42 protein-coding genes and 2 pseudogenes are annotated in these 50,588 nt (G+C 40.8%); 22 read left to right on the top strand and 22 right to left on the bottom strand.

The features are described 5' to 3' along the window. The 6 genes from G4P69_RS23585 to nuoB form a co-directional block, all read left to right on the top strand. Positions 1-215 (top strand): hypothetical protein (locus tag G4P69_RS23585; RefSeq protein ID WP_208351552.1); only part of this gene is annotated, 215 nt, incomplete at its 5' end. Further along, positions 205-747 carry an RDD family protein gene (locus tag G4P69_RS23580; protein ID WP_208342859.1) on the top strand — a complete coding sequence of 181 codons (543 nt, stop codon included), beginning with the start codon at positions 205-207 and terminating at the stop codon, positions 745-747. The genes G4P69_RS23585 and G4P69_RS23580, both read left to right, overlap by 11 nt. A gap of 46 nt (positions 748-793) precedes the next feature. After that, entirely contained in the window at positions 794-988 is a 195-nt protein-coding gene (rpmG, locus tag G4P69_RS23575) for a 50S ribosomal protein L33 (RefSeq protein WP_208342860.1), read from the top strand. A gap of 2 nt (positions 989-990) precedes the next feature. Further along, on the top strand, positions 991-1,206 hold the full coding sequence (rpsR, locus tag G4P69_RS23570; RefSeq protein WP_038088818.1) for a 30S ribosomal protein S18: 216 nt from the start codon (positions 991-993) through the stop codon (positions 1,204-1,206). Between the two features lie 318 nt (positions 1,207-1,524). After that, positions 1,525-3,588, top strand: coding sequence for a ribonuclease catalytic domain-containing protein (locus G4P69_RS23565; protein WP_208342861.1), 2,064 nt, complete (start codon positions 1,525-1,527; stop codon positions 3,586-3,588). Positions 3,589-3,915: 327 nt separating this feature from the next. Continuing rightward, on the top strand, positions 3,916-4,608 hold the full coding sequence (nuoB, locus tag G4P69_RS23560; protein WP_208342862.1) for an NADH-quinone oxidoreductase subunit NuoB: 693 nt from the start codon (positions 3,916-3,918) through the stop codon (positions 4,606-4,608). 124 nt (positions 4,609-4,732) lie between these two features. Here nuoB and G4P69_RS23555 read toward each other — a convergent pair whose 3' ends face one another. Then, positions 4,733-5,614, bottom strand: a complete 882-nt coding sequence (locus G4P69_RS23555) for a 4-hydroxybenzoate octaprenyltransferase (RefSeq protein WP_208342865.1) — start codon at positions 5,612-5,614, stop codon at positions 4,733-4,735. Between the two features lie 127 nt (positions 5,615-5,741). Between G4P69_RS23555 and G4P69_RS23550 the strand changes: the two genes are divergently transcribed. Next, positions 5,742-7,397 carry a Ppx/GppA phosphatase family protein gene (locus G4P69_RS23550; RefSeq protein ID WP_208342867.1) on the top strand — a complete coding sequence of 552 codons (1,656 nt, stop codon included), beginning with the start codon at positions 5,742-5,744 and terminating at the stop codon, positions 7,395-7,397. A gap of 44 nt (positions 7,398-7,441) precedes the next feature. Here the strand turns inward: G4P69_RS23550 and G4P69_RS23545 are convergent, their stop codons facing one another. Continuing rightward, on the bottom strand, positions 7,442-7,948 hold the full coding sequence (locus G4P69_RS23545) for a pentapeptide repeat-containing protein (RefSeq protein ID WP_208342869.1): 507 nt from the start codon (positions 7,946-7,948) through the stop codon (positions 7,442-7,444). A gap of 216 nt (positions 7,949-8,164) precedes the next feature. Beyond that, on the bottom strand, positions 8,165-9,631 hold the full coding sequence (locus G4P69_RS23540; RefSeq protein ID WP_208342871.1) for an LCP family protein: 1,467 nt from the start codon (positions 9,629-9,631) through the stop codon (positions 8,165-8,167). A 394-nt stretch (positions 9,632-10,025) separates the two neighbouring features. Here G4P69_RS23540 and G4P69_RS23535 point away from each other — a divergent pair, with 394 nt between their 5' ends. Further along, positions 10,026-11,090, top strand: a complete 1,065-nt coding sequence (locus G4P69_RS23535; protein ID WP_208342873.1) for a mannose-1-phosphate guanylyltransferase — start codon at positions 10,026-10,028, stop codon at positions 11,088-11,090. 149 nt (positions 11,091-11,239) lie between these two features. Then, entirely contained in the window at positions 11,240-12,883 is a 1,644-nt protein-coding gene (locus G4P69_RS23530; protein ID WP_208342875.1) for an ABC1 kinase family protein, read from the top strand. A gap of 143 nt (positions 12,884-13,026) precedes the next feature. Here the strand turns inward: G4P69_RS23530 and G4P69_RS23525 are convergent, their stop codons facing one another. Together G4P69_RS23525 and G4P69_RS23520 are read right to left on the bottom strand one after the other, a co-directional pair. Beyond that, on the bottom strand, positions 13,027-13,458 hold the full coding sequence (locus G4P69_RS23525) for a hypothetical protein (RefSeq protein WP_208342877.1): 432 nt from the start codon (positions 13,456-13,458) through the stop codon (positions 13,027-13,029). Between the two features lie 453 nt (positions 13,459-13,911). Beyond that, a complete protein-coding gene (locus G4P69_RS23520) occupies positions 13,912-14,223 on the bottom strand; it encodes a hypothetical protein (protein ID WP_208342878.1) in 312 nt (103 codons plus the stop codon). A 111-nt stretch (positions 14,224-14,334) separates the two neighbouring features. Here G4P69_RS23520 and G4P69_RS23515 point away from each other — a divergent pair, with 111 nt between their 5' ends. Then, a complete protein-coding gene (locus G4P69_RS23515; protein WP_208342890.1) occupies positions 14,335-14,481 on the top strand; it encodes a hypothetical protein in 147 nt (48 codons plus the stop codon). Positions 14,482-14,556: 75 nt separating this feature from the next. Here G4P69_RS23515 and tnpA read toward each other — a convergent pair whose 3' ends face one another. Next, positions 14,557-15,000: an IS200/IS605 family transposase gene (gene tnpA / locus G4P69_RS23510; RefSeq protein WP_208342882.1), complete on the bottom strand. Its 444-nt coding sequence runs from the start codon at positions 14,998-15,000 to the stop codon at positions 14,557-14,559. A 64-nt stretch (positions 15,001-15,064) separates the two neighbouring features. Between tnpA and G4P69_RS23505 the strand changes: the two genes are divergently transcribed. Both G4P69_RS23505 and G4P69_RS40895 read left to right on the top strand, forming a co-directional pair. Beyond that, the gene (locus tag G4P69_RS23505; RefSeq protein WP_310834157.1) at positions 15,065-16,249 is read left to right on the top strand and encodes an RNA-guided endonuclease InsQ/TnpB family protein; all 1,185 of its coding nucleotides are present in this window, start codon (positions 15,065-15,067) and stop codon (positions 16,247-16,249) included. After that, positions 16,233-16,496 carry a hypothetical protein gene (locus tag G4P69_RS40895; RefSeq protein WP_420798708.1) on the top strand — a complete coding sequence of 88 codons (264 nt, stop codon included), beginning with the start codon at positions 16,233-16,235 and terminating at the stop codon, positions 16,494-16,496. Before G4P69_RS23505 ends, G4P69_RS40895 begins: the two co-directional genes overlap by 17 nt. Positions 16,497-16,663: 167 nt before the next feature. Here G4P69_RS40895 and G4P69_RS23500 read toward each other — a convergent pair whose 3' ends face one another. The 5 genes from G4P69_RS23500 to G4P69_RS23480 form a co-directional block, all read right to left on the bottom strand. After that, positions 16,664-17,395, bottom strand: coding sequence for a M50 family metallopeptidase (locus tag G4P69_RS23500; protein ID WP_208351551.1), 732 nt, complete (start codon positions 17,393-17,395; stop codon positions 16,664-16,666). Between the two features lie 136 nt (positions 17,396-17,531). Next, the gene (locus G4P69_RS23495) at positions 17,532-18,338 is read right to left on the bottom strand and encodes an FHA domain-containing protein (RefSeq protein ID WP_208351549.1); all 807 of its coding nucleotides are present in this window, start codon (positions 18,336-18,338) and stop codon (positions 17,532-17,534) included. Positions 18,339-18,449: 111 nt separating this feature from the next. Next, positions 18,450-19,184 carry a 6-phosphogluconolactonase gene (pgl, locus tag G4P69_RS23490; protein WP_208346684.1) on the bottom strand — a complete coding sequence of 245 codons (735 nt, stop codon included), beginning with the start codon at positions 19,182-19,184 and terminating at the stop codon, positions 18,450-18,452. 268 nt (positions 19,185-19,452) lie between these two features. Then, the gene (gene rph, locus G4P69_RS23485; RefSeq protein ID WP_208346231.1) at positions 19,453-20,178 is read right to left on the bottom strand and encodes a ribonuclease PH; all 726 of its coding nucleotides are present in this window, start codon (positions 20,176-20,178) and stop codon (positions 19,453-19,455) included. Between the two features lie 119 nt (positions 20,179-20,297). Further along, entirely contained in the window at positions 20,298-20,855 is a 558-nt protein-coding gene (locus tag G4P69_RS23480) for an adenylate kinase family protein (protein ID WP_208351546.1), read from the bottom strand. Between the two features lie 349 nt (positions 20,856-21,204). Between G4P69_RS23480 and G4P69_RS23475 the strand changes: the two genes are divergently transcribed. Together G4P69_RS23475 and dut are read left to right on the top strand one after the other, a co-directional pair. Beyond that, positions 21,205-21,741, top strand: a complete 537-nt coding sequence (locus G4P69_RS23475) for a P-loop NTPase family protein (RefSeq protein WP_208351544.1) — start codon at positions 21,205-21,207, stop codon at positions 21,739-21,741. 368 nt (positions 21,742-22,109) lie between these two features. Beyond that, the gene (dut, locus tag G4P69_RS23470) at positions 22,110-22,550 is read left to right on the top strand and encodes a dUTP diphosphatase (protein ID WP_310834158.1); all 441 of its coding nucleotides are present in this window, start codon (positions 22,110-22,112) and stop codon (positions 22,548-22,550) included. Position 22,551: 1 nt separating this feature from the next. Here dut and G4P69_RS23465 read toward each other — a convergent pair whose 3' ends face one another. Next, a complete protein-coding gene (locus tag G4P69_RS23465) occupies positions 22,552-23,115 on the bottom strand; it encodes a deoxycytidylate deaminase (protein ID WP_208351542.1) in 564 nt (187 codons plus the stop codon). A gap of 71 nt (positions 23,116-23,186) precedes the next feature. Between G4P69_RS23465 and G4P69_RS40290 the strand changes: the two genes are divergently transcribed. The 4 genes from G4P69_RS40290 (at position 23,187) to G4P69_RS23445 (ending at position 28,173) form a co-directional block, all read left to right on the top strand. Continuing rightward, on the top strand, positions 23,187-23,867 hold the full coding sequence (locus tag G4P69_RS40290; protein ID WP_208351540.1) for a CHAT domain-containing protein: 681 nt from the start codon (positions 23,187-23,189) through the stop codon (positions 23,865-23,867). Between the two features lie 12 nt (positions 23,868-23,879). Further along, entirely contained in the window at positions 23,880-25,295 is a 1,416-nt protein-coding gene (locus tag G4P69_RS23455; protein WP_208351554.1) for an AAA-like domain-containing protein, read from the top strand. After that, entirely contained in the window at positions 25,288-27,819 is a 2,532-nt protein-coding gene (locus G4P69_RS23450) for an AAA-like domain-containing protein (protein ID WP_208351537.1), read from the top strand. The genes G4P69_RS23455 and G4P69_RS23450 overlap by 8 nt, the downstream gene beginning before the upstream one ends. A gap of 186 nt (positions 27,820-28,005) precedes the next feature. Beyond that, positions 28,006-28,173 carry a hypothetical protein gene (locus tag G4P69_RS23445; RefSeq protein ID WP_208351533.1) on the top strand — a complete coding sequence of 56 codons (168 nt, stop codon included), beginning with the start codon at positions 28,006-28,008 and terminating at the stop codon, positions 28,171-28,173. Positions 28,174-28,524: 351 nt separating this feature from the next. On the opposite strand, the gene G4P69_RS23440 is transcribed toward G4P69_RS23445, so the two are convergent. Both G4P69_RS23440 and G4P69_RS23435 read right to left on the bottom strand, forming a co-directional pair. Next, positions 28,525-29,172, bottom strand: coding sequence for a hypothetical protein (locus G4P69_RS23440; RefSeq protein ID WP_208351530.1), 648 nt, complete (start codon positions 29,170-29,172; stop codon positions 28,525-28,527). A gap of 232 nt (positions 29,173-29,404) precedes the next feature. After that, a complete protein-coding gene (locus tag G4P69_RS23435) occupies positions 29,405-30,565 on the bottom strand; it encodes a PstS family phosphate ABC transporter substrate-binding protein (RefSeq protein ID WP_208351528.1) in 1,161 nt (386 codons plus the stop codon). Positions 30,566-31,147: 582 nt separating this feature from the next. Here G4P69_RS23435 and G4P69_RS23430 point away from each other — a divergent pair. Next, the gene (locus G4P69_RS23430; RefSeq protein ID WP_208351525.1) at positions 31,148-32,620 is read left to right on the top strand and encodes a methyl-accepting chemotaxis protein; all 1,473 of its coding nucleotides are present in this window, start codon (positions 31,148-31,150) and stop codon (positions 32,618-32,620) included. A gap of 284 nt (positions 32,621-32,904) precedes the next feature. Here G4P69_RS23430 and G4P69_RS23425 read toward each other — a convergent pair whose 3' ends face one another. The 5 genes and pseudogenes from G4P69_RS23425 to G4P69_RS39440 form a co-directional block, all read right to left on the bottom strand. Continuing rightward, positions 32,905-33,294, bottom strand: a complete 390-nt coding sequence (locus tag G4P69_RS23425; protein ID WP_208351516.1) for a VOC family protein — start codon at positions 33,292-33,294, stop codon at positions 32,905-32,907. Positions 33,295-33,436: 142 nt separating this feature from the next. Beyond that, the gene (locus tag G4P69_RS23420) at positions 33,437-34,276 is read right to left on the bottom strand and encodes a TauD/TfdA family dioxygenase (RefSeq protein ID WP_208351504.1); all 840 of its coding nucleotides are present in this window, start codon (positions 34,274-34,276) and stop codon (positions 33,437-33,439) included. Positions 34,277-34,335: 59 nt separating this feature from the next. Next, positions 34,336-35,160 (bottom strand): TenA family transcriptional regulator, encoded by an 825-nt coding sequence (locus tag G4P69_RS23415; RefSeq protein WP_208351502.1) that lies wholly within the window; start codon positions 35,158-35,160, stop codon positions 34,336-34,338. Between the two features lie 872 nt (positions 35,161-36,032). Beyond that, on the bottom strand, positions 36,033-39,626 hold the full coding sequence (locus G4P69_RS23410) for a tetratricopeptide repeat protein (protein ID WP_208351499.1): 3,594 nt from the start codon (positions 39,624-39,626) through the stop codon (positions 36,033-36,035). Between the two features lie 483 nt (positions 39,627-40,109). Continuing rightward, positions 40,110-40,582: pseudogene (locus tag G4P69_RS39440) on the bottom strand (fatty acid hydroxylase). Between the two features lie 420 nt (positions 40,583-41,002). On the opposite strand from G4P69_RS39440, the gene G4P69_RS23405 reads away from it, so the two are divergent. From G4P69_RS23405 to G4P69_RS23395, 3 genes and pseudogenes are all read left to right on the top strand, one after another. Next, positions 41,003-41,920 carry a hypothetical protein gene (locus tag G4P69_RS23405; RefSeq protein WP_208351497.1) on the top strand — a complete coding sequence of 306 codons (918 nt, stop codon included), beginning with the start codon at positions 41,003-41,005 and terminating at the stop codon, positions 41,918-41,920. Between the two features lie 50 nt (positions 41,921-41,970). Further along, positions 41,971-42,813, top strand: a complete 843-nt coding sequence (locus G4P69_RS23400) for a hypothetical protein (protein ID WP_208351495.1) — start codon at positions 41,971-41,973, stop codon at positions 42,811-42,813. 118 nt (positions 42,814-42,931) lie between these two features. Continuing rightward, positions 42,932-45,553: pseudogene (locus G4P69_RS23395) on the top strand (DNA polymerase III subunit alpha); the annotation flags it as partial. Between the two features lie 7 nt (positions 45,554-45,560). Here G4P69_RS23395 and G4P69_RS23390 read toward each other — a convergent pair. From G4P69_RS23390 to G4P69_RS40495, 3 genes are all read right to left on the bottom strand, one after another. Further along, positions 45,561-46,856, bottom strand: a complete 1,296-nt coding sequence (locus G4P69_RS23390; protein WP_208351489.1) for a dicarboxylate/amino acid:cation symporter — start codon at positions 46,854-46,856, stop codon at positions 45,561-45,563. 170 nt (positions 46,857-47,026) lie between these two features. After that, a complete protein-coding gene (locus tag G4P69_RS23385) occupies positions 47,027-48,772 on the bottom strand; it encodes a hybrid sensor histidine kinase/response regulator (protein WP_208351486.1) in 1,746 nt (581 codons plus the stop codon). A 225-nt stretch (positions 48,773-48,997) separates the two neighbouring features. Beyond that, positions 48,998-50,458 carry an ATP-binding protein gene (locus G4P69_RS40495; protein ID WP_338001572.1) on the bottom strand — a complete coding sequence of 487 codons (1,461 nt, stop codon included), beginning with the start codon at positions 50,456-50,458 and terminating at the stop codon, positions 48,998-49,000. Between the last annotated feature and the right edge of the window lie 130 nt (positions 50,459-50,588).

The following is a 50,588-nucleotide window of genomic DNA, read 5'->3' as shown; positions in this document are numbered from 1 at the left end:
TGACGGTTACCAGTTTGGAACAACATATTAGCATAGAAAAAAACCTCACACTAGAACCCACACAGGACAATGTTCAAGCTTTATCAAAAAAAAACATCTTCTTGAGCAAGACGATAAAAAAGCTACATTTGTTCGTATTGAGCTTTTTACCCTGGAATCATAACAACCTTCTACGTAGTAGTCATACGCACTACCAATCATTAAATGACTATTGAACGAACAACACCGCAACAATATCCACGAGTTGATTTTCGGCGACGAGCAATGGCAGCGTCGACTGATTTTTTGGGTGTCTGGTTGGTCAGTTCTACTTTCTTAAGTAACCAGCTTGGAATTCAAGTGGTTCCAATCTTAATTTTTATTGTTGGTTGGGTGATTTCGCGCGTGATGGTGCCTTACATCAATCAAGGGCAAAGTTTGGGACGTTGGGCTTTCGATATCAAAGTTCTAGAATTTCAACAAGCAAGACTTCCTGATTTGCAGGCTCTTTTCAAGAGAGAGGGAATAGTAGGCTCATGTGCGCTTTTGATTTCAATTGCCTTGAACAACATCGTACATTACCCCACTGCTATACTGCTAGTGATACCTATGGTAATTGACTGTGGAGCGGCTTTTTATGATACTCAGATGAGACTAGCTTTGCACGATCGCTACGCTAGCACGGTGATCGTTTCGTCGCGTCGCGGCTACTCGTTGGATATAAAAGTTAAACGAATAGTTGAAAAAATTCGACGTAATATGCGATAATGAGTATTTGTGTTAATTATCTTCGGGCTTAACTGGTTGTAAGATTATGGCTAAGAGTAAAGGTGTACGTATAATAGTGACGCTTGAGTGTACCGAGTGTCGCACTAACCCAGAAAAACGAACTCCTGGCGTTTCGCGCTATACCACCACTAAAAATCGTCGGAACACGACCAACAGACTAGAACTCAAAAAGTTCTGTCCAAATTGCAACAGACATAACGTTCACAAGGAAATTAAGTAAAAATGAGCTATTACCGCCGTCGTCTATCTCCAATAAAGCCAGGAGAACCAATTGACTACAAAGATGTAGATTTATTGCGTAAGTTCATTACCGAACGTGGCAAGATATTGCCTCGTAGAATCACTGGACTGACCGCTCAGCAACAGCGAGAGTTGACACTGGCAATTAAGCGATCGCGCATTTTAGCCTTGTTGCCATTTATCAACGCTGAAGGCTAGATTAATTTTAGACCATGTGAATTTCTTCGGCAAAGGTGTGGAAGGGTTATCAATGCCAGTTACGAATAGTTCGGCTGACCTTCCACGGATCAAAGTCGCAAGAGATACTCACTATGTAAGTTAAGTTCATTGGTTTCCAAGCTTAGGAAGCTTTCCCTGAAGAATGTTGGGTTTCAGTTTCTAAAATCCAATGCTTCAAGTTCACGTAAGAGAGTGTAAAATAGACTCCGAAATTTCCAAAAATCAGATTTAGGAAGCAATACCTGTGATTGAATCCTAAATCTAACTCATAAAAAATCTGAAATAATTGCGAGGCTTGTGGATAAGGGGACGCTAGTTGAATTTAGACCTGGTAGCGATCGCCGTTTGGGTATAGTAGATCGCCCAGATGGTAAAACCCGTTGGTTTGTAGTAGATGAACGTGGTCAATCCCACAGTCTCGCACCACGACAAATTACTTATACAGTTACAGGGCAAACGTATAAACCTTCACAAATACCAGCATTTCTTGACGAGGTCAAGCCTTATCTGGATCCATCGAGTTTGGAAGTGGCTTGGGAATTACTTGTTGAGGGTGGCGAAATAGTCACTCCAACAGAAATGGCAAATATTTTGTATTCAGAATCACAACCACCACAGTGTTACGCAGCCTATTGCTTGTTATCGGATGACAAAATTTACTTCAAGCAAAAGGGAGATGCGTATGAACCACGAAATGCTGCTCAGGTGGCAGAACGGAAACATCAAATAGAGGTAGAAGCCCTAAAAGCTAGAGGACAACAAGAATTTTTGGCTCGTGTAGAGCAAGCACTGGCTGGGGTAGAAGTTGAATGGCAACGTCCTGATCGCCATCGCTTAGAAGCACTAGAAAAATATGCGTCATTACTTGCCGATGTTGTACGTGTGGGTTTAAGTTATGATGCATTAGCACGTGCCTATCCCCCGCCAGCACCAGTCTTGGAAACAATGACGATGCTAGGACGTCCTGCAACTCCCCAAGGAGCTTTTCAACTGTTAGTTGATTTGGGGTGGTGGAGTCCGAACGAAAACTTATTCCTGCGTCGCTCATCAATTCCGGTTCAGTTCCCTAGCAAGGTGTTAGAAGTGGCGCAACAGCGTTTAAATTCCCCTCAACAAGATAAAGATGCAGCAGATCGTTTGGATCTGACAAGTTTAAAAGTCTACACAATAGATGACGAAAGTACTACTGAGATAGACGATGGTCTGAGTTGGGAATTACTACCTGATGGGAAAGAAAGGTTGTGGGTGCATATCGCTGATCCCACACGGTTGTTAATGCCAGAAGATGAGTTAGATCTAGAAGCTAGAAAGCGGGGTAGTACAGTTTATTTACCAACGGGAATGATTCCTATGTTCCCAGAGGTATTGGCAACTGGACCAATGAGTTTGGTTCAGGGCTGTGTTTGCTATGCTTTAAGCTTCGGAGTTATTTTAGATTCAACTGGAGCAGTTGAAGATTATAGCATTCATGCCAGTATCATTAAGCCCACATACCGCCTAACTTACGAAGATGTTGATGAAATGCTAGAGTTAGGGGTGCAGGCGGAACCAGAAATGACAGCGATCGCAACATGGTCAAAAAAACGTCAACAGTGGCGATACGCTCAAGGCGCAATCAGCATCAATATGCCAGAGGCAATGATTAAAGTCAAAGACGACAAAATCAGTATTGATGTTTTAGACGATTCCTCATCCCGCCAACTAGTAGCAGAAATGATGATTTTAGCTGGTGAGGTTGCTGCTCGCTACGGTCGAACTCATAATATCCCCTTACCCTTTCGTGGTCAACCACAGCCAGAATTGCCCCCCGATGAGGAATTACTCCTTCTTCCAGCGGGATTTGTCCGTGCTTGCGCTATGCGGCGCTGTATGCCTAAAAGCGAAATGAGCATCACTCCTGTACGTCATGCTGGTTTAGGTTTAGACACGTACACTCAGGCAACTTCCCCTATCCGACGTTATAGCGATTTACTAACACACTTTCAACTAAAAGCACATCTACGCGGTGAAGTTCTACCCTTCTCAGCAGAACAACTGAAAGAAGTGATGATTTCCGTGTCTACTATCACCCAAGAAGTAACGATGGTAGAACGACAAACCAATAGATATTGGGCTTTAGAGTACCTGCGCCGTCATCCAGATGAAGCCTGGGAAACCACTGTGTTAATGTGGCTTCGCGAAGACAGTAACTTAGCACTCATCATGTTAGAAGATTTGGGCTTACAATTGCCAATGTTTTTTAAACGTGGCGTTACATTGGGTGAGCAGTTATTAGTTAAAGTGAGTCACGCAGATCCTCATAAAGACATGATTCAGTTTCAGGAAGTTATTTATCAAGAAGCTCAAACAGTGGGAAATTGAGTCAGGAGTCAGGAGTCAGAAGTCAGGAGTCAGGAGTCAGGAGTCAGGAGTCAGGAGTCAGGAGTCAGGATTTAGAAAGGCTTCTTACCCTAAGCTTAAAAAGTGTATTTTCTCCCCCGATTTGTTGCATATTTTTAAGCACTATTACTTATTGATAAATTGTTCATGACACTAATACCGATTTTTTGTGAAGCTGCACATTATTTTTACCCCCCTGTAGTCCCCCCTTGGTAAGGGGGGACGGCGTAGCCGGGGGTCAATATATGGAGCTTTATATAAAAATGGTATAACCTGTCACAAATGGAGAATTCTGGGGGAATCAAGCTCATGACTAACTCTATTATCAATCCTATTGAGCGTCCTCAAGTGACGCACGAGCTTTCTGAAAATATCATCCTGACAACTTTAGATGACTTGTACGACTGGGCAAAGATGTCTAGTATGTATCCTCTGTTATTTGGTACAGCCTGTTGTTTTGTCGAGCTTGTTGGTATGATGGCATCACGCTTCGACTTAGAGCGCTTTGGAATGTTTTACCGCAACTCTCCAAGACAAGCAGATCTGATGATTACCGCAGGCACAATTACAATGAAATATGCTCCTGTTCTCGTGCGTCTCTATGAACAGATGCCAGAACCGAAGTATGTTATCGCAATGGGAGCTTGTACAATTACGGGGGGTATGTTCAGTGTCGATTCTCCTACAGCAGTTCGAGGGGTAGACAAATTAATTCCAGTTGATGTTTATATACCTGGATGTCCCCCTAGACCAGAAGCAATCATGGATGCCATTATTAAACTACGCAAGAAGGTCGCTAATGAAAGTTTCCAAGAACGCGAGCAAACTCAACAAACCCACCGCTACCATAGCATTTCTCACCAAATGAAGGTAGTTTCTCCCATTAATGATGGAAAATATCTAACAAATTCAGGACGAAACTCTTCACTTCAGGAAATGAGTGAGGCACAAGGTTTACCATTGCTGCAAACCAATGTTTCTCAGGCTGTAATTGAAGCTTAGATCCCATTTGATAATAATTTTTCTCATAAATTGTTAAGAAATTTTAAGGTAGGGTGTGTTAGGAGAAGCCGTAACACACCACCACAAATTCAAGATGCGTTAAGGACTTCCTCAAGAGCGCATCCTACAGAGAACCTAAAATCATACCAGCAAGCACTATAAAACCAATCCACACATTTTGCGTAAACATTTGACCGTAAGCAGGATGAGGCAAGTCTTTTTGTGTTAATCGAAGGTATTGCCAAAACCAAGCGACGCTAGCAAATGCAAGACTAATCCAGAAAGCGAGGTGAAGATGGATGAGAAAACCTAGCCAACTCAGAAAACAGACAGTACCAGCAAAGAAAATTCCAATGGCAGTAGGTGCGTAATTACCAAAAAATAGAGCGCTGGAATTAACCCCAACTCGCAGATCATCTGCGCGATCGCTCATAGCATAAAGAGTATCGAATCCTAAAGTCCAAAATACAGTCGCACCCCAAAGTAACCAGGTTGCATCAGAGAGGTTTTGTGTCACTGCACTCCAGCTAATCAGCACGCCAAAACCCCAAGCTATCGAAAGCACTAACTGAGGTACGGGAAACACTCGCTTTGCACCAGGGTAAAGTAGAATGACTGGCACAGATGCGACACACAACCAAAATGAAAGTCGATTAAGATAAAGAGCGAGAATTGCTGCACATGCCATAGCCACTATAGCGACGACAATACCAACTTTTATAGAAAGCGCACGAGAAGCTAGAGGGCGATCGCGTGTTCTTTCGACGTGGGGATCAATATCTATATCCCACAAATCATTAACGATGCACCCAGCCCCACTTGTTGCAAGAGTACCTAAAACAATAACGGCAACCAATGGCAAAGGCGGTTTTCCATTACCTGCTAAAAATACAGCCCAAAGAGCAGGAATCATCAAAATCAATCTTCCTCCAGGTTTATGCCATCGTAAAAGCCTGATAATGACAAGCCACGTAGGTTCTTGGCTGTGTTCTGGCGTAGTTACCATAACAATGTATAGATAAATTTACAATTATTTATTAAATATTTTGGCAGAATTTCGTCTCTATGGAGAGAAGATTTTTAATGAGAACACAGATAATTTCCTAACTATAACTTCTCTATCCATAAACGACATGGTAAGTTTAGTGTCTTCAAGCGACGACAGTATTCCATCTCAAACAACACAGCGACAGAGAATAATCGCTGCTATCGATTTAGGGACAAATTCTCTACACATGGTGGTTGTACGGATTGAACCAACACTACCAGCCTTTAGTATTATCGGTAAAGAAAAGGAAACCGTAAGACTGGGCGATTGCGATATTGAAACAGCGGCTCTTAAACCAGAAGTGATGGATAGGGCGATCGCTGCTTTACGACGCTTTCAAGAAGTTGCTAGAACTCACAACGCAGAAACAATCATTGCTGTAGCAACTAGCGCTGTACGGGAAGCACCCAATGGTCAAGATTTTTTACAAAGAGTACAAAACGAATTAGGTTTGAGCGTTGATCTAATTTCTGGACAAGAAGAAGCGCGACGAATCTATCTAGGTGTATTGTCGGGGATGGAATTTAACAACCAACCTCATCTTATTATTGATATTGGTGGTGGTTCCACAGAAATTATTTTAGGTGATAGTCATGAAGAGCGAGTTCTTACCAGTACTAAAATTGGTGCAGTAAGACTAACAGGCGAATTAATCACCACTGATCCGATTAGCAATGCTGAATTTCATTACTTACAAGCCTACATAAGTGGAATGTTAGAACGTTCCGTCGACGAGGTACGGGCGAATCTACAATCAAATGAGCACCCTCGTTTAGTGGGAACTTCTGGAACAATCGAGACTTTAGCGATTATCCATGCGCGGGAAAAATTAGGTGTTGTGCCTTCAACATTTAACGGTTATGAATTTAATCTCAAAGATTTGCGAGAGTGGGTTAATCGCTTCCGAAAACTAAATAATTTAGAACGGGCTGCAATTCCAGCAATGCCAGACAGGCGCTCAGAAGTTATATTAGCAGGGGCTGTAATATTATGTGAGGCGATGAATCTGCTACAGGTTGAGTCGCTAACGGTTTGCGAGCGTGCCCTCCGAGAAGGTGTTATCGTCAACTGGATGCTCACACATGGTCTAATTGAAGATCGCCTACGTTACCAAGGTTCAGTACGCGAGAGGAATGTTCTCAAAACTGCCAAAAAATACCACGTTAATTTAGAATACGGTGAGCGTGTAGCAGAATTTGCCATTAGTTTATTTAATCAAACACAAGGCAAACTACATAATTGGGGAAAAGACGAACGAGAACTGCTTTGGGCTGCGGCAATATTACACAATAGTGGTCATTTTGTTAGCCATTCGGCTCACCACAAACACTCTTACTATCTCATTCGTAATGGCGAGTTGCTAGGCTATACAGAAACAGAAATAGAAATAATTGCTAATATAGCACGTTATCATCGCAAATCTCCTCCTAAAAAAAAGCATGAAAATTACCGCAATTTGCTGCACAAACAACATCGGCAAATAGTCTGCAAATTGAGTGCTATTTTAAGATTAGCAGTTGCTCTTGATCGACGGCAAATAGGAGCAATTAAAGAAGTTCGTTGCGAGTATTTTCCAGAGTTTCATAAATTAAAAATGCACATTTTTCCATCTCTTCCTGATGATGACTGCGCTTTAGAACTCTGGAATTTGGATTATAAGAAAGAAGTGTTTGAAGAAGAATTTGATGTCGAATTAGTGGTTATTTTGGAAAATTCTAGCGTTGTAGGTAGCGGATCTTAATACAGGCTGTGTAGGATGATCATAGGTGTAAAATAAATAAAAATTTACTTACACCCTAAACTATCTCGCGTAGCAACACCTGTCACTGGATTAATTCCATCAGCTTTCTTGCACATGAGCGATATTTGGTAGCGATCAATTATAGCGTCAGTAAAATCTGCACCAGTAATTGTGGCGTCATAGAAGCGAGCACGTGTCATAACTGCATCTTTAAAAATAGCATTTTTCAGGTTTGCGTTATCAAAAGTAACTTGATCAAGCAAAGCACCTGTTAAATCTGCTCCCTCCAAATTAGCTTTTAGTAAAACTCCTTGTGACATAATGGCATTAGTTAAATTAGATCCTTGAAAATTTGCCCCTCGCATTTCAGCAGCAGCAAAAACTGCTCTTTCTAAGTCAAGGTTAGAAAAGTCACGATTCTCTAAATTTGTGTTACCATAGTTGATTGTTTTTGTTTGTGCAAAAGCAGGCTTTGCATTAATCATGACCCAAAAGAAGGCAAGGCACAAAATTAAAATCAAACCAAATAAACGAAGCAGAATTTTTTTCATAACATTTGTCGGGTGGGGTGCGCTAGGGACAGCGTAACGCACCGTTGATAGCAGTGCATTACGGCACAAAAATTGGTGATTGTGTAAATATGGTACTAATAATTGCCCTATTAATAGCGGTGCGTTACGGCGCGAAACTCAGAGATTACGCTTAATCACGCGCCTAACACAACGGCAACATTGGGGGAAGAACATCCACGCCCCAATTTGCCTCCCCTACTTTGAATCTTTACCTATACGAATTGTTACGTCTGATTGCAAATCACCGATCGCCCACACTTGAACGTCACCAAAACCTAAGACTTTCTGCAATTCTTCTCCCGATTGACGGCTGACTTTTTGAGCGATGATTCTACTTTGAGTTTGAGGATCGGGTGAATCGGGCATTGCGTAAACTTTAGTAAAGCCTTTTTGTTTAAGATAATTTATAATTTTTTCGGTTTTGTGTGGTTGTCCAGAAGCATTTTGAACAGCAATTTTAAGGCTAGTGAGCGATCGCTCATCTGGTTTCATGCCAGCGATATTCACTCCAGCGAACTCAGACAATAAGCGAGCTTGTCCTGTTAAATTTAACCAATAGCTGTTGGGATCTTTACTGAAACGGCTAAAACTACCAGGTAATATAGTCATTTGTAAATTATCGCGCTCTACGTTAGCAGAAAAGTTAACCAACGCCATTGCTTCGTCCACCTTTAAGTTAGTGTCAAAGTACTTGCGCATAAAACGTGTTAATAGAGGCAATTTTGGTATAATAGTGGGGCTGTTTAGCCGATTGCGTAAAGCCAATAACAGCGCTTGTTGTCGCTGTACCCTTGATAGATCCCCCAATCCTGGTTCTCGGAAACGAGCAAAAATTTCTGCTTGATCACCGTTGAGGGTTTGCCATCCCTTAACTAGATTGATCTGCCTTCCAGAATTGTCTTTGTACGCAATTGGACGGGCGACATATACCTCAACTCCACCGAGCTCGTCGACTAACTGGCGCAAACCACTAGTAGAGATGCGTATGTATCGGTCAATTGCTGCATTGCTTAAAGTGCGGCTCATAACTCTTGCTGCCAAAACTGGACCACCGTGAGAATTAGCATCAGCTACTTTATTTAATCCCTTTTCTGGAATCGCTGTCATGGTGTCCTTGGGAATCGAAAGCACTCGGAGGGATTTATCACTGGGATTCAGTCTTACTAACAACATAGTATTACTTTTACCAGCAAAGCTTTCTGGAGAGCCATCAACACTACCAGGAACTGGTTGAATGCCTAAAACTAAAATATTAATTGGTCGTTTTAACTGATATTGGGAGATGTTACTCAATATGTCTTGTGGCGATGGCGTTTTTGGTAAATCTTTGTGAGTAAAGCCTAAATCGTCCTCACTTTGATCCACATCACTCCACAGCGGTGTCCAAAGTGCTAAAGACGAGACTAATAACCCCGATAAAGTTGTTCCCACAACGATGCTCAGTATCCAAAATAACCATCTAGGCATTTTCAATCCCAACCGATCATAAAGCTGGGTGGGAATGGAACTCGCAACCTGAGCAAAGTTACGAGAATTATTTGCTTGATGTTGTTCTTTTACTTGGTTTTGAACCTGATTTTGTGCTGTTACTCCATTATTTTGTAAAGGTTGTACTTTTTCAGCTTTTCCCTGATGTTCTTTACGTTCTATTTGTTTAACCACTGCGATCTCCCCACTCAACCGATCCCTAAACGTAATGTTAACAAAAAGAATTCAGAATTCAGGAGTCAGGAGTCAGAATGTATTCTATGTAAATGCCCTTAAATAGAGGGTTTTAAATATAAAGCGGCTGCACAACGTCTTCAATTTCGGTGGGTTGAAATCGAAAGACAAGATTTATTCTAACTACTGAACGCCAAATGCTTGAGCAACCTCCTCAGTCGACAGCTATGCTTCCTCCTGAATTCTGACTCCTGAATTCTGACTCCTGACTCCTAACTCCTGACTCCTAAACGCCAGATGCTTTAAGTCGGGAAACCCGCCCAACGCACTGGCTCCTCCTGAGTAATATGTCACAGTAAACTTATAGTGTTGTTCAGTAAGTCTTTATGACACAATGACTAAAACCTTGTTCCCCGTAATCCTTGCTGGTGGTAAAGGAGAGCGATTTTGGCCTTTAAGCCGTCAAACTCGTCCTAAACAGTTTTTAACTCTTGATGGTAGTTCTAGAAGTTTACTCCAAGCAACTGCTGATCGACTACTGCCACTAACAAGCGGATGGGAAAATCTCTGGGTAATCACTTCTAGTCAGATAGCCCAAGGTGTTCAAGAACAACTACCTGAATTACCATCCGAGAACTTACTGGTTGAGTCACAAGGAAGGGATACAGCCGCTGCTGTTGCTTGGGCTAGCTTAGAACTAAAAAAGCGTTACGGAGAAGACGCTGTTATCGGTTTTTTCCCTGCTGATCACTGGATTGGTGATCAAGAGGCGTTTGCGGACACTTTAAGTGCTGCAGCTTCTCTTGCCGCAAGCACACCAGCAATCGTTACTCTGGGTATCAAGCCCACCTTTCCATCAACTGGATATGGCTACATAGAACAGGGTGAAAAAGTTAGTAGCTTTAATGACATACCTGCTTATCAGGTTAACCGTTTTACAGAAAAGCCAGACCGTCCAACGGCAGAAAGTTTTCTATCTACAGGACGTTTTAGCTGGAATAGCGGTATGTTTATTTTCAGAGCTGGTATTATTCTCAAGGAACTATATATCCATGCTCCAGAAATTATTGAACCTATTGAGAAACATGGCCCTGGTATTTACCCTGAACTACCTAAAAAGAGCATAGACTTTGCCTTAATGGAAAAGACAAGTCTGGCATATGTATTACCAGTAGAGTTTGGCTGGGATGATTTGGGAGATTGGAATGCAATTGAGCGTTTACTCAAAAAAGAGGATTCTCCTAATGTAGAAATGGCTACTCATGTGGGTTTAGACACTCAAGGTTCGATTGTTTATGCTACCAATTCAGACGATGTCGTTGTTACTATTGGGTTAGAGGATGTGGTGATAGTGCGCGATCGCAACGTCACACTCATTACTAAAAAAGACCGTACCCAGGAAATAAAACAAGTCCTCAAAACCCTACAAAGCGATCCCCGATTCACTCATCTACTATAAAACCTAAACCTTAGGCAGAAGCAAAATAGTTATTTCAGTATAACGTGGGGGTCACAGGGGGAGGACAACCTAATTAAAAATTAAAAATTAAAAAATTTTTGATTGGTTTACTCTCCCTGCGCTTCTTCTGCGGTTCAGAAAACAACACCATGTTCCTCACTCAAACAGTTCCCCGACAAAGAGAAATTATTGAAGTCCTTTTCCGTAACGGTTGGGACTATATGCGACGGCTACTTACTGGTGCTAAAGCTGATGAACCCCAGTTACCAACACCTGCCGTTTTGAAAAACATCTTAGTAGATTTGGGGCCAGTCTATGTCAAACTTGGTCAGCTACTATCTACCCGTCCAGATTTGCTCAACGCAGCCTATATTGAGGAACTATCAACACTACAAGACGAAGTACCCCCAGTTGCTTGGTCAGAGGTAGAATTCGTCATACGTCAGCAACTGAAACGTCCTCTTGAAGAAACCTTCGTTACCGTCAATCCTATTCCAGTTGCAGCTGGCTCCATAGCCCAGACACATCGAGCAGTACTTGCAGATGGTAGAGAAGCAGCCCTTAAAGTGCAGCGTCCAGGGATTGATTTGACTATAGCCCAAGACATCGCATTAATTCAAGGGATCGCTGATCTAGTTGCTCGTACTGAGTTTGGGCAAACCTATGAAATAAAATCTATAGCAGAAGAATTTACGAAGGCGTTAGAAGCTGAGTTAGATTTTACACGAGAAGCAGGTTTCACTGATCAGCTTAGGCGTAATTTATCTACTAGCCGATGGTATGATCCGACACAAATAATTGTTGCTGAAATTTATTGGGATTTAACAACACCAAAGTTATTGGTGATGGAATGGTTAGATGGAGTACCAATATTATCAGCACAGATAGACGAGCAAAAAAACGGTAAAGATGCATACACACAGCGTAAAGATATTACTACCCTGCTATTTCGGGTGTTTTTCCAACAACTATATATAGACGGGTTCTTTCATGCTGATCCTCATCCAGGAAATTTATTTTATCTCAATGATGGGCGTATTGCTCTTCTAGATTGCGGGATGGTGGGACGGCTCGATCCGCGTACTCAACAGATATTAACAGAAATGTTGCTGGCAATTGTTGATCTAGATGCTCAACGATGTGCTCAGTTAACATTACAATTAGCAGATTCTACAGAGCCGGTTATTGTGGCACGTTTAGAAAACGATTATGACCGGATGCTGCGGAAGTATCACAATATAAATTTATCAGAAATCAATTTCAGTCAAGTCATTTATGAAATTTTGCAAGTAGCTCGCAATAATAAAATTCGCTTGCCTAGTAATATGGGTTTGTATGCCAAAACTATAGCTAATTTAGAGGGTTTGGCTCGCGGATTCAACCCAGAGCTTAATTTTATTGAAGAAATTCAGCCACTGTTAACAGATTTGTTTCGGCGACAGTTGATTGGGGAGAATCCTTTGCGATCGCTCCTCAGAACAGCGCTAGATCTCAAAAGTCTATCTTTACAGTCACCTCGACAAATTGAACTATTATTAGACCGAGTTACCTCGGAAACTTTACAATGGAATATATCGATCCGAGGTTTAGATGCTTTACGTCGCACGACAGATGACGCAGCCAATCGTCTTTCTTTCAGCATTCTGGTTGGTTCGCTGATTATGGGAGCAGCGACTATCTCTAGTAGAGCACAAACAACAGAGTTCTCTTTTTTGAGCAATATATTATTTGCTGTTGCTAGCTTACTAGGTTTATGGTTAATTATTAGTATTTTACGCTCCGGTCGCGTTTAGGGGGCTGGGTACTGGGGATTGGGGATTGGGGATTGGGTACTGGGATAGAGGACTTCATTTAATTCTTCCCCTGCTCCTCTGCTAAGAGCTCCCCCTGCTCCCCTGCTCCCCTGCTCCCCCTGCTCCCTGCTCCCTGCTCCCTATTAGTAGGTAAGAGCAAACTTACGTTGGATTTCAAAACCTGGAAGATAGCCGCCGTGATAGCGTATTTCTTCTAAGTTGCTGAGTTTTCCGGTAATCTCGGAAATTGGTTCTATATTATGCTTGTTACGCTGGCTCCAGTTAACGAGTTGAGCATCCAACATCTGTTGAAACTCAAGAGCATGTAGCGTTGCGTCATCTGGACTAGTTTGGTTATCTGTAACAATCAAAAACTTTAAAGTAATAAAAAGGGTAGTTTGTAGCTCAGAAGACTCTTTGCCAGAACCGACTCTAGTACAATATTCGTCTACATAAAAACCCATCTGGGCTCTAAAGTGTGAAAATTCTTTTGAAACCAGTTGATCTCTAATATAGGATAACAATCCCGTATCGTTATCTGACAGGATTTGGCGAACAGTTAGTGCTTGTGTCATGAATTATCTCACAGGTTGTTGAACGCACCCCAACTCAATCAAAGATTGTAGTTCAGGACTCGTGCGCTAAAAAAGTAAGTCTTAATGAGAAAACTGGGTTTTTGGCGCTTCGCAGGGGTTTGTACCCTTGATAGCTCCAACTAATGTTACCACAGAACCTTGGTGACATTTACTCTCAGACAAATCACATGATTCGTGAGTAACAAAAGGTTCTGCCTGAAGTGTATTTCTATGGGATATAACCAGGGCAGCTCACAATACTGCTCGGTTAAGCCTAAAACTTAAGTTCAAAGTAGTTCAAAGTAGGTTGGGTAGAGCGATAGCGAAACCCAACAAAACCCTATAAATGTTGGGTTTCGTTCCTCAACCCAACCTACAATTCTCGAATTCTCGTTAACCGAGCAGTATTGGGGCAGCTCATAACTAACAATAGGAAAAACTCAAATTGGAAAGCTAACTACCAACTGTTGAAATACTATGTGTTTGCGTAACTAAGTCAATAATTTCTTGGGGAGATTTATTTTCAATGGCTGCCAATAAGTTAACAGCTTTTGCTAACAAGCGAGAACTATCTTCAAAAGTGTTTTGGCTGGGCAATAAAAGTTCGATGGGATTACCTTGATCGTCAGCAGAACCTTGGAAGACTAATAGACGTGTATTAGGATGTGTGACTGGTTGCCAACCGTTTTGTTTGAGATAGGAAACGACATCGGCGATATTGAGAGGATCTGTCTGCAACTGATTTGGGAGAAATTGTTGGGTCATAATCACTCTCCCGTTCGTAGTTGTGTTGTGTAGTCTTCTTTAATTTTAACTCCAAGACACCATATAAATAAGTACCATATATAAAGTGACATATACCAGGAGAATAAATATATGACTACAACCGTAAAGACAACTAGAGTTTACGACGAAATTGTTGACTTTATTGCTTCTGGAACTACACCTGAAACTGTTGTCAATTCTAAACTATCAGATATAGCACAAGAACGGTTAGCTAGCCCGTCAGAAGCCCCACACTGAACCTGTACCCAGGTCAGTGTGGGGATGAATGGCGGGGTGATGAGGAAGACACCCCCGACCATAGTTGACTGCAACTCAACCAGGGAGCTCTTTGGCTGACGAATCGCCTATCTCTGGACGGTCTTGGTTTTCAATGTATTGCCGCAAAGTGGTGATGGTTACACCCCCACAGCTTGCAACGAAATAAGAGCCATTCCAAAAAACATCTTTGGTATAGAAACGACTTAAATGTTCAGCAAATTCTTGTCTAATTCTACGAGAAGTAGTTGATTTGATGTTACCAACTAATATGCTTAATTGTAAGTCTGGATGGTATTGAAAGAGTGTATGTACATGGTCTTCCTCACCGTTAAACTCAATTAATTTACAATTCCATTTAAGCAATAATTCTTCAAGGATAACATGCAGGCGCTTCAACATCTCATCAGTAAAGACTTTGCGCCTATACTTGGTCGTTAAAACCAGATGAATTTTTAAATCACTGACTGACCTACCTTTTGAAACAAAATCATTTTTCACTTCGGTTTCCAGGAACTATGTTATAATCACCGTAGTCTATCATAGCAACAGTCATACAAAGGAGGTGATTCTTACGCTGCTAAATTACCAATATCGAGCTTACCCAAACACCAATCAAAAAATAGAACTTAACGAATGGTTGAGAATTTGCCAGTATTGGTACAATTGGCAGCTAGGTGATAGGTTCAACTGGTGGGAGTTAAACAGGAATTACGTTGTCTTTCCTCAAGGGGAATTCTGCCTAATTTCTTGTACTATCACCCCTCCAAAGCTAAGGGAGAATCCAGGTTTTTACAGCCAGAAAAAGCTATTACCAGAATTCAAAGAAGACTTAATCAGGGTTCGTCATTCTGGTGAGTTATTGGACTTCAAGCGTGTTCCATCTCAAACTTTACAAGATGTCTCAAAACGTGCAGAATTAGCGTTTTCACGGTTCCTTGGTGGTGATAGTAATGGGAAAAAAAGCGGTAAACCCAGATTTAAAAATGCGGCTAATTTCCGTACTATAAAAATTGAGGGTCAGGCTGTAACCATTGAAAGAATTGAGAAAGACTGGTTATTCCTGTCAATTTCAAAACTTAAAGGATGGCTCAAAGTAAGATTGCATCGACCATTGCCAGGCGGGTTCACTTTTAAAAACATATTGTTAACCCGTAAAGCAGATGGGTGGTACTGTACCATTGCGCTTGAAGATCCAACAGTACCGGCATTCAATCCAGACGATGTTACTCCTACTTGGGACAATTCTTTGGGCATGGATGCGGTACTGCATGAGGATGATTATCTAGCAACGTCAGAGGTTGAAAAACTACCCTCACTTAAATCTTTCCGCAAGTCTCACAACAGACTCGCCAAAGTTTCTAAACGCAAGGCTACCAAGAAAAAGGGGAGTGCTAACCGTCGGAGACTGCAATCGCGAGAAGCACGGGAACATCAACGTATTGCGCGTTCCCGTAAAGACCACGCATATAAAACCGCTCATAAATTGGTGCGTACTGGCAAGAAAGTTTTCTTTCATGAAGACTTAAATTTACGCGGTCTTACCAAGCGCAACAAAGCCAAAAAGGACGGGCAAGGAAAGTTTCTTTCAAATGGACAAAGCGCCAAATCAGGTTTAAATAAATCCTGGTTGGATGCTGGTTTCGGTCAATTCTTTACTACACTGGACTACATAGCCTCGCTCATCTGGAGCAGTCGTAGTAAAGGTAAATCCTGCTTACACTTCACAGTTATTGTGCTATCGAGATGAATTGGTATTCACCGATTGTTCAATCAGGAGTTATTTTGACCCGAAAGAATTGCTTTATGTTGATAGGGATATTAACGCCTCAATCAATATAAAGCGTGTGGGGCTGGGACTTTTCCCCACAATAAAAAGCCGGAAGGGGAAAGTAGTTATTACTACTGCGAAAGCTAGTACCTCGTTCGCGCAGCGTCTCCCCTTGGGAGAAGGAAGTTCTGATAGCCTTATTCAAGGTGTCAGAAGCCCACTGTGACCGCTTGCGGCACTGTGGGTAGTTCACATGACTTAGTTTACAAACATAAAGTAGGGGATTTGACCCCAGAGACAAAAAAGGAATTGGATACTTTTCTAACATTAGAGCATATAATGACTTTAGCAAAAGCTCGTGCTTATACATACATTAACGTTAAGTGAATATTCTTAGTGACGATATGCAATACGGAGACTTTGTACTAATATAACGAAGGAAGCGATCGCCATTAACCCACCCCAAAACCAATACGGTAAAAGTAATTGTAGTTGTATTTGTGCTGAATCAGAATGTAAACCAGGACCAGCAGAAGCGCTAAATAAATAGTCTAGCTGTAAATATGTACTCACGCACGCTTGTACCCCAAGGAACTGAATAGCAAATTCCTGCATCCATCGAGGAGATCTGAAGGCGATCGCAAGAATAATTAAGCCTAGTAGCGGAACTGCTATTAATCCAAAGAGCGATCGCACCCAAATCAATGTAGAAATAATTAAAAAACAACCCAGAATTTTTAGACTGAGGTTAGCTGTCTTAAAACTACGTGATGCTAGAATTAAAACAGAACCAGCAATTGGTGGTCCCATTGGTCCTGCGGCTGAAACTATTGCACGGCCAATTGGCCCTAAGAATAATCCACCGCTGTGATAAGCTACACCTGAACCATCCGGAAAGATCCTTAATTGCTGAAATTGACCTCCTAAAAGGATTGCAGCTAATCCGTGACCCATCTCATGAAACCAAGTTGCTAATATGGTGAACGGATATAGAATGTAGTGTCCTGCTGGTATTTGCCAGAGCAAACTTGTGGCGATCGCTGCGACAATCAGCCAACGAAGACTAATGGGATCGCTGGCAAACATTGTTTGCTCACCGGAGGGGAATTTAGGGGGATGGTTCATAAGTGCTTTTTCATTCCCGCACAGGGGTAGTGGTTAATCTATCATAACAAATTCTTTTTTCTATTGTAATATGTTTGTTGTTTTTCATCCTACAATCTTCACGAAGGTAGGATGAAAGGATTGCCAAGCCTTTTGGTTAGGACACTTGAAAGAGAAACGTAACTAAATCTCCCTTACCAAGGCTGATGCGATCGCCTGAGCGCAAACGGTGCCGGTTACCAGGTAATAGGGGCGAATTGTTAATGTATGTGCCGTTAGAGCTACCGACATCTTCAATGTAGTAAGCGTCTCCCTCGGCACGAATATCTGCGTGAATACGTGAAACAATTTCTGAGTTAGGAAAACCAGAAACGTCTATATCTGGGGGGATGCGGTCGTTTGGTTTACCCATGTGGATAACGGAAAGGTTTTGTGGCAATTCCACAAGCCTGTCGGTTTGAACATGAAGTAGCCGCACATTCACCTGTTGTAGTTGGGTTCTAGCAGCAGTGGGTGGCGTTGTTGCTTGAGGGACTGGATCTGGGAGCTGGGGTACAGTTAGAGGCTGATTTGTAACATCTGGTACTGAGGCGATGTTTGGGGAAGTAGCGACTTCTGCTACATCAGGAACTGACATTGCTGTCGGTGGTAAGGAAGAATGTTCAGGAGCCTCATAATTAGAAGAGCCTGTTGTGACAGTAGGCTGTAAGTTTACTTGTGGCTCAGGAATAGCTGGAGCTGTTTCTGCTTCAGGGATTTCCGGGGCAACGGTTGGCGGAACAGCACTAGCACTAGCAGAATTTGTATGTAGATGATAACCGCATTGTCCACAGAAAGCTGCATCTGCTTGCACGGTTGCGCCACAGTTTGGACAGTTAGTGGTGGCTGGTAATGGAGTGTAGCAAGCTTCACATTGGACAGCGCCGTCCGGGTTTGAGTGATTACAATTAGGGCAGACGATCATGGAATTAAGCCTTTATTAAACATAAATATACTGGATAGTAAGCACAGGAGTATCTCTAGCATTCGATTTTAATACTTGTTACGTCGAAGCTGAAGGCTAAAGTATGAAGTGTTACTTTGCTACATCCTGTTTTAACTCACTACCAGCATCTTTATCTAATAACCACCAAAGTTCCCCTTGGGGTTGAATCAAGCGAGATGGGTAAGTGAAGTCATCTGCTACTGACGCGAAAACATGAGCTAAAGCTGATCTTTTGTTTGCACCAGCAACTACAAACATAACGCAGTTAGCAGCATTGATGAATGGGTAGGTGAAAGTGAGACGGGGATTTCCATCTTTGTTCCCTACAGTAATCAAGCGATCTCGTACTTTTAATGCTTCTGTGTGGGGAAATAATGATGCGGTGTGAGCATCGTCGCCCATTCCTAACAAAATCACATCCAACGCCGGAAACTCTCCGGGTGAAGAGTGAAAAAATTCTTGCAAATGTTGCTCATACTTAGCAACTGCATCTGCTGGATCCTGATCTGAGGTTGGCATTGGATGTATATTAGCTGTTGGGATATCCACACGCCCTAGCCAAGCGCGATGTGCCATCAGTTGATTGCTGTCTGGATGATCGGCGGGAACGTAGCGTTCATCTCCCCAAAACACATGAATTTTATCCCAGGGGAGATTTTGAGTGGCGATCGCTTCGTATAAGGGTTTGGGTGTGCTACCACCTGACAAGGCAATAGTAAACCGTCCATGCTGTTCAATAGCAGTTTCGATTTTAGAAAGGATCAATTCTAGCGATCGCGCAATGAGCGCTTGTTGATCCCCAACAACTTCAACTTTTTTGTTCATTATCTGCTCAACTCTTTGGCAACTTCCAGCAATACAATAGCGAAATTCTGACGATTTACCTTTTTAACTTTTGAAACTCTTAACATCAATTGGGAATGGGGAATGGGGAATGGGGCATGGGGCATGGGGCATGGGGCATGGGGCATAGGGCATGGGGCATGGGGCATGGGGCATGGGGCATGGTGCATAGGGATTCAGGAGTGAGTATCCACTCGCTCCTCTGCTCCCTAACTTTTGACTTTTGACTTCCCCGCAGGGGCTCATTCCTCTAAAAAATCTCTGGCAGTGCTTCGCGTTGGGCTAGTAACAATTGCTCAATTCCTTTTTCAGCACAGTCAAGTAGTCGATTTAACTGTGTGCGGGTAAAGCTACCTTCTTCTGCTGTCCCTTGGATTTCGATGATCCCAAAATCTTGATTCATCACTACATTTAAATCCACTGTAGCTGCAACGTCTTCAACATAGTCTAAATCTAGGTATGCTTCGCCTTCTAATAACCCTACAGAGATTGCTGCGATTTGTCCGATTAGGGGCGATCGCGTTAAAACTCCCTCTTGTAATAATTTTGAAATGGCATTTGCTAGGGCAACAAACCCTCCTGTAATTGCTGTGGTTCTAGTTCCTGCGTCTGCTTGTAGGACGTCTGCATCAACAGTTAACGTGTATTCCCCCAAGATTTCCAAGTCTATTGCTGCTCGTAGGCTACGTCCAATGAGACGTTGAATTTCTTGCGTTCGTCCTGAGAGTTTCAATAATTCTCGTTCCTGTCGTTGTTGTGTTGCAGATGGTAACATTCGATATTCAGCAGTTAACCAGCCTTTGCCAGTTCCTTGTAGAAAGGTAGGAACCCGTTGAGTAACGCTGACGGTACAAAGTACTTGAGTATTGCCACATTTTGCGAGAACCGAACCAGGAGCAAAGTTGGTAAAGCCTTGTTGAAAGCTGATGGGACGAAGTTCTTCGGGTTGCCGTCCGTCAGAGCGCTGCCAGATCATTAGAGATTGCCTCAAAGTTTAGTTTGTACTCTCCACGTTTTTTACAACGAGGAATCTAAACGTTATTTTTGATTAGGATACAGCTTAATGGTTCCCCTTGTGGTCGATACTTTGACAAGTTACTGATTTAGAGACAAGAGAGTTACGATATTTTGGTGTACCGTCAGTGGACATTGATCACCGTTTATAGTCAATAAACGTCGCTGATGATCGTAATACTCTAAAATAGGGACAGTGCGATCGTAAAATAATTCGACGCGGCGTTGGACGATCTCTGGTTGGTCATCAGGGAGAAAGCAGCCAAGGCAACGACTAACCATCACGGCTTGGGGTACTTGTAAATAAACTGCCCAGTCTAGCTTTTGCCCTAAATCCTCCATTAAAAAATCCAATTCCTCAGCCTGGAAGACACTACGCGGGTATCCCTCTAATACCCAACCATGTTCCACGTCGACTTGTGTAAGACGAGTCCGAATGAATTCAGTCATTATTTCGTGCGACACAAATGTTTTTGTTTCAAGGAGACTTTGCGGCTGGCGACTAAGGTCAGTATAGTTTGCAAACACCCCCCATAAAATTTCATCGATAGAAATTATAGGAATGTCAAAGTATGCGCACAACTTCTGTGCTTGAGTGCTTTTCCCCGATCCTGAACCTCCTAGAATCACCAATCTCACAACAATGTACTCCTCTATCACGCTGTCATAATTACAACTGTGTATATATATTTCGGATAATCAACGGGAAACTCTGAGTCTCTAAGGATTTTCAGAGTTATGTTCCCTGGTTTTTCATTAATCATCTCCCTGATTTTTATGTATTATTTTTTACTCACTTTTTAAGAGACAAGAAAAAAATGTTAAGTTGATTAACCCTTGACTTAACCATAAATATAGTGTTTGACTAGAGGTAAGATTTAGTAAATTGACTACACATTGTTCAAAACAGCTAGATTATAAACGTTGATTTATACTGATAAAGAGCAGTATAAATACGTAAGTTGCCTGTTATTTTTTTTATTTTATTATGGTTGCTCAGTTAGAAACCCCAGGTGTAAATTCAACCGTTAGCTTGTCACGTTCTGTGAAAGGGCTATTACAAATTTTTACCAGTTCGTATCGTAACTTTTTTACAAGTGTCATGGCCCAAGCACTGAGAATTGCTGGTCAAGGTACACCTGTATTAGTAGTGCAGTTCCTGAAAGGTGGTATTCGTCAGGGATATGAGCATCCCATCCAATTGGCACAAAAATTAGATTGGATCCGTTGTAATATGCCTCGTTGTATTGATACACCACATCTAGATGATACTGAACACGAAGCACTCCAAAAATTGTGGCATTATACACAAAAGGTTATTCTTGAGGATAAGTATTCTCTCGTGGTATTGGATGATTTAAGTTTGGCAATTCACTTTGGCTTAATTTCTGAAACAGAAGTTTTAGAGTTTCTTGCCAACCGCCCTAATCATATCGATATTATCCTCACAGGCTCAGAAATGCCTAAATCTATTTTGGATTTAGCAGATCAAGTCACTGAGATCCGTCGCAGTCATGAACCTTAAGCGGGTTTGGAACTATAGCAGTTTTCTATAGTATCCCGTACATTCTAGCCCTCACCCCCTGCCCCTCTCCCAAGTTTGGGAGAGGGGTGCCTGTTAGGGCGGGGGTGATCTGATATCTTGCACCTGGGTTGTCAGCCACCCAGCCAGCGATTTAAATCGCTGGCTAATAGCTAAAGTCCTCTCAAGAGGACTGCTCAAGGATTACAGTCCATTTCAATGGACTTAAGCTATTAGCCCGGAACTTCAGTTCTGGGCGGGATATCGGGCTGATTCACAATGGTGCGAGATGTCAGTGAGGGCATTGTGTATGTCATTAAAATCAGAACTGCTATATACTAGTACTCTGATTTTTAAATAAAACCTTGAGCGTGAAGCAAGAAATCAAAATCAAGATATTAAAATTCAATAAGTCAGCAACGACTCCTAGATATGAACATCCTGGAGATTCTGGGCTAGATTTATTTTCTATAGAGGAACAAGAAATTCCTGCTGGAGAAAGTAGATTGATACGTACCGGGATTGCAGTAGAGTTACCTGTAGGGACTGAAGCTCAAATCAGACCAAGAAGCGGATTAGCTTTAAAGCATGGAATAACTGTACTTAACACTCCTGGAACAATCGATGCAGGATATCGAGGAGAAATTGGAGTGATTTTAATCAATCATGGAAAAGAAACCTTTCAAGTGTTGAAAAATATGAAGATTGCTCAAATGGTTATTACACCAGTTATTCACGCGGTTCTGGAAGAAGAGGAAGAACTGAGTAATACCCTTAGAGGAGCCAGTGGTTTTGGCTCGTCAGGTTTTTAGCCTATTGTTCGTTGTGATCTGATGTAATGGGGTCAACCTTAGGAATAGAGGTTAAATTCACTAGAAAAGAGGCTGCTTTTTCAGCTATATCATCAGAAACTGTTATTTGTTTAAGTGTAATTAAACCTTCTTTGATAAAAGAATCTCTAACAAAGAGACTGTTTCCGGTGTTAAAAGAGGTTTCGTAAACCACTTCACGAATACCAGCAGAAATGATTAATTTTAAGCAAGAAAGACAAGGTTCTAATGTGACGTAAATCTTAGCGTTATCAGTTGCGACACCGTGCTTGGCAGCTTGCGCGATCGCATTGGCTTCCGCATGAACAGCACGAGATGGTAGAGCTTTACTTGCATCACAGCTACTTAAGCCAGGGTAGCAATAACCTTGCGCAGTACAATGAACTGAACCAGATGGAGAGCCATTATAACCAGTGGCTACAACTTGCTTATTTTTAACGATAACTGCACCAACCGGAAAGGCAAGGCATGTTGAACGAGTTGCTGCTAATTTAGCCAACATAAGAAAATACTCATCCCATGTTGGTCGTTGTTCTTCAAAATTCATTCTGTTTCAAAAATCATTTAGAATGCGAGAGAAATAATCTTATGATATAGTCGTCCTGTTTTTTTGACTGAATGGCGAAAAAAATCCTGCTTTTATCTGCCAATCCCACAGACACGAACAAGCTGCGCTTGGATGAGGAAGTGCGGGAAATTGAAGCCTGCTTAGAACGTGCCAAGGGTAGAGAAAAGTTTGAAATCATCTTTAAATTGGCGGTGCGAGTTGATGATTTGCGTCGTGCTTTGTTGGATCATGAACCACACATTGTACATTTTTCTGGACATGGTGCAGCCAGCGAGGGGTTAGCGCTACAAAATAACTCAGGACAAACGCAATTGGTAAGTGGACAATCCTTGGCGAAACTATTTAGTTTGTTTCCCCAGGTTGAGTGTGTGGTACTCAATGCCTGTTATTCTGAGGAACAAGCAGAGGCAATTCACCAACACATTGATTATGTGATTGGGATGAACAAAGAGATTGGGGATAAGGCTGCAATTAAATTTGCAGTCGGGTTTTATGATGCTTTAGGCGCAGGTAGAACTATTGAAGATGGGTTTAAGTTTGGTTGTACATCCATTGATTTGGAAAGTATTCCAGAATCTGCCACGCCAGTATTGAAAAACAGAAAGACTATAAAAGGTGCTGTTGTACCCCAGGATTCGCAACCACGTAAACGGATTTTCATTAGCTATAAACGCGATCTAGAACCAGATGAGCAAATAGCTTTACAAATACAGCAAGCACTGTCACCATAGCACCAAGTTTTCATTGACCAGAATATCTCTGTAGGTACACCTTGGGCTGAAAAAATTGAAGAGGAAATTCGCCAAGCTGATTTTTTGATTGTCTTGCTGAGTGAGCATTCAGCTCATAGTGAGATGGTAGAAACAGAAATCCGCATGGCACATAACTTTGCTCAAGTCCAGTCAGGACACCCCGCCATTCTCCCAGTAAGGCTAGCATACCGTAAGCCGTTTGAGTATCCTTTAAGTGCTTATTTGAATCAAATTAACTGGGCTTACTGGGGTGGTGATAAAGATACACTAAAGTTAATAGAAGAGTTAAAGCAAGCTATTTCTAGCAAAGATTTAAGTATTACTACGCAAGCCAAGATTGATTTACTGCCATTAAACGAACCAATTGATTTACCACGCCCTTACGCTTCTGCGCAACCAGGAGTATTGGAGATTCCAGAAGGGACGATGAAACTCAAATCTGCTTTTTACGTGGAACGGCAGGCTGACACCATTGCCCTAGACACAATTGTACAGGAGGGTGTGACAATTTCTATCAAGGGCGCGCGTCAAGTTGGTAAGAGTTCCCTATTAAACCGGATTATGAAAGCGGCTAGGGATGAGAGTAAGCAAGTACTATTTTTGGATTTTCAACTTTTCGGGAAAGCAGATCTTTCCAGTGATGAGATTTTTTTTCGTCGGTTTTGTTCTTCGGTGAGTGAAGAGCTAGAACTGGAAGACAGAGTAGATGAATATTGGCAGACAAAAGTTAGTCATATTCAACGTTGTACGCGCTACATGAGTCGTTACGTCTTAAAGGAATTGGCTAGTCCATTGGTGTTGGCAATGGATGAGGTGGATAAGGTGTTTGATTCACCGTTTCGCAATGATTTTTTTGGCATGTTGCGTAATTGGCACAACAGTCGTGCTATGAGTGATATTTGGAACAGTCTAGATCTTGTTTTAGTGACTTCTACGGAGCCTTATCAGTTAATTGACGACCTGAATCAATCTCCTTTTAATGTGGGACAGGTGATCGAACTAGAAGATTTTACGTTTGAACAGGTAGCAGACTTGAATCGCCGTCATGGTTCGCCTTTTAACACCAGTGCGGAAATGAAATTGATGGCACTATTAAATGGACATCCTTACTTAGTGCGCAAAGCACTGTATTTGGTTGCTAGTGGACAAATCACTGCTACAGAATTATTTAATAATGCTAGTAGCACCAAGGCATTTGGCGACCATTTACGGCGCTTATTGTCACTATTACATGACAGGGAGGAATTAAAACAGGCTTTACGACAAGTGGTTAACGAAAATATCTGTGAAGATCAGCAAATATTCTGGCGGTTGCGGGGTGTTGGTTTAGTACGCTCATCTGGGCGGGAAGTTATACCCCGTTGTCAGCTTTACGCAGACTACTTCCGGGAGCAGCTACGTGGCTAAGGCAAACATTTACTCTTTAGGTGGTACAGTCCAAGCTAGTAAAGGGACTTACTTAAAAAGGCAAGCGGATGAAAAGCTGTTAGAGTTGTGTCAACAAGCAGAGTTTGCCTACATCCTCACTTCCCGACAAATGGGTAAGTCTAGCTTGATGATTAGTACTGCATCTGAGTTGAAAAAAGTTTCGGTGAAGTCAGTGATTATTGACCTAACAGGAATAGGTACACAGGTGAGTGCGGAACAGTGGTATTTGGGTATACTGCTGAAGATCGAAGAAGAATTGATGCTGGATACGGATGTTGAACAATGGTGGCAAGCAAATAGTAATGTGGGTGTTACCCAGCGATTAACCAAGTTTTTCCAGCATATCTTGCTAGAGGAAGTCACATCCCGTGTAGTGATTTTTGTCGATGAAATTGATACTACCCTTAGCCTTGATTTTACGGATGATTTTTTTGCGGCAATTCGCTACTTTTATGTAGCTCGTGCGCAGAATGCCAAGTTTGAGCGTCTTTCGTTTGTTTTGATTGGGGTAGCAACACCAGGAGATTTAATTCGTGACCCCAAGCGGACACCTTTTAATATTGGACAACGATTAGATTTAACTGATTTTACTTTTGAGGAAGCAATACCCTTGGCAGACGGGTTGGGACTGCCAACGGAGCAAGCACAACAGTTGTTAAAATGGGTGCTGGAATGGACTGGGGGTCATCCTTATTTAACTCAGCGTCTGTGTAGTGTTATTAGTCAGCAGAATAAAGACAGTTGGTCATCAGCAGCATTGGAAGAGGTGGTTAGCAGTACGTTTTTTGGGGCGATGAGCCAGCAAGATAATAACTTGCAGTTTGTGCGGGATATGCTTACCAAACGTGCTCCAAATAAAGACCAGGTGTTAACTGTTTATCGAGAAATTCATTTAGGTAGACATCCTGTTATTGATGAGGAGCAGTCGATTATTAAGTCACACCTGAAGTTATCAGGGGTAGTGCGGCGTGAGGATAATACTTTACGGGTACGTAACCGCATTTACCAACAGGTGTTTAATACTGAGTGGGTAGAGAATGAACTGGGGCAATTACGTCCCTATTCCCAGGCTTTAACTGCTTGGTTAGAGACAAACCGAGAAGATGAATCGCGGTTATTGCGTGGACAGGCTTTGCAGGATGCTTTGGATTGGGCGAAGGATAAAACCCTAAGTGATGACGATTATCGGTTTTTGGCTGCTAGTCAGGAGTTGGATAAGCGAGAAATTCAATTTGCTTTAGCGGAAACAAAGAAAGAAGCACAGCAGATTGTTGCTGATGCAGAACGGAATGCTAAACGCATTACTCGTATAGGTTTGGGTATTTTATCAGTAGCGATTTTGGGGGCTGTTGGAGCAGGTTGGTATGCCCAAAAGTTAATCCAGGATGCACAGACAGCTACTGCTCTAGAACGACAAGGGAATAGCGCTTTACAGCTGTTTAATACCTACCAAATAGACGCGTTAATCTTAGCGATGGATGCTGGGGAAAAGTTACAAAAGCTGGTTGGGAAAAATACCCCTATAGAAAAATATCCAGTTGTTACTAGCCCCATTGTTGCTTTAAATGGCATTTTGGATCATATACACGAGCGGAATCAACTCAAGAGCCATACAGAACTTGTCAGAAACGCCAATTTTAGTCCCGATGGCAAGCAGATCGTCACCGCTTCCTCGGACAAAACCGCCAAGGTGTGGGACAACCAAGGCAAGTTGCTTGCCACCCTCTCTGGCCATACAGAACTTGTCAGAAACGCCAATTTTAGTCCCGATGGCAAGCAGATCGTCACCGCTTCATATGACAATACCGCCAAGGTGTGGCAGCACAGAGGCTTAGAGGAACTATTAAATTTTGGTTGTGAGTGGTTGCATGATTATTTGATAATTAATCCTGAAGAACTGCAAAAATTAGAGGTATGTCAAACACCATCTACATTAAAAGCAGCAGCACCGTTTTTGGTCAAAGTGGGGGAGGAAAAAGCAAAAGCTGGTAATGTTGAGGAGGCTGTTGCTACTTTTAAGACGGCTTTGGAGTGGAATAAGGAATTAAAGTTTGACCCGCACAAAAAAGCACAAGAGCTTGCGAGCAAAGTGAAAGCAGAACGCAAGGTTAGTGAGGGCAAGAGTCTTGTTAAAGACAAGAAGATAAAGGAAGCTATTGCAGCTTATAACGAAGCACAAAAACTTGATCCGCAAGTAGAAATTAGTGCTAAAGATTGGAATAGTCTTTGCTTGAAAGGTAGTTTACATCAATCTGCTAAAGAGGTGATATTTGCCTGTGAAAAAGCTGTGAAACTTGCCCCGAATGATGGCGCTATTCGTGATAGTCGCGGGTTAGCGAGGGCGCTGACGGGTGATTACCAAGGAGCTATAGCCGATTTTGAGGCATACATTGCGCAGACTAATGATAAAGATATGAAAGCACAACGGCAGGGGTGGGTGCAAGATCTGCGGGTGGGTAAGAATCCGTTTACCAAGGATGTGTTAAAGAAATTGGATCGGTGAGCAGGAGCAGTTAGAGAGGGAACATCTCAAATGTATCGGATAGAATTGAGAACTGCTATAGAGCGATCGCGCGATCGCTCCACCTAAAGAAGCTGACACTCGCACCATTCTGAATCAGCCCGATACTCCGCCCAGAACTTAAGTTCCGGGCTAATAGCTTAAGTCCATTGAAATGGACTGAGATCCTTGAGCAGTCCTCTTGAGAGGACTTTAGCTATCAGACAGCGATTTCAATCGCTGGCTGGTTGGCTTGCACGAGAACCTAGCAGCGCGATCGCTCCACCTAAAGAAGCTGACACTCGCACCATTCTAAATCAGCCCGATACCCCGCCCAGAACTGAAGTTCCGGGCTAATAGCTTAAGTCCATTGAAATGGACTGAGATCCTTGAGCAGTCCTCTTGAGAGGACTTTAGCTATCAGACAGCGATTTCAATCGCTGGCTGGCTGGATGGCTGGCTTGGACGATAACCCAGCAGCGCGATCGCTCTACCTAAAGAAGCTGACATCTCGCCCCATTCTAAATCAGCCCGATACTCCGCCCGGAACTTAAGTTCCGGGCTAATAGCTTAAGTCCATTGAAATGGACTGAAATCCTTGAGCAGTCCTCTTGAGAGGACTTTAGCTATCAGACAGCGATTTCAATCGCTGGCTGGCTGGCTGGCTTGGACGATAACCCAGCAGCGCGATCGCCCGCATCCCTCCCTCTATAACATCTTCATCTCTTCTTGCACATCCAGTAAAATTTGCGTAAGTTCATCTAAAACGAAGTTACAATCACTGACTTGTTCTTTTACGTTTAATTGAGAAAGAAATGTTGAATCACTCATCATCTTTTTCCGAGTATTCCCGTCATGTTCTTTTCTCGCAATTCTTTCGTTATGTAAAGCATTAACTAAAGTTTTCTTTGTTTCCTGAAAAGCTTTTATTACCCTATCTTTATCCATTAATCTTGTGGACAATTTACCCGACTCTAATTGATAAAGTTTGTCCATTTTTATCAAAACTCTGTTATAATTATCTACTTTCTGAATTAAGCTTAAAAGAATTCTATACTTTTGTCTTTCTCTCTTATAAATAAAGCTAGCTATAACAAAACTAATGATTAGTGATATTGGGATCGTACTTATAGTAATAAGTGTACCATGCTGAACACATATCCCCCGATTATATTCACAACCAATAGTGACGACAACAAAGAGAATCAAAAAACAATACAAACTTATCCAAAGAGTTAAGTATTTTACTGTTTTCAAGTAACTATTTTTTATTAACTGTAATAATTGAATATTGACCTTCGCTAATTGTTGCAGTTCTTCTGGAGTAATTTCTAACTCTCTTAAATTATAGTTCATAATTATATAGTTGTATTTTTTTTGAGAAAATTGACATAGCAATCCTGAATGAACTCCAAAATAAAAATTATTGGAATTCGCCTCCTAATCCGAGCTATATGAGGTATCAGCTATTCTTCAATCAAAGAAGATAGCCATAGAGTAGTTAATGTTATCGTACAAAACCTGACGGAAAGATGCGCATTAAGGTTAAAACTCTAAACCATCAATATTGATATGCCCATCTACTTAGTTAACGTAAGGGAACTAGCCCTGCTTTTTCAACAATCTGCTGCCCTTCTTGAGTCAGTAACATCTTACTGTATGCATGTCCAGCTAACTCATCAATTGTACCGTCTTGACGAAATACAATAAACAGACGCCGAGTGACAGGGTAACTGCCATTCTTAATTGCAGCAGTATTACTTTGCTGATTTCCATTAATGAAAGGTTGCACATAATTTTGGGAGTTAGCTTTAGCAATAGCAAGGGGACGAATTGATTGTTGCCCAATAAGTGGTGCATTTCCTCCAAAAGAAATTCCGCCTGGCGTAGAGACTACCTTACGGATAGCTTCTGTGTAATCACGAACCAACTGCACTTTAGGACTGATTTGTGCAGCCGCTTTTTTTCCAATCAGATCGCTCAACAAATTGGAAGCGCTAGGATCAATAGTGAAAGGTACAATGGCTAAATCTGCTCCTCCTACCTGCTTCCAGTTAGTGACTTTACCTGTATATATATCTTCAATTTGATCCAATGAAAGTCCAGTAATCCTGATTTCTGGGTGTGTAAACAAGACAAGCATATCTAAAGCCACTGGTACCTGCTTGAGCTTGAAGTTCCGTCGTTCAGCTTTGACATAATCTTGCTCGTCAAGAGGTGCGGCAATCTGAGCGAAACTCAATTCACCATTAAGCAACATAGCTATACCCTTTCTCCCACCTGGTTTATTGTCTCGTGGTTCCGTGTAGCGGAGGTGAAAATTAGGGTGAGCTTTCATAATTGCGTCGTTCAAACCGTGAGTGTTCAGAGAAGCAAACAGAGTCGCACCTCCATAGTTAAATGTACCCCCTGGTACATTCGGTACTTCCTTTATAGAATTGTAAAGTGTGATATCGGAAGGGATGTTCTGAGGGCTGCTATTAGAATTTCCAATAATACTCGAATCGTTGAGAGTGTCTCCAGTTCCGAACAAAGAGTACATTGAGTAACTGACAATCACAAACAGCAACCCAAAACTAAGCCAAATCATCCAAGGCGTAAATCGTTTACCCTTGTTGCTGCTTTGCAAAAGCATATAATCTAAAGGTTTTCCACACTTTAGACAATGCGTAGCTGTAGCAGGATTTGTGTTGTAGCCGCAGTTGCTGCATACTACACTCTTTTGATCGTTGATTTTGTTGTTATTCATCCTGGTTTATAAGAGGTATGTTTGTACTTACGGTATTGCACCCAGGAATTTTTGTTATATTGTACAAATTTACCATTAGTTATTCAGTATGTTTAAAAGTAATACCCATGAATGCGGAGTACTTCTATAGCAATTTATGCATCCGTTGCGAAAACCAATGGTTTGCTGATGTGGAGAGAAAAATTTTGAATGTAATATCTCTACACATTTTTAACTAGTAATTTAGTGTTGCTATATCCCTCAAATCAAATTTTTTCTGATTTTTCATCGCCTTGATTTACTACGGATTACCGGTTTCCTTGAAACTTGTAACCCTTACTAAACAAGGATTTCTAGATTTGAATTGAATCCATTCACGGGTATTGTATTTAAATGTGTGACATCTACCAGCTATTTAATTTACTGTTAGTACAGTAATTCTTTACCTTTTGCTCAGGCAATTGAACGACGAGGTAAGCAGAACTATCTGTACATCAAAAAACCTGATTGTTTTGTTCAATTTATACTTTGTACTTCATTGTCTACTCAATGAGAGCAAGGTAAAAAGTAATGCTTGCGTAACTAGCTTTAGAGAAAAAAATAATGCCAGAGAGAAAAAACGTAAAACACCCTTTGAAAGTTGATCAGATTGTACCAATAGGTTTTGGTATCGTTCTGATATTAATCGGTATTGTTATAACAATTTCTCAAATTTCCAAAGCTAAATTGATCAAAATGCAGCTAGCGAACGCCCAGAAATTTGAGGTTAAGGAACTACTTGCACAAATTGAGAACGATTTAATAGATGGTGAGACAGAGCAAAGAGGATATCTCATCACTCGTGATGAAAACTATTTAGAACGCTATGAAGCTAGACGAAATACTTTTAAAAGGCACGCTGAGTCTTTGAAACAACTAGTCAATAGCGAACAATCTCAAGTCACAACAACTAATGAGATTGTAAACATAGCTCAGAAAAAATTTGCTGAATTGGACGAAGCGATCGCTCTTAAAAAACTTGGAAAAGATCAAGAAGTTTTGGCTGTTTTACAGTCTAAGAAGGGACAGCAGATCACCGATAGCCTCAAAGCTAAGCTTGTTCAAATGAATCAGCAACATCAGCAGATTTTAGCACAAACAAAACAAGCATCAGATCAATTTCAACAATTTTCAACAATATTAGATTGGGGCGGATGGGTTGTGAGTGTAGCGGCGGGGATATCCATCTCATTCTATGTTGTTCGTTGGATCATGCAACCAATTAATGAAGCAGCCAATGCAGTAAGCACTTCTTCCACAAACATTGCTGCTACAATCCTTCAGCAGGAACGCACGATTGTACAACAATCAGCTTCAGTGAATCAGACTACAGCTACAGTTGAGCAAGTGGGCGCGTTTGCAACTGAGTCAGCAAAGCAAGCTGAAACTTCGGCAGAAGGAGTGCAACAAGCACTAACACTCACCGAGAAAGGAGTTTCAACAGTTGCTCTGACAGTTGATGGTATCTCAGAATTAAGAAACCAAGTCATGGCGATCGCAGGGCAGGCTGCACATTTGAGTCAACAGACTTCTCAAATATCTAAAGTTTCTCTTCTTGTTGCTAAGTTTGCAACCCAAACAAATATCTTGGCTCTAAACGCCGAGGTAGAAGCAGTAAAAGCTGGTGAGGAAGCAACAGGCTTTGGGATGATAGCTAAAGAAATTCGTAACCTTGCTGATCAAAGCAATGAGTCAGCTGCTCAAATTAGTCTTTTGGTTGATCAGGTGCAAGGAGCTATAGATTCTACCGTCTTAGTAACCCAGGAAGGCACAAGAAAAGCTGACGATGGTATTAAATTAGCTCAAGAAACAGGTGACGCATTTACAAACATCGCTGATGCTGTCAAAAACATCTTCTTCAACAATGAAAAGATTGTTCTAACTGCAAAACAACAAGCCGCCGCCGTTCAACAGATCATATCAGCCATGAATAATATTAACTTAGGCGCAAAAGAAACAGCAGTTGCTATTACACAAATAAAAAACGCTACTGTAGAGCTTAATGAAACTGTTCAAAATCTTCAGGATTTGATTTAGGTGGAGCAGGAGTCAGGAGTCAGGAGTCAGGAGTCAGGAGTCAGGAGTCAGAAGTCAGGAGTCAGGAGTCAGGAGTCAGGAGTCAGGAGTCAGGAGTTAGAAGTAAAAATAGCTTTGTGTCTAGCTCCTGAGTAAAAGCATTTTACTTGTGTTACTTGTCTTCCATCTCGCTGGGATAAAATCTAAGATTCTCATTCCTGTATTCTCAACGCCAGATCCTATAAGTCGGGCAATGCCCGCACTCACGCCTTCTGACTCCTGAATTCTGACTTCTGAATTCTTTTTCAATACACTATTTCTCCATCTAAAAATGACTTAAATTGGAGTACATTGTTTGAAGGATCTTTCAAGAAAAAGGTTAAAAGTTCTGTTCCTCTGTATTCTAAGAAAGGTTCTTGAATGAATTCAAGATTGTGCTTTTTCGCAGCCTCTAATACAGCATGAAAATCTTCCTTGCTTTGAAAATTTATTCCAAAGTGTCTAGGATAAATTTCTGGGGAATTATCTACTTTTTCAGGATGAAGATGACATATTAACTGGGCACTGAAGAAATTAAAACTAATTCTGTCTGGAGATCTACGTCCCACCTTACAACCTAATTTTTTCTCGTAAAAATCCTGAGCTTCATCTAAGTCTCTACAGGGTATTGCTAAATGAAATATTGAATCTTTCATGTTTTCTCCTAATCAACAAGATAGAAACTGATTGTTTATCAAACAGAATTTAGGATTCATTTGTGCAACAAAAAGTTATTCCTGATTGAAATCTGGGTGCATGGGGATTAATTGGTAACTGATAACTGATAACTGTTCACTGTTAAGACTTGGGAGTGAACCCTAACTGAAATCCATAGGGATAGGTTGACTTTCCAGAAAACCACAATTTATTTAATCTACGAGGCTCATCTGTGGCATAAGCAGATCTTCCATGAAATATACAAGTATTATCTATTACGAGTATTTGATTAGCTTGAAGTTTAAAAGTCAATTGATTTTTAGGATCATTAACATACTCTTTGATCAGATAAAACGCATTTTTCACAGCTTCTTTGATTTCAATAGAAGCATCAGCTGTTTCTGATCTAAAAATCATGCGAACTTTGTTGTTTTCTACCTTGAAGATAGCGTGGGTGGCTATCTGATCGCCTCTTTCTATGTAAAATGCTTCGTTATCAAATAAACTTTGTAATTCTTGCGGGTAGTTTTTAGCCAAGTAATCGTAGATAGATTCAGCATGAACTATTTGTGACAATCCTCCATTTTGAGAAGGTACTTCACATTGTAAAGCGAGCATCTTAGGAGGCTCTATTTCAAATGAACCATCTGTGTGCATTGGAGCAATATCATTCGTTGTATCGAGATAGCCGGGGGAATTTGGTATGTATCTAACTGGAACAATACCATCTTCTTCAGAGCGTTTATGCCACTTTACGGGACCTAATAAATTTGTTAAAGCTAATATATTTTCTCTGGGATTGTCAGATGGTTCACAATCTAGAATCAAAAAATGAAAATCATTCATTATTTCCCAGAATTTTTGTTGTTCTAAGTCTGAAATATTTCCAATATTACTAACTTTTAAAGTTATTTGAGCGATTCTAAGAGAACTCAAATCAGTATTCTTTACTGAATCTTCAAGTGTTTTGTTATAGTTCATATTCTGCTCAGGTGAATTTAGAGGAACTAATTCTTGGAATTTCTGATTCGTAAATGATTTTAGATTGCGAGATCCAAAGCTATTTTTTTTTCAACAGAGGCAGATAGAAGCGTGTCATAAAAGGCTTTACGAGCTATGGCTGCCATTTCAACACCTTGCCAGACTTGCTGAATTTCTCTGGGAGAATCAGCAATTTGTTCCATGACATGAATAATTTCATTGGCATGGGTTTCATCACATTCACAATGAAGTCGAAAAAATTCTTGTCCGTTCTGAGAAATTCCCAACCTTTGTAATCCTTCCAAAATCAATTTGTTTTCATAGGGTAGAATAGCTTCTGTAAAGCTGATAGCACCCAATCCAATAAAGACTGAGTGATTGAAGCACGCTTCTGTATAGGTTTGGATGTAAAACTGAGTGCCTGAAAATAAATCTCTTGCCGATACGGGCAGAGGTAAGGATTCACCAATTCTCAAAATTCCCAATTCTTCAAACAATTGCTGCCACATTTGAGAATGGGGTTTATTTGAGTGAGTACTGTTCTCGACTAGTCCATGTTCTTCATATAAATTATTCAGTAAGGGAATACGAGCCTCCGATGTTGTGAGTTTTGCTACTACAGATGTCAGCCAATTAGGAAAGCACCAACTAAGCAAATACCTCTGCTGCAACCAATTTGTAATAACCTCCTTACTCAAAAGTCCCTTTTGAAAGGCAATTAGCCAAGGGCTAGACAAAATCTCGTGGTGTCTAGCATACTGGAGAATCTCCTTGACGGGACGTATGGTATTAATCTCAGCAATATCAGCTCTTTGTATAGTCAATATTTGAGTGGTATCTTGCTGTGGATACAAAGACTGGATATATGCTACGAAGTCTTTCATATGCTACTACTCTAACAATTTTGGTTCGACATCAAAATTTGCTCTGAATTCGCTTGATAACCATTTTTTGAATTGTTTCGACATCTCTAGCAAGCTGAGTTTTAACACAACAAACTCAAACAGAGTAATTAAGACTTAATTTTTAACTGACTTTTGACACCCTCAAGTGCCAGATTAGGAGCTACTTTTCGCATAGCCAACAATCGGGTGTAGGGTGTATCGGAAGAGGAATCATGCGCGGGGTTTTGGTGTTGCCCACGTTTGAAAAAATATGTTTTCGCAACGCGCAGCGCGCGTATTCACTGCGTCGTTATTCTAATCCCATGACTTCAGCCGTGGGTTCCCTACACTCCACACCCTACACCCTACCCCGTGTTCATCCACATTTGTGGAAGACACTCTTTTGCAGGTGGTTAAACTGTACCAATTTCGGCGTTGAGAGGCTTAAATATGGAGAATTTTGCCTAGGATGTACTGCTAGACACTCTATATGCCTCTTGATTTTGTCTTGCAAATAATCAAAGGAGTGAGGGATTACTTTCTCTCTAGCGGTGTCGGGATGTTACAGGGAACAGGGGGTTAGGGCAATGATTTAAATCGAAACCCAAACTTGTAGATTATAAGTACATACACAAAATTATTTACACATCCGATTCTTTGAACAATAAGGTTGTTTTTGGGTGTTGAGATTAACCCAGTGTGTAATTAACTGTGTTTTCCTTCTTAGAAGGTCAAACTTTAGACCCCCCAGAGGTGAACAAATAAAACTTCTAAATGTAGAATATCGTTATTAAAAAATTAAGTCAACTCTGTCTTTTTAGGAAATTATACTCTGAAAAATAAAAAAGTGGCTATTAACAGTATACTTGCATTCAATGTGGATTCTTTAACCGACGCCAAAGATTAGGTACCCAATCCCACAAACCTAGGTGATTAGGTAATGTTAGATTTGTTTTACTAAGACGCCTAATCGAATTCTTGCAAATTTGCACTTGAGCATCAATACTCATTGCATAAAACAATTCATGGGCATTTTGATAGGCAGCTATTGCGTCGGATTGCCAGTTAAGATTTTCTAATGTCACACCTAAGTTAAGTAAAACATTAGCTTCTCCCAGAAGATCGCCTATATCTTTTTTAATCTGGCTACATTGTTGGAAAAACTTAAGCGCTTGTTGATACTGCCCAAGAAAGTAGTAAGTATTACCCAAATTCTTTAAAGCTGTGGCTTCACTAATGCGATTGTCTATTTCTTTGGCTATTTCCCTAGCCTCGTGAAATAACTTAATGGCTTGCTGGTACTGCCCAAGGAAGTAGTAAGTATTACCCAAATTGTTTAAGGAAGTCCCTTCGCCATTCAGATCCCCTATCTCCATAGCGATTTCTCTAGACTGTTGGTACGACTGTAGCGCTTGTTGATACTTGCCCAAAGAGTTGTATGCATTACCCAACCCGATTAATGAAGTCTGTTCCCCATAGCGATCGCCAATCTCGTTTTTGATCTCCTTTGACTCCTGGTACAACTCTAGGGCATCTTCATACTTGCCCAAACAGTAATAAGCATTACCCAAATTGTTTAACGAAGTACTTTCACCGTGGCGATCGCCAATTTCCTTTTTGATCTCCCTTGACTGTTGAAGGAAGTACACGGCTTGTTGGTACTCCCCTAAGTAGTAGAAAGCGTTACCCAAATTGTTTAGAGAAGTCCCCTCCCCGTAGCGATCGCCGATCTCTTTCGCTATCTCTGTTGACTGCAAGAGGAACACAATAGCTTGTTGGTAATGCCCCCAAGAGTAGTAAGCATTACCTAAGTTGCCTAATGAATTCCCCTCGGCATTGAGATCGCCAATTTCTTTAAAAATTTCCCGTGACTGCTCAAGGAATTTAATAGCTTGTTGGTATTGCCCTATGGATTTGTAAGTATTACCCAAACTGATTAAGGAGTTCCCCTCGCCGTAGAGATCACCAACTTCTTTAAAGATTTCCCGTGACTGCTCAAGGAATTTAATAGCTTGTTGGTATTGTCCGATAGATTTATAAGCATTACCCAAATTACCTAACGAACTGCCTTCACCATAGCGATCGCCAATTTCTTTAAATATTTCTCGTGATTGCTGAAGAAATACAATAGCTTGATGATATTGCCCTAACGATCTGTAAGCGTTGCCCAAATTCCCTAAAGAAGTCGCTTCGCCATAGCGATCGCCAATTTCCTTAAATATGTCTCGTGATTCCTGAAGGCACTCTATAGCCTGTTGGTATTGTCCCAAAGAGTTATACGCACTACCCAAACCAATTAAAGAATTCCCTTCCCCGTAGCGATCGCTAATATTGCTGGCTATATTTCTTGATTGCTGGAGGCATTCAAGAGCTTGTCGGTATTGCCCCAGAGAATTGTACGCATTACCCAAAGTGATTAAAGAATTACCCTCTCCATTCAGATCCCCTATCTCTCTGGAGATTTTCGTTGACTCCAAAAGAAACTCAATAGCTTGTTCGTATTCTCCTAGAGAGTAGTAAGCATTACCCAAATTGATTAAGGAAGCGCTTTCGCCATAGCGATCCCCAATATCTTTTTTTATCTGCCTTGATTGCTGGTACAGATGAATCGCTTGCTGATACTGTCCTAAAGAGTAATAAGCATTGCCCAAGTTGCCTAACGAGGTTCCTTCGCCATGGCGATCGCCCATCTCTCTTTTGAGCTTTGTTGATTGTTGGAAGACTTCGATAGCTTGCTCGTACTGCCCCAGAAAGTTGTAAGCACTACCTAACCCGATTAAGCTACTACTTTCCCCATCAATATCGCTGATCTCAATAGCGATCTCTCTTGATTGCAACAGAAATTCAATAGCCTGTTTGTACTGCCCCAGAGAATTATGAGCATTACCCAAACAAATTAACGAATTCACCTCACTGTAGCGATCGCCTATTTCCACAGCAATCTCCCTTGATTGCAACAGGAGTTCAATAGCTTGTTGGTACTGCCCCAGAGAATTATACGCATTCCCTAATGAAGTGAGAGTAGCTAGATAATCCTGGTTTTTTTCATGTCTCGTTTTTTCCCAAGCTACTATGAACTTTCCGTATAAATTTACAAGATCAGTGTAATAGCCGTGCATTGTCAAGAAACTATTACATGCCTTTAATATATTAAAGGCTGAGTCATAATTTTCTAATTGATACCAGTGATAGAGAACTTCTAAATATTCCTTAATATTTTCTTTAGTCTGCCAAGGCTTCTGCTTAGCATTCAGAAGATAGTAGTTAATAGCTTGTTGATGAACTGCTGTTTGTTCACCAGCCTTGTACCGCAAATAGTCTAACACCACTGGGTGAAACTCAAACTGCTGATGATTGAGTGTTTCTAACAACAGAGAACGCTTAACAAAATTCCTTAATTCTCCCTCGATATCAAACTGCGAAATGCCAGAAAACACTGCCGCCGCCGCACTAACGTCAATAGAACCACGATAAACACTAAGATTGAGCAATAAAGCTTTTTGCAATTCGCTCAAGCGTGCAAAACTGGCATCTAGCACCGATACCATCCCCACATTTACCCGTTGGTACTGCCTACTGATCAATGAGTCTGTTAACAACTGCGGTAAATGCCCCAAATCTAAATCTGCTAATCTTGCTAAATTAGGATCTTGAGGATATTCTTCAGTTAACAAATCTGCTACTAATCTCAATAACAAGGGATGTCCATCTACCAATTTAACGAACTCTGTTAAATTGCCTTTAATTCCTGACTCTGCTAACAGTGCTGCTCCGTCTTCCACTTGCAAACCGTAGAGAGATAACCATTGAAATCCTTGTAATTCTGGTTTTTCTCTTGTTGTTACTAACACCTTACTACGACCACTATATTTCACCCACGCGCTGAAAAAATCGCCGTACAATTGACTTGCCCATTGTCTATTTGGTTGTAATAAACCGTCTAGGTTATCGATAATCAGCAAATATTCACCTTGTTGCAAACACTTCATTAGCGCCTTGAGCAACAGAGCTTCTTGTTCTGGTATAGGAAAACCAAACTCAGTGAGTGCTTGGCGGGCTAAATCGCTAAAACCTGCCCCATAACTGACATCACCCCAGAATCGTTTAGAGAAACCCTCAAATTCTGCATAAATTTTAGCTGCTAGCGTTGATTTCCCTATACCGCCGATGCCTTGTATGCCAACTAAGGAAGTATTGTGATCAGCAAGCCATTGATGTATTTGGGTAATTTCTTTTTTACGCCCCTGCCAGTAAGCTAAAGTGTTGCGCGGATTCCCTGTTTTAAGAAACCTTGATAATTCTGGTAGAGGAAGTTTCTGCCATTTTTCTAGTATTGGTTTTATATGGTCAGCAATTTTGACTTCTATTGGGTTTAACTGCCCTACTGTACTCACCTGAGTAGCATCGTAGGCAGTGGCATTCATTTCAATATTATTGAATCTACTGGAGTTCGGGTTTTCTGCCATTGCCTACAACTGGGAGGAATTATTGCTAGTTGTTGCATTCTTATTGCAGTTAAAGAAGAACGTAGAACATACAACGTACAACGCAGTTATCAGAACTTTTAGTCTGTTAATCAGTCCTGAGTTCTTTGTGATTTATAAAGAAGAATTCAGGAGTCAGGAGCCAGAAGTCAGAATGAGCAATACTGGTTAAAACCTTGTCTATGAGTGGACGAGATAGGGGTTGAAACTTTTTTTAAAACACCATCCCCTTATGGGTGGTGTATTCTGACTCCTGAATTCTGTCTCCTGACTCCTATTTATTGATATCACATCTTAACATGATTCAGAAGTACTAAAACGAAAATAATAACGGAAAATTCTGGTTGAATTTCGAGAACATGCTAAAACTCAACCAGAAAGCAAACGAGAATATTAACACTTAGGGTAGTGAAAGTATTACAACAAGCGGAACTCAAAAATTGTATTGCACGATCGCCGTGATAGCTAGATGTGTGATTGTCTCAGATGTAACCTTAAAAGACGTAGCCAGCGTAGCCAAGTTTTAGCAGGTTGCTCAAAAAATGTCAAAATATCACCATAAGCTAAATTAGTTTTTTGATGGTGTAACCAATGTCTTTCAGGGGTTGTAATAAATAGAACCTTGCATACAAAAATTATGAACTGTGGAGTGTGGCAACCTAAAGCAAGAATGTGTCTCCACCACACATGAAACTGGCCTAAGAGTAAGCCAAAGATAAGGCCAGATGGAGATCAAAACCACAGAAATAATGCTACCAAAAGATACGGGAAAGCACCGAGAACACCATCGAGAAGAACCGGAAGATTGAAGATCAAAATAGCATAGTGAGGAAAGTCTTTTTCCCAGAGTGATGTGTTTGCAGGTGAAGAGTCCCAAAAACATGTTCCGAATTGCTATAGAAGAATGTAGAAAGTATATATTTGCTTATATATGTCACTTACACTGCATGTTTAAATGACACGAAATCAAAGCCACTTCCTTTTTTATAGACCATTTCAGGCACTTTTTCTTTAGCAAATTACTAGGGATAAAATACTATTGCTTTAGAATTGAAAATTTGGTGTTATTTGTGACGCTTATGATAAAGTAGGGAAAGAAGGTGTAGAGCTTTTTATAAGCGCCTGCCAAATCTAGCATTCATTTCTGTGTAAAGTGCATTTACCAAAACAAAATAGCTTGGCATAACTCTTTAGAATTATCAGAGTTTCTGATATTAGCAAGCTAGAACACTTTAGCACTCAGGGTGTCGAAATAGACAAAGTTTAGAAACTGAAATTAAGTGTTTACCTATCTAAAACCTGTTAATTTGCTACAGAATTAAGCTCCAGAGTTCCCAAGCTCCCGCAAAGCAGTGTGTATGAAGACTAACAAAAAAAAGTATGTTATGAGCAAACAAGCCCAGATTGTCATGGTCTTCGTATTGATCAGCATTTTGTCTGTTTTTGGTAGGCTAATGCCTTTCAAAATTGCTACAGCGAACGCTACACAGTTGTTACAAATTACAACAAACCTGACTAACACACCATCTTTTCTGTTAGCGGATTCCGGTAATATCACAAGCCAGGAAAAATTACCAGCACCTGTGAAAAATGCTGTTCTAAAAGTTGCATCTCAAGATGTAAAGTTACCAACCTCTAAGCTAAAAATCATTGAAGCTCAGCCTCGGACTTGGAACAATGGGTGTTTAGAAGTGTCAAGTGCTGATGAATTATGCACTCAGGTATTGGTTAATGGTTGGGAAGTGGCTGTTAGAGCCAGTGGGAAAACTTTGGTTTATCACACCAATGATTCTGGCTCTGTTGTGAGATTAAACCCTAATAAGAGCGAAATCTCACAAAATCAATCACCCACTACTAAAGAGGAACAAATTCAACCTGTTACGATTCCCCGGAGTGAGTTACCCCCACCTCTAGAAAGAAATGTTATATTTCAGCAAATTTCCAGTGGTGGTTTTGCTGGGATAACGGATAAAACTATGTTACTAAATGATGGGTCCATAATTCATGTTAATATCAAAAACACCAATAATTCTTCCCGTAATGTGAGACGTATTTCTCGCTCACAAGTGCAACAATTTCAAGACTTGCTAAAAAAAGAGAAATTTAGCAAATTCAAAAATCAAAGTTATCCAGCATCTACGGGCTCGGCTGATTACAAGACTTACACGTTAACTAGCCGTGAAGGAACCGTTCAATATAATGATATTTCTCAAAGCCATTTGCCTAATGAGTTGCAGATAATTATTAAAGCCTGGAGTCAGATCACTCAATCATAAGCAGGGTTTTAATTTACCTCAACTGTGGTAATAGAAGGATGTTCTCAATTATGAAGCGGCGACAGTTTATTCAGAATATAGTAGCTGGCACAGCAGCAACATCTGTGTTAGTCAACTTAGGCAAGAAAGCTCATGCTTATGACTTTCCTGTTCCGTCACAGTCACTCTATGGTGTGCGTGCTGTTGATAACACAGCACAGATGTTTTCTTTAAACTTAACCAATAGTTCGGTTAACGATTTAACTGCTCAAAATCTTGAGCTTACATTACAACCCAACGAGCGAATAAGCGGTTTTACAGTCTTAGCTGATGGCAGAGTTGTGGTTGCTACTTCCCCTGCAACGACTTCGCAAAACCCTAAGCCTAGTCGGCTGCTTTGTTTCTCAGATGCTCTACCAGCGTTACAAGGTTTAGACAAAAATAGTACAATAGAGAGTCTGTGCGCTCCTAAAGGTGGTGGGATTCTAAGTATCATTAGTCTCAACCAAGGAACTCCTCCCTTTAAGTTAGCAAAAATTGACTTAAAAACAGGTCAGGTAAGTTTTATCAACAACTTCTCTTTGCCGGAAAATCAGCGTTTTAGCAATCTTACCCAATGCCCAAAGGGACACCTTTACGCCACTAATATTAGTGGACAAGGCTCTGTTAAGATTGTGCAGATATTCTTGGATCAGGGAACCTATAAGACTTTATCAGAACTTAGGTACAACGGTAAGCCTTTGTCAAATGATGTTCAAAGTCAAGCTTACTCTCCATTAGACAATGGAACCTTTGTCTTAGCCAACCCCACCTATCAAAGCACGAGTTCTGTGTTCTGGGTAAATGAAGAAACAGGTGTGTTGGAGCTAGTAACCTCATTTGCAGCAGATAAGATTGCTTTTGCACCTTCTTAGCTAGTCCTTGAAGATTGGAGGGGCTTACCAAGGTTTGCCCCTGCATTTACACAAAACAGGACAAACTGCGTTATTCTGGAAAACGTTTCTGTTTTTTGGCTTCTGGTGGGAACGTAATATGTCCTTCGTACCTTTGCACATTCATAGTGACTACAGTCTGCTTGATGGAGCAAGTCAATTGCAAGATTTAGTTGATCGAGCGATCGCGCTAGGGATGAAAGCGATCGCCTTGACTGATCACGGTGTGATGTACGGTGCGATTGAACTGATCAAAATCTGCCGCAGCAAGAATATTAAGCCAATCATCGGCAACGAAATGTATGTAATCAACGGCGATATCACAAAACAAGAACGCCGTCCTCGCTATCATCAAGTTGTTTTAGCTAAAAATACAAAAGGTTACAAACATTTAGTAAAATTAACCACAGACTCTCACCTCAAAGGTGTACAAGGCAAGGGAATTTTTTCGCGTCCTTGCATCAATAAAGAATATCTCAAACAATACCATGAAGGTTTGATTGTTACGAGTGCTTGTTTAGGTGGGGAAATACCCCAAGCTATTCTCAGTAATAAGCTAGAGGCTGCTCGTAAAGTTGCTCGTTGGTATAAAGAAGTTTTTGGGGATGATTTTTATTTAGAAATTCAAGACCACGGCTCTCCAGAAGACCGTATTGTTAATGTAGAAATTGTTAAAATTGCCCGAGAGCTAGATATTAAATTTATCGCTACGAACGATTCCCACTTTATCTCTTGTTACGACGTTGAAGCACACGACGCTTTACTGTGTATTCAGACAGGCAAATTGATTGCTGAAGATAACCGCATGCGCTATAGCGGTACTGAATATTTAAAATCAACTGAGGAGATGAAGCAGCTATTTCGAGACCATTTGCCTGATGATGTTATAGAGGAGGCGATCGCAACAACTTTAGAAATTGCAGACAAGGTAGAGCCTTACCAAATCATGGGTGAGCCTCGCATCCCTAATTATCCTATTCCATCAGGTCATACTGCGGACACTTATGTCGAAGAAGTGGCTTGGCAAGGGCTTTTAGAACGATTAAATCGCAAATCTAGAAATGAAGTTGACCAAGTTTACAAAGATCGACTGGAATATGAGTTAAAAATGCTTCAGCAAATGGGATTTTCCACATATTTTTTAGTTGTGTGGGACTACATCAAATTTGCAAGAGATACTGGTATACCAGTTGGACCTGGCAGGGGTTCAGCGGCAGGTTCTTTGGTAGCATATGCTATGCAAATAACCAACATTGATCCGGTACATCACGGATTGTTATTTGAGAGATTTCTCAACCCTGAACGTAAATCAATGCCTGATATTGATACAGATTTCTGTATTGATAAACGAGATCAAGTTATTGATTACGTTACAGAAAAATATGGCAAAGACAGAGTTGCCCAAATCATCACCTTTAACCGTCTGACTTCCAAAGCAGTTTTAAAAGATGTTGCCAGGGTGTTAAATATTCCCTACGGTGAAGCAGACAAAATGGCAAAGTTAATCCCTGTTTCACGGGGTAAACCGACTAAACTGTCGGTGATGATTTCTGAGGATACACCAGAACCAGAGTTTAAAAACAAATACGATAACGATCCGAGCGTTCGCCATTGGCTTGATATGGCGATCCGCATTGAGGGAACTAACAAAACCTTTGGCGTTCATGCAGCAGGTGTGGTGATATCTGCTGACCCTCTAGATGAAATTGTACCGCTACAAAGAAATAATGACGGTTCTGTGATTACCCAGTATTTTATGGAAGATCTAGAAGCACTGGGCTTATTGAAGATGGATTTCTTAGGGTTAAGAAACCTGACGACAATCCAGAGAACAATTGATTTGATTCACGAAAATCGAGGATTTAAGATTGATCCTTATGACATAACTAGCCAAGAAAGAAAAGCGCAGAAGATATTAGCCAAAGGAGAATTGAACACACTACCCAAAGATGTCAAGAAGACATACGAGCTGTTAGAAGCCAGTGAATTAGAGGGTGTTTTTCAATTAGAATCTTCTGGAATGCGCCAGATAGTGCGCGATTTGAAACCCTCTAATATAGAAGATATTTCTTCGATTCTAGCACTTTATCGACCAGGGCCATTAGATGCAGGACTGATTCCTAAGTTTATTAACAGAAAACACGGTCGAGAGAAAATAGAATATGAACACTCTATACTTGAACCTGTTCTAGACGAAACTTATGGAATTATGGTCTATCAAGAGCAAATCATGAAAATTGCTCAAGATATGGCTGGATATTCTCTAGGGCAAGCCGATTTGCTACGCCGTGCTATGGGAAAGAAAAAAGTTTCCGAGATGCAAAAGCAACGAGAAAAATTCGTTGACGGTGCAGCAAAAAATGGAGTAAAGAAGCAAATAGCTGAAGATTTATTCGAGCAAATGTTAAAATTTGCCGAATATTGCTTGAGTTATGATACTGAGGTTTTAACCAGAGAATATGGTTTTCTCAAGATTGGGGAAATTGTAGAAAACCGTATAGAATGCACGGTTTACACAGTTGATAGTAATGGGAATATTTACACACAACCTATTGCACAATGGCATAATCGTGGTCAACAAGAGGTTTTTGAATATTCTTTAGAAGATGGTTCTGTTATTCGGGCAACAAAAGACCATAAGTTTATGACTACAGATGGTCAGATGTTACCTATTGATGAAATATTTGAGCGAGGGTTGGAGTTGAAGCAAATACATGGTTTGGGTGATCTTAATTCGTCACTGATTCCTCTTGTTCAAGAGAGCGAGGAGTTTTGCCATCAAGTAAAGCACTAACAGTCATATCCCCCATAACATTGATCACAGTGCGGCTGCGATCTAGAAACCAGTCTACAGTTAAGAGTAAAGCGATGTACTGTGTAGGTAAGCCAACGGAACTGAAAACAAGTGTCATTGTCACCAACCCCGCTTCTGGAATACCGGCTGCACCTACTGAGGCAAAAATCGAGGTTATAATGACAACTAATTGCTGTCCTATATTTAAATGTAGCCCCAGCACTTGGGAAATAAACAATGCAGACATTGCCTCATAAAGAGCAGTCCCATCATTATTAAAGTTGGTGCCAACTAAAGCGCCCAAAGAAGCAGATGATTCCCGCAAGCCGATTTTTTCCTGCAAAATTTGAAATGTGACAGGCATTGTTGCTGTCGAGGAGTCTGTTGAAAAAGCTGTCAAAAAGGCATCGGAACCACCGCGCAGGAAGTTGATCGGTTTAACCCAAGAACCCAATTTGACTCTGGTGAGGTAATAGCAGGCTTGTAATGTTAGTCCTAGCAACACTGCGATCACAAACGCACCTAAAGATAGAAACGGTTCAAAGCCTTTTTCTGCTACTGTTTTTCCCACAATTGCAAAAACAGCGAAAGGAACCAAGGTAATCACCCAGTTGAGAATGCGGATCACCGCCTCAAACAAAATGCCAATCACCTCTTCTATCGCTTGGTATCCCGTCTTACCTTGAGCAACTTGCTCTGATTTTATAGCACGAAGGACAATGCCAAAGCTCAGAGCTACAACGATAAGTTGAAGGACATCATTATTAACTAGTGGTTGGAGAATGGCTTCTGGTATAGCATCTTTGAACAATCCCCAGGGATCTAGGTTTTGCTTGGCTGTGATTGTGCTTCCGGGGGCAGAAAAACGCCTCCAGGTGCCGGGGCGTAGAACATTAGCAACGAAAAGCCCTATTAGAATAGCTACAGTGGTGTTAGTTAATAGCAGTATACCTAAACGCCGTCCTACCCTACCTGGGATGTGGGTTGTCATCAAGGTATGCAGCACTGCTACAAAAATTAGAGGTGTAGCTAGAGCACGAAGGGCTTTTAGTACCAGTTGGGAGGGAATCGCCAAGTTCTCGATGAAGGCTTTATTGGCTTCATTGGGGTGTCCTGCACCTAGTGCAATTCCTAGAACTACAGCAAGAATCAGTGCGATGACGATTTGCAACGCAAGCGGGATTCGTTGCCAAAACGGACGATTGGTGTTCTCTGTTGTCGTTTCGTTCATTGCTAACGGCAGGTAGAGCGATGTTAATATTTAACACCACTTTGGCAATTTAAGATTTCGGATCCGATCCTATTTCTTCCCCTGCTCCGTTGCTCTTTCACGCCAACCCACCGCCTTCTCCTTATTTAAGGTGGAAAACGTTTCTGTTTTTCAGATCTCAGTGAAAACTTCTATCTCGTTATATATCTCCGTGGAAATTTAAGACAAAAAAGTGCTTGGTTGTTTTGACTTTTAACTTCAATACAAGCTTCTAGGATTTCCACCAATTTTCTAACCAATGGGAGCCCCAAATCAGTATAATCGTATTTCCAAAGTTCGTTATTTTTCATGCGATTAAAGTCATTAGAAATGAAGACTTTATCTTCCGGAGGGATTTCGACCGCAGTATTAGTATTCATGATACATAGAGCAATAGATGATTGACGAGTTTCCGTTTGAATGGTAATTATTCCACCTGCTGGAGTGTGCTTACAAACATTATGCACTAATTCCCGAACAATACGCTCTAAAATTTTTGGATCAACAGAAATATATAACTTTTCTAGTGCTAAATTTAGAATTAATTCCTGTTCCTGGTTACGAGCATCTCTCAAATATAAGTACACACGCTGCGAAAGCCAAAAATTGAGTTCAACTAATTGATTCTGTATAGTTTTGGCTTTAGTATCTAGATAACAAAGAGCTAGTAAATCATCAATTAATACCTTTTGTCGTTGACATGATTCATGAAAAATTCCAACGACTCGTTTAAAAGTAGGAGATTCTCTTGGATTGTTTTCACTGATCAAGATTTTTTCTAGAGTTTCGCTGGCAAGAGAAATAGTACTCATCGGTGCTTTTAATTTGTGAGAAATATGTTTTAGGAAATCGTCTTTGATATGATTTAGCCTAGCCAGTGTTTTGACTTGTTGATTAGCAGCTTTATAAAGTCGAGCTTGGCGAATGGCGATCGCACATTGAGAAGCCACCTGTTGCATTAGCTGAATCTCTAACAGAGAAAAGACTTCTTCTGGTGGTCTAAGTACCCAAAGGTTTCCCATAATTTCTTGTTTGTCAAAAATCGGACAAGCCAAGCGCGTTACTTGAACTCCTTGGGGATTAAATTGAGGAATGGTTTCTACCAATTGTAGAGGATTTTTATTTAGGAGTTGCTGATAAATTTCGGGAAAATCATTTATTTGTCTAGTTTGTCCTTGACCTTTGGGTAAAGTCATTGTATATTCGTGAGCTATAGTTGCTGTCATTCTATCGGAGTCATAAAGTTCAATTTGGCAGCAACTGATTTCAAGAATGCTTACTAACTCTTGAGCCGCTATCTGCAAGCTATAGCTCTCGTCCAGATTATCTCTAATTTTATCAGTAATACGTCGTACCAAGGCTTCAAAATCTAAAGCCTGTTTTAGCTGTCTGTTTTGTGCTGCTAGGATACGATGCATTGTTCGCAGATTGAGATGGGTTTCAATCCGTGCTGAAACCTCTTCCTGTTGGATAGGTTTAGTAATATAATCAACTGCACCTAGCTTGAATCCTTGAACCTTGTTAAAAGTTTCAGAAAGGGCAGTCAAGAAAATTACAGGAACGTCTCTGGTAGATGTTTTCTGTTTAAGGAGACGACATGTTTGAAAACCATCGAGATCGGGCATTAGTACATCTAATAAAATTAAGTCTAGGGGTTGGGATTCGGCAATTTGCAATGCACTTTCGCCATCTTCAGCTAACAAAACTTTGTAGCCCTTACTCTCTAAATAAGAAAACAATACCTGTAAATTATTTGGCGTATCATCTACAATCAATATTGTCTTTGAGTTATTAGTGGTAGAATTCGCTGCTAGTGTCCTATTTGGTGTTTGAGCAACAAAATGATTCAGAGTTTGAAAAAACTGCTGCGTTTCTGGCTCTATATTTTGTTTTAGCATAGACAGTAGTTGCAGAAATAAGCACTATTTGAGATACTTAATGATAGTTTACAGAACATAAAAGTGTCCACTTTGGAAAAAATATCCACTTTCAAAACGTATCGTTATTTTTTATTTCATAAAACTATAATCAATAATTTTTCAGTAATAAATTAGTGTAAATACTACTATTTACTGGGAGCATATCAATCTTGCAAAAAGATTGTAGTAGGAGCAAAATGCTCCCTACTCCCCTGCTCCCTGCTCCCTGCTAAGAGCTTCCTCTAAATGTTGTCGAATCAACTCCTTAAGTTTTTTCATTTGACAAGTTTCAGCTAACTTAATTATTTGTTGCATAAAATCAGTGGCTTGAGGTTCATCTTGCTGCCAATGATTTACTGCGGATATAACGCTTCGAATATCGCCCTGAATGATTAAATTCCAAAGATGAGTTAATTTCTCTTGAGAAAGAATGATTAAGGATTGAGCCGCAGTATTTTTAGCTGCTGGTGTTGCTGGTAATGGTTGAGTAAGCAGCGATCGCGTCGTGCCATCTGAAGTTATCCATTCAAGTTTTAAATAGATCTCAAGAATTCGCAGTAATTGCTCAAAACTAAGGGGTTTATTCAGAAATTCATTTGCTCCTACCTCATAACATTGAGATTTGTGTATGGGTAGGGTACTAGCAGAAATAATAATTATTGGCAAATCTTGGAACTGAGATTCTTTTCTTAAGCGTCTAATGGCTTCGCAACCATTTACTTCCGGCATGATTAAATCTAAAAAGATCGCATCTAACTTATTTTTATGAGTTAGAGCAATCGCTTCTGCGCCAGAACTTGCTTCGAGTATATCAAAACCTAAAGGAGTAAGAAAATTGACTAAAATATCTCGGTTGGTATCTATATCGTCCACAACTAAAATTCGCCGTTGTTCCCCTGTATAACCAGTAATTTCACGAGCAAAATCATCATTAGTTGTCACCATCATAGGAGTTTCTAGGACAGAAAAATTTAGATCGAACCAAAATGTACTCCCTTTCCCTAAAGTACTCTTAACTTGTATTTGAGAACCCATTTGCTCAGCTAGGTTTTGACTAATACTCAAACCCAGTCCTGTTCCTTCTTGAGATGATTCTGCTTTGATTGTATAGAAAGGTGTAAAAATATCTGCTAACCTCTCTTCAGGAATGCCAATACCTGTATCTTCAATGTAAAAACGAATTTTATCTTGGTTAGCAACAGAGGTAGAAGTTCTATCTATTTGTACTGCCGAAAAATTTGCAACGTAACCAACTTTAAAAATTACTTTACCTTTGTTTGTAAATTTTACTGCGTTACTGAGGAGATTGAGTAATAGTTGACGCAGACGGGTTGTATCTCCTTTTACCAATGTCGGTAAATCTCCAAGAATCTGGTGTTCAAACTCAATATTTTTCTCTTGGCAACGCATATGAATAATATCAGCAAGATTATCCAAAAATGAAGGCAGGATGAGTTCCCGTAATTCTAAATCGAGTTTACCTGCTTCAATTTTTGCTAAATATAAAATATCATTAATTAAAGTGAGTAAATGTTCCCCTGATTGTTGTATAACTTCAAGTCCACGCTGTTGGAGAGTGAGATTTGTAGTTTCTCGTTTGAGAATTTGAGTAAATCCTAAAATAGCATTGAGCGGAGTCCTCAATTCATGACTGGTGTGAGCAATAAACTGGAGTTTGGACTAAAAGCTCAGACAGAAGCAAAGCACGGATAGAAGAAAAGATAAAAAATAGACATTAGTACTGAGGCGCGGATTGATTGTTAGAGAGGAAAGCAGTCAGAAGTTACACTGACTG

It is taken from the genome of Aetokthonos hydrillicola CCALA 1050, from assembly GCF_017591665.1.
Classification (GTDB): domain Bacteria; phylum Cyanobacteriota; class Cyanobacteriia; order Cyanobacteriales; family Nostocaceae; genus Aetokthonos; species Aetokthonos hydrillicola.
This window is presented reverse-complemented; position numbering and strand designations above follow the sequence as displayed.

Coding starts and splice junctions, on each gene's coding strand:
- G4P69_RS23440 (WP_208351530.1), bottom strand. CDS start 29,172: ATGAACTATAATTTAAGAGAGTTAGAAATTACTCCAGAAGAACTGCAA.
- G4P69_RS23500 (WP_208351551.1), bottom strand. CDS start 17,395: ATGAACCATCCCCCTAAATTCCCCTCCGGTGAGCAAACAATGTTTGCC.
- G4P69_RS23405 (WP_208351497.1), top strand. CDS start 41,003: ATGAAGACTAACAAAAAAAAGTATGTTATGAGCAAACAAGCCCAGATT.
- G4P69_RS23545 (WP_208342869.1), bottom strand. CDS start 7,948: ATGAAAAAAATTCTGCTTCGTTTATTTGGTTTGATTTTAATTTTGTGC.
- G4P69_RS23515 (WP_208342890.1), top strand. CDS start 14,335: ATGACTACAACCGTAAAGACAACTAGAGTTTACGACGAAATTGTTGAC.
- G4P69_RS23435 (WP_208351528.1), bottom strand. CDS start 30,565: ATGAATAACAACAAAATCAACGATCAAAAGAGTGTAGTATGCAGCAAC.
- rpsR (WP_038088818.1), top strand. CDS start 991: ATGAGCTATTACCGCCGTCGTCTATCTCCAATAAAGCCAGGAGAACCA.
- G4P69_RS23390 (WP_208351489.1), bottom strand. CDS start 46,856: ATGAACGAAACGACAACAGAGAACACCAATCGTCCGTTTTGGCAACGA.
- G4P69_RS23530 (WP_208342875.1), top strand. CDS start 11,240: ATGTTCCTCACTCAAACAGTTCCCCGACAAAGAGAAATTATTGAAGTC.
- G4P69_RS23495 (WP_208351549.1), bottom strand. CDS start 18,338: ATGATCGTCTGCCCTAATTGTAATCACTCAAACCCGGACGGCGCTGTC.
- G4P69_RS23550 (WP_208342867.1), top strand. CDS start 5,742: ATGGTAAGTTTAGTGTCTTCAAGCGACGACAGTATTCCATCTCAAACA.
- G4P69_RS23465 (WP_208351542.1), bottom strand. CDS start 23,115: ATGAATTTTGAAGAACAACGACCAACATGGGATGAGTATTTTCTTATG.
- G4P69_RS23400 (WP_208351495.1), top strand. CDS start 41,971: ATGAAGCGGCGACAGTTTATTCAGAATATAGTAGCTGGCACAGCAGCA.
- G4P69_RS23555 (WP_208342865.1), bottom strand. CDS start 5,614: ATGGTAACTACGCCAGAACACAGCCAAGAACCTACGTGGCTTGTCATT.
- G4P69_RS23385 (WP_208351486.1), bottom strand. CDS start 48,772: ATGCTAAAACAAAATATAGAGCCAGAAACGCAGCAGTTTTTTCAAACT.
- G4P69_RS23580 (WP_208342859.1), top strand. CDS start 205: ATGACTATTGAACGAACAACACCGCAACAATATCCACGAGTTGATTTT.
- pgl (WP_208346684.1), bottom strand. CDS start 19,184: ATGAACAAAAAAGTTGAAGTTGTTGGGGATCAACAAGCGCTCATTGCG.
- rpmG (WP_208342860.1), top strand. CDS start 794: ATGGCTAAGAGTAAAGGTGTACGTATAATAGTGACGCTTGAGTGTACC.
- G4P69_RS23430 (WP_208351525.1), top strand. CDS start 31,148: ATGCCAGAGAGAAAAAACGTAAAACACCCTTTGAAAGTTGATCAGATT.
- G4P69_RS23415 (WP_208351502.1), bottom strand. CDS start 35,160: ATGAAAGACTTCGTAGCATATATCCAGTCTTTGTATCCACAGCAAGAT.
- G4P69_RS23425 (WP_208351516.1), bottom strand. CDS start 33,294: ATGAAAGATTCAATATTTCATTTAGCAATACCCTGTAGAGACTTAGAT.
- G4P69_RS23410 (WP_208351499.1), bottom strand. CDS start 39,626: ATGGCAGAAAACCCGAACTCCAGTAGATTCAATAATATTGAAATGAAT.
- G4P69_RS23420 (WP_208351504.1), bottom strand. CDS start 34,276: ATGAACTATAACAAAACACTTGAAGATTCAGTAAAGAATACTGATTTG.
- G4P69_RS23525 (WP_208342877.1), bottom strand. CDS start 13,458: ATGACACAAGCACTAACTGTTCGCCAAATCCTGTCAGATAACGATACG.
- nuoB (WP_208342862.1), top strand. CDS start 3,916: ATGACTAACTCTATTATCAATCCTATTGAGCGTCCTCAAGTGACGCAC.
- G4P69_RS23520 (WP_208342878.1), bottom strand. CDS start 14,223: ATGACCCAACAATTTCTCCCAAATCAGTTGCAGACAGATCCTCTCAAT.
- G4P69_RS23535 (WP_208342873.1), top strand. CDS start 10,026: ATGACTAAAACCTTGTTCCCCGTAATCCTTGCTGGTGGTAAAGGAGAG.
- G4P69_RS23475 (WP_208351544.1), top strand. CDS start 21,205: ATGGTTGCTCAGTTAGAAACCCCAGGTGTAAATTCAACCGTTAGCTTG.
- rph (WP_208346231.1), bottom strand. CDS start 20,178: ATGATCTGGCAGCGCTCTGACGGACGGCAACCCGAAGAACTTCGTCCC.
- G4P69_RS40290 (WP_208351540.1), top strand. CDS start 23,187: ATGGCGAAAAAAATCCTGCTTTTATCTGCCAATCCCACAGACACGAAC.